Annotated in this window: 50 protein-coding genes and 3 pseudogenes (1 of these 53 running past the window's edge); 31 read left to right on the top strand and 22 right to left on the bottom strand. The window is 70.6% G+C overall.

All coding sequences use genetic code 11. The features are described 5' to 3' along the window. Together ABD357_RS12645 and ABD357_RS12640 are read left to right on the top strand one after the other, a co-directional pair. Positions 1–5: the end of an ATP-binding protein gene (locus ABD357_RS12645; RefSeq protein ID WP_344389828.1), read on the top strand. 427 nt of this gene lie to the left of the window's left edge; only the last 5 of its 432 coding nucleotides appear in the window; its start codon lies off the left edge, out of view; it ends in the stop codon at positions 3–5. A gap of 36 nt (positions 6–41) precedes the next feature. Then, positions 42–458: an STAS domain-containing protein gene (locus tag ABD357_RS12640; protein WP_344389827.1), complete on the top strand. Its 417-nt coding sequence runs from the start codon at positions 42–44 to the stop codon at positions 456–458. Here ABD357_RS12640 and ABD357_RS12635 read toward each other — a convergent pair. Further along, positions 361–663, bottom strand: a complete 303-nt coding sequence (locus ABD357_RS12635; RefSeq protein ID WP_344389939.1) for a hypothetical protein — start codon at positions 661–663, stop codon at positions 361–363. The two genes, ABD357_RS12640 and ABD357_RS12635, sit on opposite strands and share 98 nt — an antisense overlap. Here ABD357_RS12635 and ABD357_RS12630 point away from each other — a divergent pair. After that, a complete protein-coding gene (locus tag ABD357_RS12630) occupies positions 604–789 on the top strand; it encodes a hypothetical protein (protein ID WP_344389825.1) in 186 nt (61 codons plus the stop codon). The two genes, ABD357_RS12635 and ABD357_RS12630, sit on opposite strands and share 60 nt — an antisense overlap. A 331-nt stretch (positions 790–1,120) precedes the next feature. On the opposite strand, the gene ABD357_RS12625 is transcribed toward ABD357_RS12630, so the two are convergent. Continuing rightward, complete coding sequence (locus tag ABD357_RS12625) at positions 1,121–1,306, bottom strand: hypothetical protein (protein ID WP_344389823.1); 186 nt, start codon at positions 1,304–1,306, stop codon at positions 1,121–1,123. A gap of 254 nt (positions 1,307–1,560) precedes the next feature. Here ABD357_RS12625 and ABD357_RS12620 point away from each other — a divergent pair, with 254 nt between their 5' ends. The 7 genes from ABD357_RS12620 to ABD357_RS12590 all read left to right on the top strand — a co-directional run bounded on the left by ABD357_RS12620 (position 1,561) and on the right by ABD357_RS12590 (position 9,456). Continuing rightward, a complete protein-coding gene (locus ABD357_RS12620; RefSeq protein ID WP_344389821.1) occupies positions 1,561–1,911 on the top strand; it encodes an ArsR/SmtB family transcription factor in 351 nt (116 codons plus the stop codon). A 151-nt stretch (positions 1,912–2,062) separates the two neighbouring features. Further along, positions 2,063–2,545, top strand: coding sequence for an NADH-quinone oxidoreductase subunit B family protein (locus ABD357_RS12615; RefSeq protein WP_344389820.1), 483 nt, complete (start codon positions 2,063–2,065; stop codon positions 2,543–2,545). Next, the gene (locus ABD357_RS12610; RefSeq protein ID WP_344389818.1) at positions 2,542–4,587 is read left to right on the top strand and encodes a proton-conducting transporter transmembrane domain-containing protein; all 2,046 of its coding nucleotides are present in this window, start codon (positions 2,542–2,544) and stop codon (positions 4,585–4,587) included. The genes ABD357_RS12615 and ABD357_RS12610 overlap by 4 nt, the downstream gene beginning before the upstream one ends. Then, positions 4,584–5,537 carry a respiratory chain complex I subunit 1 family protein gene (locus tag ABD357_RS12605; protein WP_344389817.1) on the top strand — a complete coding sequence of 318 codons (954 nt, stop codon included), beginning with the start codon at positions 4,584–4,586 and terminating at the stop codon, positions 5,535–5,537. Before ABD357_RS12610 ends, ABD357_RS12605 begins: the two co-directional genes overlap by 4 nt. 8 nt (positions 5,538–5,545) lie before the next feature. Next, positions 5,546–6,250 (top strand): hypothetical protein, encoded by a 705-nt coding sequence (locus ABD357_RS12600; RefSeq protein ID WP_344389815.1) that lies wholly within the window; start codon positions 5,546–5,548, stop codon positions 6,248–6,250. Between the two features lie 209 nt (positions 6,251–6,459). Further along, positions 6,460–7,974 (top strand): proton-conducting transporter transmembrane domain-containing protein, encoded by a 1,515-nt coding sequence (locus ABD357_RS12595; RefSeq protein ID WP_344389814.1) that lies wholly within the window; start codon positions 6,460–6,462, stop codon positions 7,972–7,974. Between the two features lie 3 nt (positions 7,975–7,977). Beyond that, the gene (locus ABD357_RS12590; RefSeq protein ID WP_344389812.1) at positions 7,978–9,456 is read left to right on the top strand and encodes a hydrogenase large subunit; all 1,479 of its coding nucleotides are present in this window, start codon (positions 7,978–7,980) and stop codon (positions 9,454–9,456) included. Positions 9,457–9,791: 335 nt separating this feature from the next. Here ABD357_RS12590 and ABD357_RS12585 read toward each other — a convergent pair whose 3' ends face one another. The 10 genes and pseudogenes from ABD357_RS12585 to ABD357_RS12540 form a co-directional block, all read right to left on the bottom strand. Beyond that, positions 9,792–11,210: an NAD(P)(+) transhydrogenase (Re/Si-specific) subunit beta gene (locus tag ABD357_RS12585; protein ID WP_344389938.1), complete on the bottom strand. Its 1,419-nt coding sequence runs from the start codon at positions 11,208–11,210 to the stop codon at positions 9,792–9,794. Positions 11,211–11,215: 5 nt separating this feature from the next. Continuing rightward, positions 11,216–11,548: an NAD(P) transhydrogenase subunit alpha part 2 gene (locus tag ABD357_RS12580; protein WP_344389811.1), complete on the bottom strand. Its 333-nt coding sequence runs from the start codon at positions 11,546–11,548 to the stop codon at positions 11,216–11,218. Beyond that, complete coding sequence (locus tag ABD357_RS12575) at positions 11,545–12,660, bottom strand: NAD(P) transhydrogenase subunit alpha (protein WP_344389810.1); 1,116 nt, start codon at positions 12,658–12,660, stop codon at positions 11,545–11,547. The genes ABD357_RS12580 and ABD357_RS12575 overlap by 4 nt, the downstream gene beginning before the upstream one ends. Before the next feature lie 48 nt (positions 12,661–12,708). Further along, positions 12,709–13,749, bottom strand: coding sequence for a zinc-dependent alcohol dehydrogenase (locus tag ABD357_RS12570; protein ID WP_344389936.1), 1,041 nt, complete (start codon positions 13,747–13,749; stop codon positions 12,709–12,711). A 66-nt stretch (positions 13,750–13,815) separates the two neighbouring features. Then, positions 13,816–14,145, bottom strand: a pseudogene (locus ABD357_RS12565) (DUF779 domain-containing protein); the annotation flags it as partial. A 50-nt stretch (positions 14,146–14,195) separates the two neighbouring features. After that, a complete protein-coding gene (locus ABD357_RS12560) occupies positions 14,196–15,716 on the bottom strand; it encodes an aldehyde dehydrogenase family protein (protein ID WP_344389809.1) in 1,521 nt (506 codons plus the stop codon). A gap of 41 nt (positions 15,717–15,757) precedes the next feature. Further along, complete coding sequence (locus ABD357_RS12555; protein ID WP_344389807.1) at positions 15,758–17,110, bottom strand: sigma-54-dependent transcriptional regulator family protein; 1,353 nt, start codon at positions 17,108–17,110, stop codon at positions 15,758–15,760. Between the two features lie 431 nt (positions 17,111–17,541). After that, on the bottom strand, positions 17,542–18,570 hold the full coding sequence (gap, locus tag ABD357_RS12550; protein WP_344389805.1) for a type I glyceraldehyde-3-phosphate dehydrogenase: 1,029 nt from the start codon (positions 18,568–18,570) through the stop codon (positions 17,542–17,544). A 135-nt stretch (positions 18,571–18,705) separates the two neighbouring features. Beyond that, a pseudogene (locus ABD357_RS12545) lies at positions 18,706–18,911 on the bottom strand (response regulator transcription factor); the annotation flags it as partial. 1 nt (position 18,912) lies between these two features. Continuing rightward, complete coding sequence (locus ABD357_RS12540; protein ID WP_344389804.1) at positions 18,913–20,511, bottom strand: multicopper oxidase family protein; 1,599 nt, start codon at positions 20,509–20,511, stop codon at positions 18,913–18,915. A gap of 371 nt (positions 20,512–20,882) precedes the next feature. On the opposite strand from ABD357_RS12540, the gene ABD357_RS12535 reads away from it, so the two are divergent. The 7 genes from ABD357_RS12535 (at position 20,883) to ABD357_RS12505 (ending at position 26,919) form a co-directional block, all read left to right on the top strand. Beyond that, complete coding sequence (locus ABD357_RS12535; protein WP_344389803.1) at positions 20,883–21,143, top strand: SHOCT domain-containing protein; 261 nt, start codon at positions 20,883–20,885, stop codon at positions 21,141–21,143. A gap of 53 nt (positions 21,144–21,196) precedes the next feature. Next, on the top strand, positions 21,197–21,448 hold the full coding sequence (locus tag ABD357_RS12530) for a DUF2933 domain-containing protein (protein ID WP_344389802.1): 252 nt from the start codon (positions 21,197–21,199) through the stop codon (positions 21,446–21,448). Positions 21,449–21,592: 144 nt separating this feature from the next. Beyond that, positions 21,593–22,009, top strand: a complete 417-nt coding sequence (locus ABD357_RS12525) for a hypothetical protein (protein ID WP_344389801.1) — start codon at positions 21,593–21,595, stop codon at positions 22,007–22,009. 582 nt (positions 22,010–22,591) lie between these two features. After that, positions 22,592–22,969, top strand: a complete 378-nt coding sequence (locus ABD357_RS12520; RefSeq protein WP_344389951.1) for a hypothetical protein — start codon at positions 22,592–22,594, stop codon at positions 22,967–22,969. Beyond that, the gene (gene adhE, locus ABD357_RS12515) at positions 22,966–25,641 is read left to right on the top strand and encodes a bifunctional acetaldehyde-CoA/alcohol dehydrogenase (RefSeq protein ID WP_344389800.1); all 2,676 of its coding nucleotides are present in this window, start codon (positions 22,966–22,968) and stop codon (positions 25,639–25,641) included. The genes ABD357_RS12520 and adhE overlap by 4 nt, the downstream gene beginning before the upstream one ends. A gap of 190 nt (positions 25,642–25,831) precedes the next feature. After that, positions 25,832–26,086, top strand: a complete 255-nt coding sequence (locus ABD357_RS12510; RefSeq protein ID WP_344389799.1) for a cation transporting ATPase C-terminal domain-containing protein — start codon at positions 25,832–25,834, stop codon at positions 26,084–26,086. A gap of 212 nt (positions 26,087–26,298) precedes the next feature. Next, positions 26,299–26,919, top strand: coding sequence for a CBS domain-containing protein (locus ABD357_RS12505; RefSeq protein ID WP_344389797.1), 621 nt, complete (start codon positions 26,299–26,301; stop codon positions 26,917–26,919). Here the strand turns inward: ABD357_RS12505 and ABD357_RS12500 are convergent. Next, the gene (locus ABD357_RS12500) at positions 26,810–27,640 is read right to left on the bottom strand and encodes a universal stress protein (RefSeq protein WP_344389796.1); all 831 of its coding nucleotides are present in this window, start codon (positions 27,638–27,640) and stop codon (positions 26,810–26,812) included. The genes ABD357_RS12505 and ABD357_RS12500 overlap by 110 nt on opposite strands. A 618-nt stretch (positions 27,641–28,258) precedes the next feature. Between ABD357_RS12500 and ABD357_RS12495 the strand changes: the two genes are divergently transcribed. The 3 genes from ABD357_RS12495 (at position 28,259) to cydD (ending at position 34,414) form a co-directional block, all read left to right on the top strand. Then, complete coding sequence (locus ABD357_RS12495; protein ID WP_344389795.1) at positions 28,259–29,800, top strand: cytochrome ubiquinol oxidase subunit I; 1,542 nt, start codon at positions 28,259–28,261, stop codon at positions 29,798–29,800. A gap of 82 nt (positions 29,801–29,882) precedes the next feature. Beyond that, positions 29,883–30,881 (top strand): cytochrome d ubiquinol oxidase subunit II, encoded by a 999-nt coding sequence (gene cydB / locus ABD357_RS12490; RefSeq protein ID WP_344389794.1) that lies wholly within the window; start codon positions 29,883–29,885, stop codon positions 30,879–30,881. A 38-nt stretch (positions 30,882–30,919) separates the two neighbouring features. After that, on the top strand, positions 30,920–34,414 hold the full coding sequence (gene cydD, locus ABD357_RS12485) for a thiol reductant ABC exporter subunit CydD (RefSeq protein WP_344389793.1): 3,495 nt from the start codon (positions 30,920–30,922) through the stop codon (positions 34,412–34,414). Between the two features lie 224 nt (positions 34,415–34,638). Here the strand turns inward: cydD and ABD357_RS12480 are convergent, their stop codons facing one another. Then, complete coding sequence (locus tag ABD357_RS12480; RefSeq protein ID WP_344389792.1) at positions 34,639–34,839, bottom strand: hypothetical protein; 201 nt, start codon at positions 34,837–34,839, stop codon at positions 34,639–34,641. A gap of 185 nt (positions 34,840–35,024) precedes the next feature. On the opposite strand from ABD357_RS12480, the pseudogene ABD357_RS12475 reads away from it, so the two are divergent. Next, positions 35,025–35,229 (top strand): annotated as a pseudogene (locus tag ABD357_RS12475) (cyclic nucleotide-binding domain-containing protein); the annotation flags it as partial. 227 nt (positions 35,230–35,456) lie between these two features. Further along, a complete protein-coding gene (locus ABD357_RS12470) occupies positions 35,457–36,452 on the top strand; it encodes an Acg family FMN-binding oxidoreductase (RefSeq protein WP_344389791.1) in 996 nt (331 codons plus the stop codon). Positions 36,453–36,788: 336 nt separating this feature from the next. On the opposite strand, the gene ABD357_RS12465 is transcribed toward ABD357_RS12470, so the two are convergent. Further along, positions 36,789–38,057 carry an LCP family protein gene (locus ABD357_RS12465; protein WP_344389790.1) on the bottom strand — a complete coding sequence of 423 codons (1,269 nt, stop codon included), beginning with the start codon at positions 38,055–38,057 and terminating at the stop codon, positions 36,789–36,791. A gap of 29 nt (positions 38,058–38,086) precedes the next feature. Then, complete coding sequence (locus tag ABD357_RS12460; RefSeq protein WP_425584835.1) at positions 38,087–40,165, bottom strand: bifunctional polysaccharide deacetylase/glycosyltransferase family 2 protein; 2,079 nt, start codon at positions 40,163–40,165, stop codon at positions 38,087–38,089. A gap of 286 nt (positions 40,166–40,451) precedes the next feature. On the opposite strand from ABD357_RS12460, the gene ABD357_RS12455 reads away from it, so the two are divergent. Both ABD357_RS12455 and ABD357_RS12450 read left to right on the top strand, forming a co-directional pair. Continuing rightward, on the top strand, positions 40,452–41,462 hold the full coding sequence (locus tag ABD357_RS12455; RefSeq protein ID WP_344389788.1) for a permease: 1,011 nt from the start codon (positions 40,452–40,454) through the stop codon (positions 41,460–41,462). Next, positions 41,459–42,229, top strand: coding sequence for a TIGR03943 family putative permease subunit (locus ABD357_RS12450; RefSeq protein WP_344389786.1), 771 nt, complete (start codon positions 41,459–41,461; stop codon positions 42,227–42,229). Before ABD357_RS12455 ends, ABD357_RS12450 begins: the two co-directional genes overlap by 4 nt. Positions 42,230–42,237: 8 nt before the next feature. On the opposite strand, the gene ABD357_RS12445 is transcribed toward ABD357_RS12450, so the two are convergent. Continuing rightward, positions 42,238–42,921, bottom strand: coding sequence for an MBL fold metallo-hydrolase (locus ABD357_RS12445; RefSeq protein WP_344389784.1), 684 nt, complete (start codon positions 42,919–42,921; stop codon positions 42,238–42,240). Next, positions 42,918–44,063: a CapA family protein gene (locus ABD357_RS12440; protein WP_344389782.1), complete on the bottom strand. Its 1,146-nt coding sequence runs from the start codon at positions 44,061–44,063 to the stop codon at positions 42,918–42,920. The genes ABD357_RS12445 and ABD357_RS12440 overlap by 4 nt, the downstream gene beginning before the upstream one ends. An 88-nt stretch (positions 44,064–44,151) precedes the next feature. Between ABD357_RS12440 and ABD357_RS12435 the strand changes: the two genes are divergently transcribed. Continuing rightward, positions 44,152–45,039 carry an aminoglycoside phosphotransferase family protein gene (locus ABD357_RS12435; protein WP_344389780.1) on the top strand — a complete coding sequence of 296 codons (888 nt, stop codon included), beginning with the start codon at positions 44,152–44,154 and terminating at the stop codon, positions 45,037–45,039. On the opposite strand, the gene ABD357_RS44650 is transcribed toward ABD357_RS12435, so the two are convergent. After that, the gene (locus ABD357_RS44650; protein WP_425584834.1) at positions 45,026–46,294 is read right to left on the bottom strand and encodes a pectate lyase; all 1,269 of its coding nucleotides are present in this window, start codon (positions 46,292–46,294) and stop codon (positions 45,026–45,028) included. The genes ABD357_RS12435 and ABD357_RS44650 overlap by 14 nt on opposite strands. Positions 46,295–46,521: 227 nt before the next feature. Beyond that, positions 46,522–47,175, bottom strand: a complete 654-nt coding sequence (locus tag ABD357_RS12420) for a TetR/AcrR family transcriptional regulator (protein WP_344389779.1) — start codon at positions 47,173–47,175, stop codon at positions 46,522–46,524. A gap of 147 nt (positions 47,176–47,322) precedes the next feature. On the opposite strand from ABD357_RS12420, the gene ABD357_RS12415 reads away from it, so the two are divergent. Continuing rightward, complete coding sequence (locus ABD357_RS12415) at positions 47,323–47,880, top strand: NAD(P)H-dependent oxidoreductase (protein WP_344389778.1); 558 nt, start codon at positions 47,323–47,325, stop codon at positions 47,878–47,880. A gap of 94 nt (positions 47,881–47,974) precedes the next feature. Here the strand turns inward: ABD357_RS12415 and ABD357_RS12410 are convergent, their stop codons facing one another. Continuing rightward, entirely contained in the window at positions 47,975–49,705 is a 1,731-nt protein-coding gene (locus ABD357_RS12410) for a phospholipid carrier-dependent glycosyltransferase (protein WP_425584832.1), read from the bottom strand. A 231-nt stretch (positions 49,706–49,936) separates the two neighbouring features. Here ABD357_RS12410 and ABD357_RS12405 point away from each other — a divergent pair, with 231 nt between their 5' ends. The 3 genes from ABD357_RS12405 to ABD357_RS12395 all read left to right on the top strand — a co-directional run bounded on the left by ABD357_RS12405 (position 49,937) and on the right by ABD357_RS12395 (position 54,111). Next, positions 49,937–51,835 carry an AMP-dependent synthetase/ligase gene (locus tag ABD357_RS12405; RefSeq protein ID WP_344389777.1) on the top strand — a complete coding sequence of 633 codons (1,899 nt, stop codon included), beginning with the start codon at positions 49,937–49,939 and terminating at the stop codon, positions 51,833–51,835. Between the two features lie 145 nt (positions 51,836–51,980). Beyond that, complete coding sequence (locus ABD357_RS12400) at positions 51,981–53,168, top strand: hypothetical protein (RefSeq protein WP_344389775.1); 1,188 nt, start codon at positions 51,981–51,983, stop codon at positions 53,166–53,168. A 502-nt stretch (positions 53,169–53,670) separates the two neighbouring features. Further along, positions 53,671–54,111 (top strand): TIGR03618 family F420-dependent PPOX class oxidoreductase, encoded by a 441-nt coding sequence (locus tag ABD357_RS12395; protein ID WP_344389774.1) that lies wholly within the window; start codon positions 53,671–53,673, stop codon positions 54,109–54,111. Between the two features lie 34 nt (positions 54,112–54,145). On the opposite strand, the gene ABD357_RS12390 is transcribed toward ABD357_RS12395, so the two are convergent. After that, complete coding sequence (locus tag ABD357_RS12390) at positions 54,146–54,715, bottom strand: pep a2 (RefSeq protein ID WP_344389773.1); 570 nt, start codon at positions 54,713–54,715, stop codon at positions 54,146–54,148. A 327-nt stretch (positions 54,716–55,042) separates the two neighbouring features. Between ABD357_RS12390 and ABD357_RS12385 the strand changes: the two genes are divergently transcribed. Together ABD357_RS12385 and ABD357_RS12380 are read left to right on the top strand one after the other, a co-directional pair. Beyond that, a complete protein-coding gene (locus ABD357_RS12385) occupies positions 55,043–55,348 on the top strand; it encodes a DUF5133 domain-containing protein (protein ID WP_344389771.1) in 306 nt (101 codons plus the stop codon). Positions 55,349–55,495: 147 nt separating this feature from the next. After that, positions 55,496–56,402, top strand: a 907-nt coding sequence (locus ABD357_RS12380) for a maltotransferase domain-containing protein (protein ID WP_344389770.1), incomplete at its 3' end; no start/stop codon positions are given.

Genomic DNA, 56,402 nt, shown 5'->3' with positions numbered 1-56,402 from the left:
TCTGACCAAACAGGGCCGACTGCGCAAGGAAGTTGACGACCATGACCATCGAGTGGCGCTACACCGTCGAACAGGATCTCGGCATCCTGTCCGTCTCCGGATACCTGGGACCGGACGCCGTTCGCCGCTTCGCCGGCGCCGTCGGCTGGGTCGTGGGACGCGGGACCGGCCCGGTCATCGTCGACCTGACCGAACTGCGCGGCTGGTCGGCCGAGGGACAGCTGGCGATCACCGAGGCCGCCCGCCGCCTTGCCGAAGCGGGCCGCAGCCTGGAACTGGCCGCGATCCCCGCTGACGGGTCCTTCGTCCCCGTCGGAGACTGCCCGCCCACCCCCGTGCACCCCGACCTGGTCGGCGCGCTCACCTCACACAGCACCCGGTATGGCGAGGCGCCGGAGGGCCGTCACGAGTGGCGGACGACGGGGTGGCCGAGGACTGGAGACGACGCGGGCGAGTGAGCGCGGCGGGTTCCGCCGGGGCGAAGGCGCCATCGGGATCCCGGACGGGTACGACGGTGGAGTTGTCCTCCTTCGTGGCGATGGCCACGTCCTCGGTGAACTCCGTCGCGGCCAGCTCCCGGCCGGAGACGCCGGCGGCGACCGCGTGGGTGAGGTCGGCGGTGCCCTCGTAGGCCGTCTCGGCCGCGGCCGCCTCGGCGGACAGCGGTCCCGCGCCCTGGGCGTGCAGGTCGGAGATGAGGGCGTCGGCGCCGAGCAGGTCCTCCGGGCGCGCAACGAACGGGGCGCGGCGCAGGTGGGCCGGGGAGAGACCAGGGACTGTCAGGCGTGACGGCGCGGCGGTCGACGGCCGGCCGCGCGCCGGACTGGTGTGCGTAGACGGCGGCGGCCTTCTCTGCTGCGGTCTGCTCGGCCGTGGTGGCGGGGCCGTCCGGCGGCCAGAACGGGAGGATCCTGATGCCCGTCTCGACGGCGACGCTCACGGCCGTGGTGAAGGACAGCACGTCGACGGCGACCAGGCAGGCGGCCTGCGCGGCGAGGTGGCCCTCCCCCACTCTCGGCTTCGCTCGAGCGGGGGACCCCCATCGGCAGGGCCCCACTCGAAGCGGATCCCGCTGCCGCACTGGACGGCCCAGTCACCCCATGACCCACTCCCCTGCGGGTCAGCTTCGGTCGCCGTCCGCGGCGGACGTGGTGACCCGGCCGCCGAAGGACAGCTTCAGCATGCGGGCCTCGCTGCACCGCGGGCACCGGCCCTCCGCACCGACGGCGGGGGGCCGACACTTGAGGCGGCAGGCCGGGCACTTGAACCAGACGACACCCGCGCCACGCAGCGGAATGATTCTCACGCAAGCCTCCCTCACATCACGTATGGAGTTGCTAATCTTAGCAATTGCCGAGGTCATCACCGATGGTTTCATGCGGTTCGGGTCTCGTGCGCGGATTCGGCGTGACCGCTGCCGCAGGCGAGGATGTGCCGCATGTGTGTGACGAGCGAAGCGAGATGGGGGTCCCCCCGCCCGAAGAGTGGGGGAGGCTGGATGCGATGCGCCGAGAACCGGCCCATACGGCCGTACTGCTCCGCCGGGGAGAGGACGGCACCATGAGCACGCCGCTGTACCAACTGAAGGCCGAGTTCTTCAAGACGATCGGACACCCGGCGCGCATACGGGTCCTTGAGCTCCTCAGCGAGCGTGAGCACGCCGTGGCGGAGATGCTGCCCGAGGTGGGCATCGAGCCGGCCCATCTGTCGCAGCAGCTCGCGGTGCTGCGCCGGGCGAACCTGGTGGTGACCCGCAAGGAGGGCTCGACCGTGTACTACTCGCTGACCAGCCCCCACATCGCCGAGCTGCTCCGCGTCGCCCGCACCATCCTGTCCGGCGTGCTCGCCGGCCAGGCCGAACTCCTCGCCGATCTGCAGGCCGCCCAGACGCAGCCGAAACCGCCGTCATAGCGACGGCCCTCAATCGGCGTCCGCCTCCCGGGAGTTGACAGCGCTCTGTGGCGAGGGAGGCGGCCGCCTTCACCTCTGAGTGACGTAACTCCGGTCGCAGGTGGCCTGTTGGACACCGGCGGACAAGACCTCACCGTGTCAGGGAGGGTTTATGGGCCTGTTGCGCAAGATCCGGGACACCGGGCGGGTGGCCGAGCCCGCTCCCCCACGCCCGGAGGGTGACGTCCCGCCGCAGGCGCGGGAGTTCGGCGGCTCGGTGCAGGTGCGCTGCGTGGATGCCGGTTCCTGCAACGGCTGCGAGATCGAGATCGCGGCGGCCTTTAACCCGGTGTACGACGCCGAGCGGTACGGGGCCCGGCTGGTGGCCTCGCCCCGGCACGCGGACGTGGCCCTGGTGACCGGGCCGGTGACGCGGAACATGGCCGAGCCACTGCGCCGCACGGTTGCCGCGATGCCCGAGCCGCGGCTGGTGGTCGCGGTCGGGGACTGCGCGATCAACTGCGGGGAGTTCGCGGGCGGGTACGGCGTCGAGGGCGCCGTCTCCGATGTCGTACCGGTGGATCTGGCGGTACCCGGCTGCCCGCCGCGGCCGGACGAGATCGTCGCGGCGCTGCGGAGGGTGACCGGACGGTGAGCCTGATTCCGGCCGCCCTCGCGACGGCCACCGCGTTGGGTGTGGCGGGCGCGCCGGCCGGGCTGGTCCTGCCGCCGCGGGTGCGCGGCTGGGTGGTGGGGGTGTTGACGGCGGGTGTGGGGGTGGCCGGTGGTACGGCCGGTGTGGCTGCACTGGGCGGAGGCCGCTGGTCGGCCGAGGTACCCGGGCTGCTGCCGCTGGCCGGGGCGCATCTGGCGGTGGACGCGCTGTCCGGACTGTTCATGGCGGTGGCCGGGGCCGTGGTGGCGGCGGTGGCGGTCTACGGCGTCGGCTATGTGGCCGGGCATGGATCGCACGGGTCGCACGGCCTCGGCTCGCGGGGTGCTCAGGCGGTGCTGCCGCTGTTCGCGCTGAGCCTTGTGCTGGTGCCGGCGGCGGCCTCGGTGTCGACGTTCCTGCTGCTGTGGGAGCTGATGGCGCTCACCTCGCTGCTCCTCGTCCTGGCCGAGCACCGCGCCCGGCCCGCCGTACGGGAGGCGGCCGTCTGGTACGCGGTGATGACCCACCTGGGGCTCGTCCTGCTACTCGCGGGCCTGTCCGTGTACGCCGCGCAGACCGGCGGAGAGACTTTCGCCGCCCTGCGCGCGGGTACGGCGGGGATCTCGCCGACCGTGCGCGGGCTGGTGTTCGTGCTGACGGCGGTGGCGTTCACCTCGAAGGCGGGCCTGGTCCCGCTGCACGCCTGGCTGCCACGCGCACATCCCGAAGCTCCCAGCGCCGTCTCGGCGTTGATGAGCGCGGCCATGGTCAACCTCGGTGTCTACGGCCTCGTACGGGTCGGGTTCGATCTGCTGGGCGGGGGACCGGCCTGGTGGTGGCTGCTGGTGATGGCCATGGGCGGGCTCTCGGCGGTGTACGGGATCCTCCAGGCCGCGATGGCTTCCGACCTCAAGCGGCTGCTGGCCTACTCGACCAGCGAGAACATGGGGCTCGCTGTCCTCGGCGTGGGTGCGTCCGGGCTGTTTGCCCACGCCGGGAACGAGGCTCTGGCCGGGCTCGCGCTCGCGGCAGCGCTGCTGCACGTCGTCAACCACTCTGCCTTCAAGGCCCTGCTGTTCGGCGCGGCTGGCTCGGTACTGCGGGCCACCGGGGAGCGGAACCTGGATCTGCTGGGCGGGCTGCGGGCCCGGATGCCGGTCACGGCCGGGCTGTTCGCGGTCGGCGCGCTGGGCGCGGTGGCGCTGCCGCCCGGCAACGGCTTCATCAGCGAGTGGCTGCTGCTGCAATCGATGATCCACGGGCTGGACGTGCCCGGGGTGACCACGGCGATCGTGCTGCCCCTCGCGGTGGCGGTGATCGCCCTGTCCGCGGGGCTTGCAGCGGCGGTGTTCGTCAAGGCGCTCGGCGTGGGCTTCTTCGCCCGGCCGCGCGGTGACGGGGCCGCGTTGGCCAAGGAGTCGCCGCCGCTCATGCTGGCCGGGATGGGGCTGCTCGCGGCGCTGTGCACGGCGCTGGCCCTGGTGCCGGGGCTGCTCGGCGACGGGCTGGATCGCGCGGTGGAGTCGGTCGGGTACGACGGGACGCGGGCCGTGTCCGGTGGCGGACTGGAGGTAAAGCTCGACGAGGTGTCCGCCGTGCTGTCCCCGCTGTGGGTGGTGGCAGCGCTGACAGTGGCCCTGGGCCTGGTGACCGGGGTGCTGCGGTGGGCTGCACGCCGTCGGGAGCGGCGTACGCAGGCGAGGTTGTGGGACTGCGGGGGCGGGGCGCCGACGCCGCGGATGGCCTATACGGCCACGTCGTTCGCCGAGCCGCTCCAGCGGGTCTTCGACGACGTGCTCGCCCCTGAGCAGGACGTGGACGTCACGCCGGTGCGCGAGTCGTCGTACCTCGTGGAGCGGGTGAAATTCCGCAACCGGGTGCCCGATCGGATCGAACACCGCCTGTACCGGCCGGTCCTCGAATTCCTGGCCGCGACCGGGCAGTCGGCACGGCGGCTGGCGGGCGGCAGCGTGCACACCTATCTCGGCTACGGCTTCTTCGGACTGGTCACTCTGCTCGTGGTGTTGGTGGTGGGCTGGTGAACACGGTCGGATACGCGGCGATCGCCCTCCAAGTGGTCGCGGTCGCGGCCGGGGCGCCCCTGCTGACCGGGCTGATGCGGCAGACCCGGGCCCGCCTGGAGGGCCGGGCCGGCGCCGGGGTGCTCCAACCCTGGCGGGATGTACGCAAGCTGCTGCGCAAGGAAGCGATCACCCCGGTCGGCACGGGACCCGCCTTCCGGTGGGCGCCACCTCTACTCGTCGCCACCTCGCTGGTGCTGGCCGTCCTGGTACCGCTGATCTCCACCAACACACCGGTGCGGGGGCGGGCGGATCTGATCCTGTTCGTGGCGCTGCTGGCGCTCGGCACCCTGGCGTTGGCGCTCGCGGGCCTGGACACCGGCACCGCGTTCGGCGGCATGGGCGCCTCGCGGGAGATGACCATCGCCGCACTCGTGGAGCCGACCATCCTGATGGCGGTGTTCGCGCTGTCGATTCCGGCCGGCTCCACCAACCTGCCCGTCATCGTCGCCGGAGCCGCAGACCAGCCCGCCCGACTGACCTCCCCGGCCGGGCTGCTGGCCATCGCCGCACTCGCGGTGGCCGTGCTGGCCGAGAGCGGCCGACTACCCGTGGACAACCCCTCCACCCATCTGGAGCTGACCATGGTCCACGAGGCCATGGTCCTGGAATACGCCGGACCGGACCTTGCCCTGGTCGAGTTCGGCGCCCAGCTTCGGCTGACCGTCCTGTTGGGGCTGCTCGCTTCGCTGTTCGCGCCGTGGGGCATCGCCACCAGCGCCTCGCTCGCGGCCGTGCTGCTCGCCCTGCTGCTGGTGGTACTCAAGGTGGCGGTGCTGGGAATGGCGCTGGCGGCGGCGGAAGTGTTCTGGGCCAAGCTGCGGCTGTTCCGGGTGCCTGAACTCCTCGCGGGCTCCTTCTTGTTGGCGCTGCTCGCGGTGGCCGCCTCGTACTTCCTGGTCGGAGAGTGAGGGCTTCCATGAGCGACAGTCTGTTCACACAACTGCTCGATCTGGCCTGTGGGGCGTTCCTGCTGGCCGCCGTGGTGGTGCTGTGGCGCCGCGAACTCGCCGCGATCGTACGGCTCTTCGCCCTGCAGGGAATCGCGCTCGCCGCCATCGCCCTGCTGCTCGGGCTGCACGAGGACCGCTGGGACCTGATCGTGGTGGCCGCCGGTATCGGCGCACTGCGGGCCGGCCTGTTGCCGTACCTGATCCGTCGGGCCCTGGCCGCGCTCGTCGCCGACCGGGGCGAGGGTCAGGAGCAGGCGTACACGCACAGTGAGGAGGTGCGCGAGACACAGCCGCTGGTGAATGTGGCCGCGTCACTGCTGACCGCCGCCGCCCTCACCCTGCTCGCCTACGCGGTCGCCCGTCCCCTGGTCGAGCTGGATCCGACGCCGGCCACCCGGGCCCTGCCGGTCGGCCTGGCCGTGGTCCTGATCGGCTTCTTCGTACTGGTCACCCGGCGCCGCGCGCTGGCCCAGGTGGTCGGGTTCCTGCTGCTGGACAACGGCATCACCGCTACCGCCTTCCTGGCCGCCTCGGGCGTGCCGCTGATCGTCGAACTCGGCGTCTCCTTCGACGTGCTGCTGGCCGTCCTGGTCCTACAGCTACTCACCGTGCGGGTGCGGGAGGCGTTCGGCACCACCGACATCGACGACCTGCGGGAGCTGCACGACTGATGCTGCGTCTTTTTCAAGAGCCCGCACTGACCGCGCTCCTGCTCACCGCGCCCTCCGCCGGACCGCTTGCCGTGGCGGCTGGGTACACCCTCACCGGGCTCGTCACGCGCGGAACTCCTCCTGAGGTACCGGGGGCCCGGCAGGAGGGGACCCGTCGTCCACAGCTTGCGGGGAAGAGCGTCACTGTTCCCTCGCGCGGGACCGCGAGCGTGACAGACAACAGGGGGGAAGCAGATGCCTCTGCGCCTGGTGAGCCGGTCGTCGCTCCCGGGGCTCGCGGGCGCCATCCGGCCGACTGGGCCGGACTGGCCTCTCCGGCGGTGATCCTCACCTGCGGTGCGCTGCTGGCCGCCGATGTCGGCGGTGGGGGTGCCCCCATGCTCGAGCGAAGCCGAGAGCTCGGGGGAGGATCCGTGGCCGTGTACTCCGGCCTGCTGCGGGCCGACGCGCTGACCGTATGGATGCTCCTGGTGGTCGGTGCCGTCGCGTTCCTCGCCTGCGCCGCGTCACCCTCGTACCTGGTGGGAGAGCGGGCCGTCGGGCGGGCGACGGACCGGACCGTGCGGCGCTACCAGGCCCTCGTACACGCATTCCTTGCGGCGATGTGCCTGGCCGTGGTGACCGCGAACCTCGGTGTGTTGTGGGTGGCGATCGAGGCCACGACCATCGTCACCGCGTTCCTCGTCGGCCACCGCCGCACCCGTACGTCGGTGGAGGCGGCCTGGAAGTACGTGGTGATCTGCTCGGCCGGGATCGCCCTGGCTTTCCTCGGCACGGTGCTGATCTACTACGCGGCCCGGCAGGCCGGTATCGCGGAGGCGTGGGCGCTGGACTGGCCGACCTTGCTCGCCCGTGCGGACCGTCTCGACCCTGCGGTCACCCGGCTCGGCATCACCCTCGTCGTCCTCGGCTACGGTGCCAAGGCGGGCCTGATCCCGCTGCACGCCTGGCTGCCGGACGCGCACAGCCAGGCTCCCGCCCCGGTCTCGGCGCTGATGTCCGGGGTGCTGCTGTCCGTCGCCTTCGTGGCGATCCTGCGCTACCGGGTCATCGCGGATGCCGCACTCGGCGCGGACTTCACCCGCGTGCTGCTGGCCGGCATCGCGCTGCTGACCCTGGCCCTCGCGGCCGGGCTGCTGCTGGCCCAGCGCGACTACAAGCGGATGCTGGCCTATTCGAGCATGGAGCACATGAGTCTGATCGCCCTGGCCGCAGCCGTCGGCAGCCCGCTCGCCTTGTCGGCCGGGCTACTGCACATCGCCGGGCACGGGCTCGCCAAGGCCACCGCGTTCTGCGCCTCCGGGCAGATCCTGCTCCTGCGGGGCACCTCGGCGATCGGGCGGGTGCGCGGGCTGCTCGCCCAATCGCCCTGGCTGGGTGCGGTGTTCGGGCTGGCAATCGTCGCGCTGCTGGGCTTCCCGCCGTTCAGCCTCTTCGCCTCCGAACTGGGCATCGCCCGCGCCGGATTCGCCGCCGGAGCGGGACTCGGCTGGGTCACAGCCGCCGCCCTGGTGCTGGTGCTGGTCGCCTTCGCCGCGCTCGCCACCCGGGCCACGCGGATGCTGCTGGGGCCCGCTCCCGACAGGGGCACGGCCGTCGCGGACAGCCCGTCCGCGTTGTGGCCCCTCGTGCTGGGCCTGGCGGCCTGCGCTGCCCTGGGCATCGCCGCCGGCCCGTTGGGAGACCTGCTGTCCCAGGCCGCCGCCACCCTGGAAAGGCCCTGACAGATGCGTACCGTGCACGACGTCCACGCCGCCGAACTGCCCAAGCGGGCCGAGGCGCTGCTGCGCGACGGACACCGTCTCGCCCTGATCGCCGCCCACCACGACGCAGGCGCCGTACGTCTCGTCTACCTCTTCGTCTCCGGGCCGCCCGACACCCGCATCGAGCTCCATGTGCGCCTGAACGTGGCCCGACCCGAGGTGCCCAGCCTGGCCCATCTGTCCTTCCCCGCAGGCCGGTTCGAGCGCGAGATGCGCGACCTGCACGGCATCGTGCCCCTCGACCACCCGCAACCGCGCCGCCTGGTACGCCACTTCCACTGGCCGCGCGGCTGGTACCCGATGCACCCCGCCGCCGGGGACCCGCCCGCCTTCGGCGAACAGGAGGGCCCGTACCCCTTCCTGGAAGTCACCGGCGACGGCGTGTACGAGATCCCTGTCGGCCCGGTGCACGCCGGACTCATCGAACCCGGCCACTTCCGCTTCTCCGTCGTCGGCGAGACCATCCTCAAGCTCAAGGCCCGCCTCTGGTTCGTGCACAAGGGCATCGAGAAGCTCTTCCAGGGCCGCTCGGTGGCGGCCGGACTGCCCTTGGCCGAACGCATCAGTGGCGACACCGCCGTCGGCCACGCCCTCGCCTACTGCCTGGCCGTCGAGGAGGCCACCGGCACGGCCGTCCCCGAACAGGCCCAGTGCACCCGCGCCCTGCTCCTCGAACTCGAACGCCTCCACAACCACGTCGCCGACCTCGGCATGCTCTGCAACGACGTCGGATACGGCATCCTCAACGCCCACGCCCAACGCGTCCGCGAACAACTCCTACGCCTCAACGACACGGTGACCGGCCACCGCCTGCTGCGCGGCGGTGTGGTTCCCGGCGGCAGCACGCTGCGGACCCTGCCCAGCCCCGCCCGGATGGAGGCCATCGGCGACGACATCCGCGAGATCGTACGGCTGGCGCTGGGCCACTCCACCGTCCACGACCGCTTCACCGGCACCGCGATCCTGCCCACCGGGGCCGCCCGCGACATCGGCTGCCTCGGCTACGTCGCCCGCGCCAGCGGCCTGTCCCTGGACGCCCGGATCGCCCACCCCTTCACCTCGCACGGACAACCCGGCCAGGTCCCCGTCCACACCAGCGGCGACGTCCTGGCCCGCTTCCTGGTCCGCGCCGAGGAGATCGACGCTTCTCTCGCCCTGATCCGGGAGCTCACCGACTACGTCTCCACCGGCGCGGTTCTGGGGCCTTCCGCGGTGCCCGGGGAAGGCCCCAGCAGCGGCGTCGGCCTGGTCGAAGGCTGGCGGGGCACGATCACAACGCGCGTCGAACTCGCCGCCGACGGCACCCTGACCCGGGTCAAGCCGGTCGACCCGTCCTTCTTCAACTGGCCCGCGCTGCCGGTCGCCCTGAACGACACGATCGTCCCGGACTTCCCGCTGACCAACAAGAGCTTCAATCTCTCCTATGCCGGCAACGATCTCTGACCGGTCAAGGACCCGACTCTCCGCCCGCCGGCCGGTAACCGGTCACGATGTCGGCCCCGATCCGAACCATGTGCTGCATCTCAGTGTCGGCCCAGGGCGTGAACACCGTTAGAGATCGCGGGCGAGTTCGGCGACTGTTCGAGGCCCAGCGCGGTATGCCGTGCGGGAACTCCTTCGAGTGCAACGACTGCTATGGCGGCTGCCCCGACAACACGGTCTCCGAGTCGATCGTCCTGCAGCCCTCTGCTCGAACCGGACCCGACTGAACCGGACATCACTTGAGCCCTCGCGCCTTCCGCGAGGGCTCAAGTAGCCGTGTGGCCAGTGGTTGTGCGTCAGCCGACGAACTCCCCCACCGCCGCCTTCAGTTCACTCAGTCCTTTCTTCGCGTCGGTGAAGAACATCCCGGTCTTCGGGTCCGTGTAGAGCTCGTTGTCGATGCCCGCGTAACCGTGGCCCATCGAGCGCTTGATGACGACGACGCTCTTGGCCTTGTCGACGTCGAGGATCGGCATGCCGGAGATCGCGTTGCCGGGGCGGCGGGCGATCGGGTTGGTCACGTCGTTGGCGCCGATCACGAGGGCGACGTCGGCCTGCGGGAACTCGGGGTTGACGTCGTCCATCTCCTTCAGCTGTGTGTAGGGGACGTTGGCCTCGGCCAGGAGCACGTTCATGTGTCCTGGCATGCGGCCGGCAACCGGGTGGACGGCGTAGCTGACGTCGACGCCGTGGTCGGTGAGCAGCTGGGCCAGGGCGCCGAGTTCGTGCTGGGCCTGGGCGGCGGCCAGGCCGTACCCCGGCACGAAGATGACCTTGCGCGCGTACGCCAGCTGGATCGCCACGTCGTCCGCGGACACCGGGCGGACCTGGGCGGATGCCCCGCCCGCGCCGGCCGTCGCCGGAGCGCTGTCGCCGGTGCCGAAGCCACCGATGACGATGTTGGCGATGGACCGGTTCATGGCGTCGGCCATCAGCTTGGTGAGGATGCCGCCCGAGGCGCTGACGAGCATGCCCGCGATGATGAGCGCGGTCTCGTCGAGGACGAAGCCGGCCATCGCGACCGCCGAGCCCGTGAAGGCGTTCAGCAGGGCGATGACCACGGGCATGTCGGCGCCGCCGATCGGCAGCACCATCGTCACGCCGAAGAGCAGCGCCACGACGACGAGTCCGTACAACGCGACCTGGCTGTCGGGTGCCAGCACCAGCCAGACCGTGCCGGCGACGAAGGAGGCCGGCAGCAGCACGTTGAGTAGCCGTGCGCCCGGGAAGACCACCGGCGCCCCGGACACGATGCCCTGCAGCTTGCCCGCCGCGATCAGCGATCCGGAGAAGGTGACCGCGCCGATGACGATGTCGAGGGCGCCGGGCAGGGAGACCCGTGCGCCCAGGGCGGCCGGGTGGTCGGTCTGGAGCAGGTCGCCCACCGCGATGAGCGCTGCTGCTCCGCCGCCGACGGCGTTGAAGAGGCTGACCAGTTGCGGCATGGAGGTCATCTGGACCTCGCGCGCGGCCCACAGGCCGAGCGCTGCGCCGAGGACGCCTCCGGAGATCAGTACGAGCCAGCCGGTGCTGCTGATCACGTTCTCGTCCGTGACCAGCCAGACGGTGGCGGCGATCGCGAGGGCCATGGCCCCGGCCGAGAGGGTGTTGCCGCGGCGGGCCGTGCGCGGGTGGTTCATCAGGTGCAGGCCCATCACGAAGCAGGCGGCCGCGGCCAGGAAGATGTAGTGGACGGCGTTGGAGACGGTGTCCATGGCGGTCACACCTCCGCCTTCTCGTGTGTGTCAGCGGTGGGCTTCTCGGTGGCCGGCCTGGCCTTGAACATCTCCAGCATCCGGTCCGTGACCACGTATCCGCCGACGACGTTCATGGCGCCGAACACCATGGCCACGAAGGCGAGTATGTAACCGATCCAGGTGTGCGACTCGGCCGCGATCAGCATGGCGCCGATGACGACGATGCCGTGCACCGAGTTGGAGCCGGACATCAGCGGAGTGTGCAGGGTCGCCGGGACCTTGCTGATGACCTCGATGCCGACCAGGACGCTCAGCACGAAGACGGTGATCGCGGTGAGGAGATCGAGGTTGTTCATGAGGATCCTCCTCCTGTCAGTGCGGCCGTGATCTCGTCGGCCGGGTCGAGGGTCAGTTCGCCGTCGCGCACCAGGTGGCACAGCAGGGCGACGAGGTTGCGGGCGTACGCCGTGGACGCGGCGGTCGCCATCGCGGAGGGCAGGCGTCCGGCGCCGATGAGGGTGACCCCGTTGTCGAGGACGGTGGTCTTGTCGGGCTCGGTGCCTTCCGCGTTGCCGCCGAGTTCGCTCGCCGCCAGGTCGACGACGACCGAACCGGGCTTCATCTGCTCCACAGCGGTGGCGGTCACCAGCAACGGCGGCTTGCGGCCCGGTACTTGGGCCGTGGTGATGACGATGTCGGAGCGGGCGATGTGCGCGTCGAGCGCCTCCCGCTGGGCCCGCTGTTCCTGTTCGGTCAACTCCCGTGCGTAGCCGCCCTGTCCGGCCTCCGGTTCCCCGTTCGGCGGGCTCTGAATGTCGAGGAACCGGGCGCCGAGCGACTCCACCTCCCCTCGTGACGCGGGGCGTACGTCGTACGCCGAGACGACGGCACCGAGGCGGCGGGCGGTGGCGATCGCCTGCAGCCCGGCCACTCCGGCACCGAGGACGAGGACCTGTGCCGGGCGCATGGTGCCCGCCGCAGTGGTCAGCATCGGGAAGAACCGGTCGTACGAGTCGGCCGCCACCAGTGCCGCCTTGTAGCCGGCGACACTGGCCTGGGACGTCAGCGCGTCCATGGACTGGGCGCGGCTGAGGGTGCGCGGCAGCAGGTCGAGACTCACCGTGCGCACCCCGCGTCCGGTCAGTTCCTCGGTCAGGGCGGGGTTGCGCAGTGGTTCGAGCAGGCCGATCAGTGTCTGCCCGGCGCGCAGGGCCTGAGCCGTCTCCACGTCCGGCGGGCCGACACACAGCACGACGTCGGCACGAGCGTACAACTCGTCCGGCGGTACGACGGTCGCGCCGACGTCGGTGTACTCGGCGTCGGTGAACCAGGCACCGGAGCCGGCACCGGCCTCGACCAGGACGTCAAGTCCGGCCCGGCGCAGGAGGGTTACGGCCTCGGGGACGAGGGCGACACGGCGTTCGCCGGGCGCTCGCTCCCGTACGGCACCGATGGTGAGGGTTGACATGATCTGCTGCCTCTCTCTGTGACCCGGTGGTGCCGGGCCACAGAACTCTCAGAACTCGAAGACGAGCCGCGCTTCGGCCCGTCCGCCGAGGACCTCGTCGAAGGATTCGTTGACCTGCTCCAGGCGTCGCGGTTCGGCGATGACCTGGGTGCGTCCCGCGGCGTGCAGCGCGAACACCTCCGACAGGTCCTGACGGGTGCCGACGATGGAGCCGATGACGGAGATCCCGCTGAGCACGGTCTCGAAGATCGGCACGTTGATCGACGCGTTGTCGGCGGGCAGGCCGACCATCACCAAGCGCCCGCCCCGGTTGAGGGACCGGTAGGCCTGCTCGAACGCCTTGGCGCTCGCGGCCAGTACGACGGCCACGTCCGCGCCGCCGGCCTTCTTGATCTCCTCGACCGGGTCGTGCGTACGGGCGTTGACGATCTGGTCGGCACCGAGCTTGTGGGCCAGGCCCAGCTTGTCGGGTTCGAGGTCGACGGCGGTGACGAAGCCGCCGACGAGCCGCGCGTACTGGACGGCCAGGTGGCCGAGGCCGCCGACGCCGAAGATGGCGACCCGCTCGGCCGGGACGACGCGCGCGACCTTGATCGCCTTGTACGTGGTGACGCCGGCGCAGGTCAGCGGCGCCGCGTCGAACGACGACACGCCCTCGGGCACCGGGACGACGGCGCCCGCGTCGGCCACGGCGTACTCGGCGTAGCAACCGTCCACGGAGTAGCCGGAGTTGACCTGGCTCTCGCAGAGGGTCTCCCAGCCGGAGACGCAGTAGCGGCAGGTGCCGCAGGACGAGCCGAGCCACGGGATGGCGACCCTCCCCCAGACTCCGTCCGGGCGGTGCCCCCAGCCGACCAGATCGGTGCTGACGCCCTCGCCGACGGCTTGCACGGGGCCTACGCCCTCGTGGCCCGGGATGAACGGCGGCTGCGGCTTGACCGGCCAGTCGCCGTGGGCCGCGTGGATGTCGGTGTGGCAGAGGCCGGAGGCCTCCATACGGACGAGCACCTGGCCGGGGCCGGGCTCGGGGACGGGGAGTTCCTGGATCTCCAGGGGCTTCCCGAGGTGAGTGACGACTGCTGCCTTCATGATCTGCTCCTCAACTGGGCTGTATGCCGGAAGCCGGCTCTCTGCCGGTTCCTCGATCCGTGTGACGAAACGCAGCCCGTCCCCTGCTGCGAGGGAGAAGCCGCCCGGTGTGCCCTCTTCGACGTCCAGGACGAAGCGCGGGCGGCCGAGCGCCTCGTACAGGTCGGCGTCGATGTGGAAGGTGCCGCCGTCCAGGACGCCGAGCATCATGTCGCCCTCGCCGAGGGCGAATTCGCCGCCGGGGAAGCACATCGGGTCGCTGCCGTCGCAGCAGCCGCCGGACTGGACGAACATCACCGGCCGGCCGTGGGCGGCGCGCAGGGCCTTGATGGCCCGGTGCGCCGCCCGGGTGGCGGTGACGCGCCCGGAGTTGCCGTTCACTAGCCTCGCGGGCATGTCGGTGCACCCCTTCGGATCCGCTGGAATCGCTGGAATCGCTGGATCGGCTAGAACAGCCCGAGCGGCTTGGTGCCGTAGCTGACCAGGAGGTTCTTGGTCTGGCTGTAGTGATCGAGCATCATCTTGTGCGTCTCGCGGCCGATGCCGGAGACCTTGTAGCCACCGAACGCCGCACCCGCCGGGTACTGGTGGTAGCAGTTCGTCCAGACTCGGCCGGCCTTGATGGCGCGGCCCATCCGGTAGTTGCGGTTGGTGTCGCGGCCCCACACGCCGGCCCCGAGGCCGTACAGCGTGTCGTTGGCGATCTCCAGGGCCTCGGCCTCGTCCTTGAAGGTGGTGACCGCGAGGACGGGGCCGAAGATCTCCTCCTGGAAGACCCGCATCTTGTTGTGGCCCTTGAGGACGGTCGGCTCGAAGAAGTAGCCGTCCGCGAACTCACCGCCGATCGCCGGACGGTGACCGCCCGCGAGCAGCTCCGCGCCCTCCTTCAGGCCGATCTCGACGTACGAGGCGATCTTCTCGACCTGCTGCCGGGACACCTGGGGGCCGATCATGGTGGCGGGGTCGAGCGGGTCGCCCTGCTTGATGGCGCGGATGCGCTCCAGGCAGCGGGCCATGAACTCCTCGTAGATGTCCTCCTGGATGAGGGCACGCGAGGGGGCGGTGCAGACCTCGCCCTTGTTGAACGCGTACAGGACGAGTCCCTCGACGGCCTTGTCGAGAAAGTCGTCGTCCTCGGCGGCCACGTCGTTGAAGAAGATGTTCGGCGACTTGCCGCCCAGCTCCAGCGTGACCGGGATGATGTTCTGCGCCGCGTACTGCATGATCAGGCGGCCGGTGGTGGTCTCACCGGTGAAGGCGACCTTGGCGATGCGCTTGTTGGTGGCCAGCGCCTTGCCGATCTGGGCGCCGGGGCCGTTGACGACGTTGAGGACGCCCGGCGGCAGGTGGTCGCCGATGACCTCCATCAGCTTCAGAATCGACCACGGGGTCGGCGACGCGGGCTTGATCACGGTGGCGTTGCCGGCGGCGAGCGCCGGGGCCAGCTTCCACGCGGCCATCAGCAGCGGGAAGTTGAACGGGATGATCTGGCCGACCACGCCCAGCGGCTCGTGGAAGTGGTAGGCGATCGTCTCCTTGTCGACCTCGGTGATCGAGCTCTCCTCGGCGCGTATCGCGGCCGCGAAGTAGCGGAAGTGGTCGGCGGCGAGCGGAATGTCGGCGGCGAGGGTCTCGCGGACCGGCTTGCCGTTGTCCCAGCTCTCGGCGACGGCGAGTTCCTCGCGGTGCGCGTCGATGGCGTCGGCGACCGCGTTCAGCACCGCGGCTCGCTGCGTGGTGGAGGCCTCGCCCCACTTGTCCTTCGCGGAGTGGGCGGCGTCCAGGGCGAGTTCGATGTCCTCGGGTCCTGACTTCGGGACCTCGCAGATCGGCTTGGCGGTGGCGGGGCACAGGTTGGTGGAGTACTCACCCGTGGTGGGCGCCTCCCACTTGCCGCCGATGAAGTTCTCGTACCGGGGCGCGACGTCGACGGGACTGCCCGTCCTGCCCGGAGGCTCGTACCTCATGATCGTCACCTTTCGTGAGGGTTGTGGTGATGTTCAGCACGCTAGGTACCGGAACGCTGCAGCAACGCTGCATGCCGTCGGACCTGCGGCAGTCGGGGAAGGAGAGAGGACTCGGTGTCCAGTGCGCGGGCCCGGGCCGCCGCTGCGGCGCGCTGCGGCGAACCGCCCGGGAGCGCGCCGGCGAGCGCCTGCCACGCAGGAGCGTCGTCGGCTCCCCAGGCCGCGTCCACCCAGCGGCGGAGCAGCCGGGCGTCGCCGCTACCGAGCACGGCGCCGCGCAACTGCTGCTCCAGGCCACGCCGTTGCTCCACGACAACCGGCGCCTCGGAGCGCGGCAGCAGCGGACCGGGGTAGCCGGCCAGCGCTTCGCCCACCCGTCCCTCGGCAAGCAGCGCGGTCACGTCGGCGAAGTCGGTCCGCACCGGGCTCAGCAGTGCGTACGGCCGTGACCCGAGCAGGGCGGGACCGAGCACCGTGCGCAGCCGGGTCAGCTCGGCCCGCAGCGTCGAAGGGGACAACTCGCGCTCCGACAGGTCCACCGCGAGCCGGTCACCGGCCACGCCGCGGCCCTCCAGGACGAGCGCGACCACGATCTCGCTGTGCCGCGGGCTCAGCCGGTGGACGCGCCCCGCGCACTCCAGCAGGGCGCTGTCCCGGCCCAGCGCCCTCAGCCGTACGACGCCGTCCCGTCCTGGGCAGGCCGCGTCCTTGGGACGCACCACGCGCCCGTCGGGACCGAGCAGTACCGCCGGCGCGGTCAGCTTGCGGGCGAGTTCCGCCTCGGCCGCAAGCGCGGCACCCCGGACCGCGGCAAGAGCGGGGGGCGTGGCGATGGTGCCGCCGCCGGAGAGGTCGACGACACCGAGCACCCGGCCGGTGCCCGGGTCACGTATCGGGGCGGCGGCACACGACCAGTCGTGCGCTGCAGCGCTGTAGTGCTCGCCGGCCACGATCTGGACGGGCTGCCCCAACTCCAGTACCAGTCCTGGGGCGTTGGTCCCCGCCTGCGCCTCCGACCACACGGCGCCCTCGGCGAAGTGCATCCGCTCGGCACGCTCCACAGCCGCGGTGTCGCCCTCGACCCACAACAAGGTGCCGTCGGTGTCACCGACCGCGAAGACATGTCCGTCGTCCGCGGCACCGGCCCCGAGCAGCTCCCGGAACAAGGGGAGCACCGTGACCAGCGGGTGGGTGCGCCGGTAAGTCGAAAGCTGTTCGGCCGTCCCGCGCAGCGGCGGCAGACGGCTGCCGTCGGGTCGTACGCCGCCCGCCGCGCAGCGCTGCCACGAGTCGGCCACCAGGCGCCGCACACCCTCCGGCGTTCCGAGCGAGGTCATGAACCGCTCGTGCGCGGAACGCAGCGCGGATGCCGAGGTGGCGGTGAAAGCATCCATGCGGCCAGCACCTCCCACGTGCCTTCCTCCAGTCCGGTCGCACCAGCCTCACCCGTATTCCGGGGAAGGGTGCAGGGGCCGAACGACCCCTGTGCCAGGGACGCTTGGGCCTCCGGCCATGACGCACGGCCACCCCACCGAGTGCGAGGTCGGGTATGGACGCAGGAGCGGGCGGGCATGTCGCGCAGGGCGAGGGCGTGGGCGCCGACGTCAGTGTTCATGGCCGACGTGCACTGGCCGAGCACGCCGGCGCCGAGGACGACCCCGCCCATCCTGGGCTGACGCCCGACGGCCTTGGCGTCGGTCCACGAGTAAGTGCCGCCAAGGTCGGCGACAGCACCCCGAGAGCGAATTGCGCGGCGGCATGGGGCCGCCGACCGGCTTCGGTGTCCGGCCCGGCGGCCCCATGCCACCTGTCGGTTGTGGGTCTGTCAGCTCTGTGGGAGCCGGGCGGCGACGTACTCGGTGAGGTCGAGCAGCCGGTTGGTGTAGCCCCACTCGTTGTCGTACCAGCCGAAGACCTTGACCAGCTTGCCGTGCGCCTGGGTGAGCGGAGCGTCGAATACGCAGGAGGCGGGGTCGCCGACGACGTCGCGGGAGACGATCGGGGCGTCGGACACCCGCAGAATGCCCTTCAGTGGCCCGTCGGCGGCCTCGCGGAACGCGGCGTTGACCTCGTCCGCGCTCACGGGCCGGTTGAGCACCAGGGTCAGGTCGGTCAGGGAGCCGTCCTCGACCGGCACGCGTACGGCGATGCCGTCCAGGGTGCCGGACAGCTCCGGCAGGACCAGGCCGACCGCGCGGGCGGCGCCGGTGCTGGTCGGAATGATGTTCACTGCGGCGGTACGGCCGCGGCGCAGATCCTTGTGCGGCCCGTCGAGAACCACCTGGTCGTTGGTGTATCCGTGGATGGTGGTCATCAGCCCCTTGTCGATGCCGAATTGCTCGTCGAGCACCTTCACCATCGGCGCCACGCAGTTGGTGGTGCAGGAGGCGTTGGACACCACGTGGTCCCGGTCGGGGTCGTAGGTGCCTTCGTTGACGCCCATGACGACGGTGGCGTCGACTCCCTTGCCCGGCACGGACAGCAGCACCTTGCGCGCGCCGGCCTTCAGGTGCTGTCCGGCGTCCTCGCGGCTGCGGAAGCGACCGGTGGACTCGATGACGACGTCCACACCGAGTTCGCCCCAGGTCAGCGCGGCCGGGTCGCGTTCGGCGGTCACCGCGATGCGATGCCCGTCCACGGTGATCGAGTCGTCGTCGTGCTCGACGGTGCGGCCGAGGCGGCCATAGGTCGAGTCGTACGCCAGGAGGTGGGCCAGGGCCGCCGGCGAGGTGATGTCGTTGATGGCCACCACCTCGACGGGCGTGCCCGCCCCGGTCTCCGCGCGCTCCAGTACGCAGCGCAGGTAGTTGCGTCCGATGCGGCCGAAGCCGTTGATGCCCACGCGCACGCTCATGTCCGTTGTCCTCCCGATCGATCCGCTTCTGGTGTGCGTTGCCAGCCTGCCGGCAGGGGATCGGATCGGGCTTGGGCCGCCCGGGGGCCAGGTGAGGGACGTTCGGCCCGGGGGAACTCGATGCCGTACGGACTGTCAGGCCCCGTCGCGCTTGGGCCGCTCCTGGACCTGGGAGGCGATGACCGCGGCCTGGATGCGGCGCTCCACGCCGAGTTCGGCCAGTAGCCGGGAGATGTGGTTCTCTTGACGGTCTTCTCGGCGAGGTAGAGCCGCTGGCCGATCTGGCGGTTGGTCAGCCCCTCGCCGATCAGGGCGAGGATCTCCTGCTCCCGGCTGGTGACGTCATGCCTGGTAGCCGACGTTCGTCATCATCCCGGCCTCGCCGTGGTAGGCGTTGTGGCAGTGCAGCATCCACTGACCGGGGTTGTCGGCGTCGAAGAAGACGGACAGCTTCTTCTTGGGAAGCACGATGGCGGTGTCCTTGCGTGGGCCGGAGTCGCCGAGTTGGTAGGTGTGGCCGTGCAGGTGCATCGGGTGCCACATGGTGGTGTCGTTGACGAAGTCGAGCCGGACCCGCTGGCCCTCCTCGATCAGGATCGGGCTGGCGTCCGAGTCGGCCATGCCGAATGGTTTGCCGTTGATGGCCCAGTTGTAGTGCATCATGCCGCCGGTGAGCTTGACCTGGTGCGTGACATCGATCCTGGCGGACTTCAGTCGCACGTCGTCGGCCGCTCGGAGCCGAGACGCGGTCATGACCGTGCCGCTGAGCTCCTTCGGCCGTACGGTGGCCGAGGGCGCGCTGCCCGAACCCGTGCGCACGAGGGCCAGGCCGTTTGCGTTCTTTCCTTCGGCCAGGGCGACCAGGGGGAAGACGCCGTCCCCGAGGGTGACCAGTACGTCGTAGCGCTCGCCCATGCCGACCAGAAGTGCGTCCGTCTGTCGGTGTTGGATGGGGAAGCCGTCTGTGTGGGTGATCGTCATCCTGTGGCCCCCGAGGGCGACGCGGTAAGCGGTGTCGCTGCCCGCATTGATGATCCTCAGGCGCACCTTGCGGCCGGGCTTGCCCGTGTAGACGTCCGGGTCGGCCGCCACACGGCCGTTGACCAGGTGGTAGGGATACTTCACGTCGCCGGCGTCACCGCCGAGCAGGTCGCTCTCAGCGCCCATGAGCATGAACCTCGACGACATCCCACCCGATGAGGCGGAGGCGGACGGGGATGCGTCGTCGCTCATGTTCCCCATGTTGTGCATGTCGTGGCTCTCCGTGCCGGAGCCGGAGTCGCCGCCCATGTCCATGCCGCCCATGCCCTGCTTGAGTTCGGCGAAGACCTCGTCGGGGGTACCGGTGACGCCGTCGACCCAGTCGTCGAGGACGATGACCCATTCGTCGTCGTACGCCAGTGGCTCGCGCGGGTCCTCGACGATCAGCGGGGCGTACAGGCCGCGGTCGAGCTGGACGCCGACGTGGGGGTGGAAGAAGTAGGTGCCGGGGGCGTCGGCGATGAAGCGGTAGGTGAAGGTGCTCCCGGCGCACACGGCGGTCTGGGTGGCCGGGGGTACGCCGTCCATGTCGTTGCGCAGGGCGATGCCGTGCCAGTGGATCGAGGTGGTGGTCTTGCCCGGCAGCTGGTTCGCGAGTTCGGCGGCCAGGGTGTCTCCGGCGGTGAGCCGGACCTCCTTGCCGGGCGCGCGGCCGTCGAAGGTCCAGGTCTTGGCCCTGACACCGCCGCCCAGGTCGATCGTGGCGGGCGCGGCGGTCAGTGTGATCTTGTGCTGCCTTCCGGTGCCGGCCCGCTTCTTCTCGGCCGCGGCGACGGCGGAATCTGAGGGGCTGACCAGGGCGGGGGTAGTGCTGGCGGAGTCGGTGCAGGCGGAGAGCACGCCCGCGCCGGCGGCGCCGAGTCCGGCGAGCAGGACAGAGCGGCGGTTGATGCTGTTCACGATGTGAGTCCTCTTGTTCGAACTGGCATGGGGGTCGCGGCAGAGACGGCACACGGGTGCCGTGAGCGCGGCCTAGATGCGCGGTTGGGAGAGGACCGACAGGTCGGGTGGCGCGCGGCTGATCGTCCCGGCGGGCAACCGTCCGGGCTTGGCCTCGTACGGCTTCGCCTCGTTCCAGCTCGCCCCTCCAGCCTCAACGCCGGGTACCCGCACCCGGTAGGGGCTGAACAGTCCCCCGGTCGGGACCATCCGGCCCCAGACCGCCGCACCCTCACTGAGCCACTATGCGATTGAGGACAACAGATCCCTAAGGGCGCCGGACCGCTACGTCCGCACCCGATCGCCGACACAGACGAAGCAGGTGAATGGCGATGTTCTGGTATGACCACGACCTCAGCGGATGGGGCTGGTTCGCAATGTCGGCCGGCATGATCTTCTTCTGGGCGCTGATCATCACCGCGGCCGTCCTGTTCTTCCGCGCGGTGAACCGGCCCGACGAGCACACCCACACTTCGGCCGCGCCCACACCCGAGCAGATCCTCGGCGACCGGTTCGCCCGCGGGGAGATCGACGAAGACGAGTACCGGCGTCGCCTGAACGCCCTGCATGCCGGACCCCTCACCAAACCCTGAACCACCGGCCGCACCCGATGGCGGCCCATGCCCTCTGATGAAGGAGGCCCGTGATGAACAAGCGCAACTACGGCCTGTACGCCATCGCCCTCGCGATCGTCGTGGTCGGAGCCATGGCTCTCGGCGCGCCGCTCGCCACCCTCGTCTGGCTCGCCCTCGTCGTTGCCTGCCCGCTGATGATGTTCTTCATGATGCGCGGCATGCACGGCCAGGACATGCACGGCGGCCACGGCCACGGCCACGCCGACCGCGACGAGGACCCGCTGCACAAGCACGACCACCACACCGGGCCTCGGCGGGCCTGACCGCCCAGGCCCAGGCCGGGAGCCGGCCGTGATCACGACGGGACCCACGGTCCGTCCGCCGGGGCCGATCGGCCCTGGGGCCACGGCCAGTCTCGGCGAAAGGCTGGAGCCGGCAGAGAACGAGAACAAGAAGGAGTGGTCGGCATGACTGGCAGGGACGCTGGAGCCCGGGATACCGCAGCTGTTGTCCAGGTACGGGCCGAAGGTGAGGTCGGTGAGGAGGCCCTCGCGTACGCCCGTTCCAAGATCGATGCTGTCGTGAACCGGCCGGGGCTGCCGGTTGTCACCGGCGAGGTGAGGATCGCCAAGGCGGCGGCCCATCACGCCGAGCACCCGTGGTCGGCCGTGGCCGACCTCCGGGTGGGCCGCAGCGTCGTGGTCGTTCACGCGCAGGAGGCCACCAGCCAGGAAGTCACCGACCGGCTGCAGGACCGGCTGCGCCGTCAGGTGGAGCGAGCGGCCCACGGGGGCAACGCCGCCCACCGGCCGGTCACCCCGCCCTGGCGCGGCGGGCAACCGGCCGAAGCCCCGGCGGGACGGCCGGACACCCGCTCGGCGTGACACGCTGGGGCATCGATCCATGTAGGGCCTGGACCGCGGCGCCGTTCCAGGAGTACCCACTGCGCGCTGGGCCGTGCAGACTAAAGCGCACAGAACGGCGCTCTCGGCCTCACCACGCCGACGCCGCTTGGCGCCAGGGCTTACAGAACTGGCCAGGTCAGGCCGGGCCGCACCGTCACGCACCTCAGCCTCGGTGACATTCGGCATCGCCGCCGCGCTCTGAGCGGCTGCCGCCGTCGTGACAGTGGGCGCGGTAACTGTCGTACCCCGCTTGATGGTTGCAGTCCTCGTCGCCCCGCGGCGCGGCGGGCCGGCCTTCCTGGCCTTCTGTGTGGCGTTTCCGTACCCGGACCGAGTGCGGCCGAGGAGAGGGCGGTTCGGCCCGGGGGCTCGGGACCAGTTGGCCCCTGCACCACCTTGGCGGTGTGCGAGAGGCTGAAGGGGCATCGGGGGGCCGGCTACCCGGGACAGCCCAACGGGACAGCAGCGGCCGGACCGGCCGCCATCACCCGCGAGTTCCGGCCCCCGATGCCCACCGCAGGAGCACGTCCCCATGCAAGGATCCGTCGGCCCGCAGGGGCCGTGCGCAAGGGACACCGGTCGCGCTCCGCACGCACCAGTGCCGGGGCGCGGCTGCGCGTGGCGCGCGTCACCGCGGTGGACCCGGAGCGCAGGACCGTCGCCGTGACCGGCGAGGACGGTGACGGCGAGCTCGGGTACGACACGCTGCTGCCCGCCCCAGTTCTCGATCCGGCACACCTCGCCATCAGGTGCCGACCGGCCTCGGCGATCCGGGGCCGGTCGGGCCCCGGCCGGGACCTTCGGCGCCTGGGTGGCGGCTCCCGCCTGCGGGACGGTGGTACTGGGAGCGGTACGGATCCCTCGCGATGCCGCTCCTCACACGGCAAGTTGCCGGTCTTCCGGCCCATGACCTCGACGACGGAGGCGCAATCCCCATGACCCGACAGGACGCCCGAACCCGAGCCGCCGCCCCGGGCGGCGCGCCGTCCGAGACCGCCATCGCGGTGGACCGACTGGTCACGAACGGGCTGAAGGCGCTCTCCGACTACGAGGCGCTGACGCAGGAGCAGGTAGACCACATCGTGAAGAAGGCGTCGGTCGCCGCCCTCGACCAGCACACCGCGCTGGCCCGGCTCGCGGTGGAGGAGACCGGCCGCGGCCTCTTCGAGGACAAGGCCGCCAAGAACATGTTCGCGTGCGAGCACGTCACGCACAGCATGGGCCCCATGAAGACCGTTGGCGTCATAGCCCGCGACGACATTGACGACATGATCGAGATCGCCGAACCGGTCGGCGTCGTGTGCGCGGTCACACCCGTGACCAACCCGACCTCCACCACGATCTTCAAGGCGCTCATGGCGCTGAAGACCCGTAACCCGGTCGTGTTCGCCTTCCACCCTTCCGCGCAGCGCTGCAGCGCCGAGGCGGCCCGCGTCGTGCGGGACGCGGCCGTCGCCGCGGGCGCGCCGGAGAACTGCGTGCAGTGGATCGAGACGCCGTCCATCGAGGCGACCGGCGCGCTGATGCACCACGCGGGGGTGTCGCTGATTCTGGCGACCGGCGGCAACGCGATGGTGAAGGCCGCGTACTCGGCGGGGAAGCCCGCGCTCGGTGTGGGCGCCGGCAACGTTCCGGCGTATGTGCACAAGAGCGCCAAGCTGCGCCGGGCCGTCAACGACCTGGTGCTGTCCAAGTCGTTCGACAACGGCATGATCTGCGCGTCCGAGCAGGCCGTCATCCTGGACACCGAGATCTACGAGGAGGCGCTGGCCGAGTTCCGTGCCCTGCACGCCTATGTGGCCACGGCCGAGGAGAAGGCGAAGCTGGAGGCGTTCCTCTTCCCGACCGACAAGGCCGCGGGCGGTGGTTGTGAACCCAAGGTCAACGCGGCGGCTGTCGGGCAGAGCCCGGCATGGATCGCGGAGCAGGCCGGCTTCAGCGTGTCCGAGGGCACCTCGATCATCCTGGTCGAGGCAGAACGGGTCGGCCCGGACGAGCCGTTGACCCGCGAGAAGCTCTGCCCGGTCCTCGCCGTGCTGCGCGCCGGCTCCGAACAACAGGGCTTCGACCTGGCCGCCGACATGGTCGCCTTCCACGGGCAGGGCCACAGTGCCGTCGTACACACCGAGGACCGCGCGGTGGCGGAGGCGTACGGAATGCGGATGAAGACCGTACGGGTCATCGTCAACTCCCCTTCCTCGCAAGGCGCGATCGGCGGCATCTACAACAGCCTGCTGCCGTCGCTGACCCTGGGCTGCGGTTCCTGGGGAAGCACGTCGGTGTCCAACAACGTGTCCGCCGCCCAGCTGCTGAACGTCAAGCGGGTCTCCACCCGGCGCAACAACCTGCAGTGGTTCAAGGTCCCGCCGAAGATCTATTTCGAGCCGGGGGCCATCCGCTATCTGGCCTCCATGCCGGACGTCCACCGCGTCACGATCGTCACCGACGCGACCATGACCAGGCTCGGCTTCACCGACCGGGTGAGCCGCGTTCTGCAACGCCGCCACGAGCCGGTCACCCTCCAGGTCATCGACAACGTCGAACCGGAGCCGAGCATCGACTCCGTCCAGCGCGGCGCCCGTCTGATGGGCGACTTCCGGCCGGACACGATCATCGCGCTGGGCGGCGGCTCGCCCATGGACGCGGCGAAGGTGATGTGGCTGCTGTACGAGCAGCAGGCCGCCGGCAAGGACCTGGACTTCGCGGACATGCGGCAGAAGTTCTCCGACATCCGCAAGCGGGCCTTCCGCTTCCCGGTCCTCGGAAGCCTCGCCCGCCTGGTGTGCATCCCCACCACCTCCGGCACGGGTGCGGAGGTCACTCCGTTCGCCGTCATCTCCGACCCCGCCACCGGCAAGAAGTACCCCCTCGCGGACTACGCGCTCACCCCCAGCGTGGCCATCGTCGACCCGCTGCTGACCGACGATCTGCCCCCGGCGCTGGCCGCCGACAGCGGCTTCGACGCCCTCACCCACGCCATCGAGGCGTACGTGTCGGTGTACGCCAACGACTTCACCGACGGCCCGGCCCTGCACGCCATCCGGCTCATCTTCGACCACCTCGACGCCGCGGTGAACGACCGTGCGGGCAGTGCCGAGGCGCGGGAGAAGATGCACAACGCCGGCACCATCGCCGGCATGGCCTTCGGCAACGCCTTCCTCGGCATCGTCCACGCCATGTCCCACACCCTCGGCGCCACCTTCCACATCGCCCACGGCCGCACCAACGCGGTGCTGCTGCCGCACGTCATCCGCTACAACGGGACCGTGCCGAGCAAGCTCACCGGCTGGCCGAAGTACGAGAACTACCGTTCCCCCGAACGCTTCCAGGACATCGCCCGCACCCTGGGCCTGTCCGCCACCACCCCCGCCGAAGGCGTCGAATCCCTCGCCACCGCGGTGGAACGCCTGCGGGACACCGTCGGCATCGAACCGTCCTTCCAGGCCCTCGGCATCGACGAGCGCGCCTTCCTCGACGCCCTGCCCCGAGAGGCCATGAACGCCTACGAGGACCAGTGCGCGCCGGCCAACCCGCGCATGCCGATGCTCGACGACATGCAGCAGCTCATGCAGGCGGCCTACTACGGAGCGGCCGGCACACCCGGCGAGTAGGACCGGTCGGACGGCGGAGCCGTGGGCCAGGCGTCCCCAGCGAGGCGAGATCGAACCGATGCTTGATCGACCCTCTGGGGCCCTTGCCCACGGCCCCGCCGCCCCTCCCTGTCGGTATGCCGTGGCAGGTCCCGGCCCCACACTCACCCGCGCGAGTTCCACCCGCACGCCGGCGATTGACCCGCACACGATGCGCAACTCGCCCCGGCCTCACGAGGAGAGCGTGCTGGGGGCCGGCCTGTGGCCGCGGATCCTGTTCATGGGGTCCTTCGTCGCCACTGTGGCCCTCGTGGTCGGCGTCTGGGCTCGGGAGACCGGGCGCCCCTGGCAGTCCATGATCTTCCTGGTGCTCGGGGCGACCCAGCTCGGCGTGGCACTCGGGTTCCCGGGCTCGCCCGGGCAGCCTGGCCAACCCATTCCTGCTGGTCGCCGTAGGGGGCACTGAGCCTTCAGGCCGCCGGTGTCTATCTGCCGCCCCTGCGGGACCTGTTGGGTACGGAGCCGCTTCGGCCCACCGATCTGGCGATCGCCGCTGTGCTGTCCGGCCTCGGGCATGTCGTCATGCGTCTCCAGGCGCGGCTGAGACCGGAACGCCCGCCGAAGGCGGGGCTACCGGCAGCCCAGGAACGTTGAGTGACGTGCGCGCCTATTCCCGGCATGCCCACGGGAGGTGAGGAATCCACACTGGTCCGGAGGAGCGCCGGCCTGGGTGGGCCAGGCTCCGTCGGCCCGCGTGGACAGCGACGCTCGAAGGAGACGACTATGACCACCGCCCGGGAGATCCTGCACGCCGGCGCCGCCTGCATCCAGGAGAACGAGACGCTTCAGGACGCGGCGCGCAGGATGAGGGAACTGGACGTCGGAGCCCTCCCGATCTGCGGCGAGGACGACCGGCTCCACAGGATCATCACGGACCGTGACATCGTGGTGAAGTGTCTCGCCAGAGGTAAGGACCCCAGGACCGTGACCGCGGGCCGGCTGAAGCAGGGCAAGCCGATCACGATCGAGGCCCAAGCCGATGCCAACCAGGCCCTTCAGGCTAGGGGGATTCCCTTCCGGGTCGGGTCGTGGGTCGGCGTACATGCCGGTCCGCACATCCCCACTCTCCGCCCGTCCACCGGGTACCCGAAGGGCCGACCGGGCCATCCCTCGGAGCGCGTGGTGCCGTTCACCCGGTCGGCACGACGACCACCGGGCAGTGGGAGCGGTGTATCAGGGTGTGCGCGACCGGTCCCAGCTGCGGGCCGAGGTGGCTGGTGCGGCGGTGGGCGCCGATGACGACGACGGCGGCCTCGCGGGTGGCCTCCAGCAGTGTCTGCGCCGGGTCGGTGCGGACCGTGCGGGTCTCGATTCCGACCTCTGGGTGCTGCTCCTGCAGCCGGGCCATGGCGAAACGCGGCACGGCCTCCTCGGTCCGGTCCTGCTGGGCGAGTCGCTGCTGTCCCGGGCTCGTCGCGGGCACGAGCGAGGGCAGCTCGGGGGTGATGTGCCGGTGGGTCCAGGAGTGCAGGACGCGCAGTCGGGCACCACGCCGCTCCGCCTCCTTGAAGGCGTAGGCAGCCACGTCCGTGTCGGTGTCGTCGGCCAGGCCGAGCAGCACCTCGCCGCCGTCCCCGCACGGGTGATCGCCACGTACGACCAGCAGCGGACTGTGCACGTGCGCGGCAAGACGCCGGCTCACCGAACCGAGCAGCAGACCGGTGAGCCCGCCCAGTCCGCGGGTGCCGACGACGGTGAGCGCGGCGCCCTCGCTCTCGCGCGCCAGCGCCCCCACGGCACCGCCCTCCGCGGCCGACGCCACCACCGGCAGGCCGGGGTGACGCTCTCGGACCCGGGATGCGGCCGACGCCAGGATCGGTCCGGCCTCGTCGTGGTCGGGCACTGCGTACACGACGTGGAGCGCGGCACCACGCCGCGCCGCCTCGTCCGCGGCCCGGTCCAGCGCCCGTACGGCGACCAGTGAGCCGTCCACTCCGACGGCCACGTAGTGGAGCGTCATGGTGCTGTTCCCTTCTGTTTCGTGCTCGGGTGCTCGGGGTGTTCGGCGGGAAAGGGCTGAGGACGGTGGCGAGTTGGCCGCCGGTCGGCTCGACTGGTTCCCACGGTGGGTCCGTTGAAGATGCTCGTCGTCGGCGGACTCGTGGGGCAGGGGCCGTGAGCACCCGACAAGGCGCCGTACGGCCCCTTGTCGCAGGGCCGTACGGTCCCCAGAGCCAGGAACAAGCGGCGAAGGCGATGCGGCTCCCTTCGGCGTCCGCTCAGAGGGGGGATGGTGCGGCCGGCGATGAGCGGTGGGCGCAGCGTCTACGGGCTTACGCTGCCCGGCTGACGCACCCCGGCGTCGGGCCCATGCGACCGGCCCCGATCGAGCCGGGGCACGACGTCCCGTAGCGGTGGGGCGTCAGCCCGGAAGCCCCGCGTGCCATTAGGCCCAGAGAAAAGCCGGGACTGTGGTCCGTTCGGCCCCAGTGTCAGGACCGTACGGCGCTGTCCTGGCGGTACGCCCGCCCGCGAGGGTGTCGCCCACGGGCCGCCGCCTTCCGTGGCCGGTCCGGCCATTTCCCTGCCGACCCCCGAACCCGGGGTGCGTGCGACCCCGTACACGAGGAGGCCCGCCGTGGAGCTGGCGCTGGCTCAGGAGACCGTCGCCCGATGGCAGTTCGGCATCACGACCGTCTACCACTTCCTGTTCGTCCCGCTCACCATCAGCCTGGCCTTCCTCGTCGCGGGCCTGCAAACCGCCTGGGTGCGCACGGGCAAGGACAAGTACTTCAAGGCCACCCGCTTCTGGGGCAAGCTCTTCCTGATCAACGTCGCGATGGGCGTGGCCACCGGCATCGTGCAGGAGTTCCAGTTCGGCATGAACTGGTCCGCCTACTCGAAGTTCGTCGGTGACGTTTTCGGCGCCCCGCTCGCCATGGAGGCGCTGCTCGCGTTCTTCTTCGAGTCCACCTTCATCGGGCTGTGGATCTTCGGCTGGGACAGGCTGCCCCGGAAGATCCACCTGGCCTGCATCTGGCTGGTGGCGATCGGCACCTTCCTGTCGGCGTACTTCATCCTGGCCGCCAATTCCTGGATGCAGCACCCGGTCGGATACGAGGTCAACGAGGTCACCGGCCGCGCCGAACTCAACGACATCGCGGCCGTGCTGTTCCAGAAGACAACCCTGGTCGTCGTCTTCCACACCCTCACCGCGACCTTCCTCACGGGCGGCGCCTTCATGATCGGCATCGCCGCGTACCAGCTGCGCCGCGCCGGGCAGGCCGCGAAGCCGGACACTCCCGGCCGGATCGCCGCCATGCGCACCTCGCTGCGCCTCGGCCTGGTCACCGTCGTCGTCGCCGGTCTCGGCACGGCGGTCAGCGGCGATGCGCTCGCCAAGGTGATGTACGAGCAGCAGCCCATGAAGATGGCTGCCGCCGAAGCCCTCTGGGAGACGGAGGAGTCGGCGCCCTTCTCCCTCTTCGCGTACGGCGATGTCGACGAGGGCCGCAACACCGTCGAGGTCGAGATACCCGGGGTGCTGTCCTATCTCGCCAAGGGCGACTTCACCTCGGCGGTGCCCGGCATCAGCACCGTCGAGGAGCTGGAGAAGGCGAAGTACGGCGATCTCGCCGCCGACTACAAGCCCAGCATCCCCACCGCCTACTGGTCGTTCCGCTGGATGATCGGCTTCGGTATGGCCTCCTTCGCGATCGGACTCACCGGGCTGTGGCTGACCCGGAAGAAGCGGTGGCTGGCCGCCGACAAGCGGCGCGGCGAGGACCGGGTCCCGCTGCTGATGCTCACCCCGAACCGCGAACTCGGCCCAACCCTCAACGCCTGGGCCTGGGGGCTCGCCGTCCTCACCATGGGCTTCCCGCTGGTCGCCAACTCCTTCGGCTGGATCTTCACGGAGATGGGCCGCCAGCCCTGGACCGTCTACGGGCTGATGACCACCGCCGACGCGGTCTCGCCGGGCGTCACCGTCGCCGAGCAGATCACCTCGCTGAGCGTCTTCACCGCCCTGTATGCCGTACTGGCCGTCGTCGAGGTGCGGCTGCTCGTCAAGTACGCCAAGGCCGGCCCCGTCGACGAACTGCCGCCGCCGGAGGTCCCCTCGCTGCGCGGCCCTGCCGCCGACGAGGACACCGACCGCCCGATGACCTTCGCCTACTGAGACCCACTGAGATCTTCCGAGATCTTCCGAGACCTTCTGACGACCGTCTGAGACTTCCGGAGAGACGGAGAGAGACACGGCCATGGAGCTGCACGACGTCTGGTTCGCCCTGATCGCCGTCCTGTGGATCGGCTACTTCTTCCTGGAGGGCTTCGACTTCGGGATCGGCATCCTCACCAAGCTGCTCGCCCGCGGCGAGGCCGAGCGCCGGGTGCTCATCAACACCGTCGGCCCGGTCTGGGACGGCAACGAGGTGTGGCTGCTCACCGCCGGCGGCGCCACCTTCGCCGCCTTCCCGGTCTGGTACGCCACTCTGTTCAGCGGCTTCTACCTGCCGCTGCTGGCCATCCTGGTCTGCCTGATAGTGAGGGTCGTCGCCTTCGAGTACCGCGGCAAACGCGACGACGACCAGTGGAAGCGCAACTGGGAGCACGCCCTGTTCTGGACCTCCCTGCTGCCCGCGTTCCTGTGGGGCGTGGCCTTCGCGAACATCGTCCACGGCGTGAAGATCGACGCCGAGGGCGAGTACGCCGGTACGGTCCTGGACCTGCTCAACCCGTACGCCCTCCTGGGCGGCCTCGTCACCCTCACCCTTTTCACCTTCCACGGCGCGGTGTTCGCGGCGCTCAAGACGCGCGGCGACATCCGCGACCGGGCCCGCACACTGGCCGGCCGGGCGGGCCTCGCCACCGCCGGGCTCGCGCTGGTCTTCCTGCTGTGGACCCAGACCAGCGGCGGCAACGTCCGCAGCCTCGTCGCGCTCGTCGTCACGGTCGTCGCACTGCTCGGAGCGCTCGCCGCGAACCAACGGGCCCGTGAAGGCTGGGCGTTCGCCCTCTCCGGCGTCACCGTCGCCGGGGCCGTCGCGATGCTCTTCCTCGCGCTCTACCCGGACGTGATGCCGTCCAGCCTGAACACGGCATGGAGTCTGACGGTGAGCAACGCCTCCTCATCCACGTACACCCTGACGGTCATGACCTGGGTGGCGGCGATCATGACGCCGGTCGTGCTGCTCTACCAGGGCTGGACGTACTGGGTGTTCCGCAAGCGCATCGGTGTCGAGCACATCCCGGCCGCCTGACAACCTCCGAGCCCCAGCGCCCGAAAGGCACACGTGCGATGAAACCCGTCGACCCGCGGCTGCTGCGCCACGCGCGTTCCACCCGGCTCTTTCTCGCCGCCTCCGTGGCCCTGGGCACGATCGGCGCGGGGCTGCTCGTGGTCCAGGCCGCGGCCATCGCCGAGGTGGTGGTGGGGGCCTTCGAAGACGGCCGGGACCTGGGTTCTCTGCAAAGCCCTCTGCTCCTGCTGGCCGCCGTCTCGTTCGGGCGGGCCGCGGTCGCCTGGCTCACCGAGTCCGCCGCGCACCGCGCCTCGGCGGCCGTGAAGTCGCAGCTGCGCGGGCGGCTGCTGGAACACGCGACCGCGCTCGGACCGGACTTCGTGGCCGGGCAGCGCAGCGGTCAGCTCACCACACTCGCCACCCGTGGGGTGGACGCGCTCGACGACTACTTCGGGCGGTACGTACCGCAGTTGGCGTTGTCGGTCGTGGTCCCGGTCGTCGTGCTGGCGAGGATCGTGACCGCGGACTGGCTCTCGGCGGCGATCATCGCGGCGACGCTGCCGCTGATCCCGCTGTTCATGGTGCTGATCGGACTGGCCACGCAAGCGCACACGGACCGTCAGTGGCGGACCCTGTCCCGGCTCTCGCACCACTTCCTGGACGTGGTGGCGGGCCTGCCGACACTGAAGGTCTTCGGGCGGGCCAGGGCGCAGGCGGCAGCGATACGGCGGATCACCGACGAGTACCGCCGGGCGACCCTGCGCACCCTACGAATCGCGTTCGTCTCCTCCTTCGCCCTGGAACTGCTGTCCACGCTGTCCGTCGCACTCGTCGCGGTGAGCATCGGACTGCGGATGGTCGAGGGCGGACTCGACCTGTACACCGGTCTGCTGGTGCTGGTCCTGGCACCGGAGGCGTACGCCCCGATCCGGGCGGTGGGTGTCCATTACCACGCCAGTGTCGAAGGGCTCACCGCTGCCGGGAAGATCTTCGACGTCCTGGAGACTCCGCTCCCTGGGCGCGGCAACGCCGACGCACCCGACCTCTCCACCTCCCCCATCACCGTCAACAACCTGACCGTGACCCGCCCTGGCCGCCCCGCGCCTGCCGTCGAGAACCTGTCCTTCACGGTCCGCCCCGGCGAGACGGTCGCCCTGACCGGCCCCTCCGGCGCCGGCAAGACCAGCGTCCTGTCCGTCCTGCTCGGCTTCACCGCACCAACGGCCGGAACCCTGACCGTCGGCGACCGGGACCTGGCCGACATCGCCCCCGAGCTGTGGCACCGCAGGATCGCCTGGGTCCCGCAGCACCCGCATCTCATCGCCGGCACCGTCGCCGACAACGTCCGGCTCGCCCGGCCCGAGGCCACCGACGCGGACGTACGCCGGGCCCTGCGCTACGCGAACGCCCTCGACCTCCCCGACGACCTCGCCCTCGGCGAGAACGGCACAGGCCTCTCCGCCGGCCAGCGCCAACGCGTCGCCCTCGCACGCGCCTTCCTCGCCGACCGCCCGCTCGTCCTCCTCGACGAACCGACCGCCCACCTCGACGCCGAGAACGAGTCCGCGATCGCCGACTCCGTCCGCCGCCTGGGCGCCACGCGCACGGTGATACTGACTTCCCACCGCCCGGCGCTGACGGCCCTCGCCGACCGGTGCGTGGAACTCCGGGCCCCTGCCGCCGGCAGGGAGAGCACGGGTGGGTCAGCCGGGCCGGTGTCTGTGGGGCTCCCTGCCGAGACGTCGGAACAGCGGACGCACCCCGATGTCCCGGGCCCCCTGTCCAGCACCTCAACGGGCTCACCGCTGCGCCGACTTGTACGGATGACCGTCACCGGGCGCATACGCACTCGTCTCGCCCTGGCTGTCGTGCTCGGCGCACTCGCCCTTGGATGTGCTGTCGCGCTCATGGGCACTTCGGGCTGGCTGATCTCGCGCGCATCCCAGCAGCCGCCGGTGCTGCACCTGATGGTCGCGGTGACCTGCGTACGGGCCTTCGGCATCGGACGCAGCGTCCTGCGTTACGCCGAGCGGCTGGTGGCCCACGACGCCGTACTGCGCGGTCTCGGCACCCTGCGCACCGCCGTGTACGGACGACTGGAGCGGCTGGCTCCGTCCGGACTGCGCCTGTACCGGAAGGGGGATCTGCTCTCCCGGTTCGTCACCGACGTCGACTCCGTGCAGGACCACCTCTTGCGCTTCCGCCTCCCTGCCGTGGCGGCGGCTCTGGTGGGAACGGGCGCGGCGGCGCTGCTGGGCGCGGTGCTGCCCGCCGCCGGAATCGTGCTCGCCACCGGACTACTGCTCGCGGGCGTGGGCGTGCCCCTGCTGACCGCGACCACCTCTCGCCGTACCGAACGCCGCCAGGCACCGGCCCGCGGCGAACTGGCAACCACCGTCCTGGACGCGTTGTCCGGTACCGCCGAGCTCACGGTGACCGGGGCATTGTCCCGCCAACTGGCCGCCGTACGCTCCGCGGACCGCCGCCTGACCCGGATCGCCGCCCGCTCGGCCGCCACCGCGGGGCTCGGCTCCGGGCTCGTCGCGCTGCTCGCCGGGCTCACGGCCACCGCCTGCGCGGCCGTGGGCGTCCAAGCGGTGGCCGCCGGCCGACTGGACGGCGTTCTGCTCGCGGTACTGATCCTCACCCCGCTCGCCGCGTTCGAGGCGGTCGCGGGACTCCCGGCCGCCGCCCAGGTACGGCAGCGCAGCCGCCGAGCCGCGGAACGGGTCGTCGACGTCATCGACGCTCCCGTCCCGGTCCGCGAACCCGAGCACCCGGCCCCGCTCCCCCAGCCGTCTCTGCCCCTTCGACTGCACGGGCTGACTGCCGTCTGGCCCAGCCGCCGCGAACCGACGCTCAGCGACATCGACCTGGACCTCTCCCCCGGACGCCGGATCGCGGTCGTCGGGCCGAGCGGCTCCGGCAAGACCACCCTCGCCCACGTCCTGCTCCGCTTCCTCGACCCCGCCGCGGGCACCTACACCCTCGCCGGGACCGACGCGACCCGCCTGGCCGGAGACGACGTACGACGTGTCGTGGGCCTGTGCGCCCAGGACGCGCACCTCTTCGACAGCACCCTCCGCGAGAACCTCCGTCTGGCCCGCCCCGACTGCACCGACGCTGATCTGTGGACTGCTCTCGCCGTGGCCCGGCTCGACGCCTGGGTACGGGGCCTGCCCACAGGCCTCGACACACCGGTCGGCGAGCACGGCGCCCGCCTCTCCGGAGGCCAGCGCCAACGCCTCGCCCTGGCCCGCGCGTTGCTCGCCGACTTCCCGGTCCTCGTATTCGACGAACCCGCCGAACACCTTGACCTGCCCACCGCGGACGCACTGACGACCGACCTCCTCGCGGCCACCCGAGACCGCGCCACCGTGCTGATCACCCACCGGCTGGCGGGACTTGAGGACGTCGACGAGATCGTCGTCCTCGACCACGGCCGTGTGGTCCAGCGTGGCACCTGGGCCCAACTCATAGCCATACCGGGCCCGTTGCGGCGAACGGCCGAGCGGGAGCAGGCAGCCGAACCGGCGCGAGCTGCCGCCTGAGTGCTCCATCGAACACGACAACGGCCCGGCCGACTGATTTCCGTCGGCCGGGCCGCGCACATCGAGGCCGGCGCCCGCCCTTCCTGGACCCATTCGGTCCCAACTCCAGCCCCGCTAAGGGCTCGCACGCGTGCCGGCACTCACTTCGCCAAGGGGGCTCGGATGTCCGGAACAACGCCACCACGGGTTGCCAGCGCGACAACAACGCTCCGCACTTCCGTGGCTCAGTGCCGGACCAGGGTCCGAACGGGTCGACGGGACGCCTCGGTCATCCGCGTGGCCGTCGGCCGACGACGAGTGTGGCGCCGCTGTGCGCGTAGCACCAGCGCGTCGAGCGCGGCGCTGAGCACGAAGGTCACCGCCATAGAGATCACAAGGAGGACGGCGAACAGCCTCCAGAACTCCGGGGTCAGTGATGTACCCACGATGAACACCCCCTTCCAGCGGGTTGTCTTCATCGAACCGCAGGACCCGTTCCGGCACAGGAGGCCCAAGGGCTCTCACGGGGTGCCGGGCGGCCCGGCCATAGGGCCGAGTGGCCCCTCGCCCGCCGCGGGGCACGGGAGCACGCTGGACGTGACAGGTTCGTCGCCCTGATCGGAGGCACGTCATGAACGCTCCCGCCACGGCCGGCATGCTGCAGGCGCTGCCCGCCGAGCACCGGCAGCGGGATGCGCTTCGCCCGGGAGGTGTCGTTCCCCCAGGGCGCGCGCCTCTTCAATGAGGGAGGCCGCGCCGACCGATTCTGGATCATCCGTACCGGCACCGTCGACCTCGACATGCACATTCCCGGCCGCCGCGCCGCCGTCGAGGAACGCCCCTTCACGGGGCAGAGTCCGAATCGGTAGTGGGTGCGGGCCGCCGTCCTCACCGCCCACCGCGAACGGCCCGGGTCAGGTGATCCCGCGAAATGAAGTCGGGCCGTTCGGAGCCGGACAGAGCCGTACGGCCCCTCCTGCGGCCACTGCCGTGGACGCCACGCTGGCATCTGCTCACGACAAGCCCCGCCGCCCCGTCGGCGTAGGGCGGGGAGGAGTTTCCGATGCGATCTGCGGTTCTCGCTGTACCGACCCTGGAGGACCTGGTCTCGGCGGCCGTGGCTGCCCCCTCGATCCACAACACACAGCCCTGGCGGTTCCGGCTGGACCCGGACACCGTCACGTTGGAGATCCGTGCCGCGGCGGATCGCGGGCTGCGCCACATCGATCCGACCGGGCGCGCCCTGCACCTCTCCGTGGGCTGCGCCGTGCTCAATCTCAGGGTGGCGGTGGCTCACTTCGGCAGGGAGCCGGTGACCCGGCTGCTGCCCCGGCCCGCCGAGCCGGACCTGCTCGCGACCGTGCGGCTCGGCGGCACCACCGCCTCCTCCTCCACACCACACCTGTACGACGCGCTGCGGCATCGGCACAGCAGCCGCTTCCCGTACTCAGAGCTACCGCTGCCCCCTGCCGTCCTGGCCGAGCTCGCCGAGGCTGCACACGCCGAAGGCGCCCTGTTGAGTCGTCCCGGTCCGGCCGAGACCGACCGCCTGCTGCAACTCACCCGCGAGGCTGAGCATCGCAACACGGCCGACCCCGACCGGGCCGCGGAGAGCCGCCGCTGGGTGCACGACCCGAACGACGCGGCCCTCGGTATGCCGCCTGGGACACTGGGACCGCAGGACTTCCGGGACCGGATCCCCATGCGGGACTTCGGCGCCCACCGGCACCCGGCCGTGCTGGCCGCCCGCCCCTTCGAGACGCGGCCGACCCTCATGGTGCTGTCCACGGGGCACGACCGGCGGGCCGACTGGCTGCGCGCCGGCCAGGCGCTCGAACGCGTCCTGCTGGTGGCCACCGCACATGGCGTACGGGCATCCCTGCTGCACCAGGCACTGGAGTGGCCCGACCTGCGCGATCAACTCGGACAAGCCCCTGGCGACCGGCGCGCTCACGCCCAGATGGTGCTCCGCCTCGGGTACGGGCCGGAGGGACCGCCTTCCCCGCGCAGGACAGCGGAACAGACACTGGCCGAGGTACCACTGTCAGCCGCCCGCTGAGCGCGTCGGCACACACCGCACCCCAGCCGACGGAACCGGCAGTCCCGCCCGCGCCCACCGCGACCACAGTCGAATGGTCTCGGTGACTCGGCGCGCTCTGCGTGCCGGCTGCGGCCCGCCTGAGCAAGGCAGTGCGCCGCGGAAGCGGTGCTCGACTGGCCCCTGTCGCGGTGGCCCGCAGTGAGCACGCCGAGTCGGGAGGGCGAGGATGCGCCACCATGGTGCGGGGTTCGTGGAGGTCAGTACGGTGCTGGCATCCGACCCTGGGCGTAGTGGCTCCGTCGAGTCATCGGGCGATGGAGACGGCATGACCGGCAAGAAGGCGGCGAAGGTGGCTCACTGCCCCTGCTGCTGGACGGTCACCGGCTGATCCTCCCTCAGCTGTGCGAAGAGCGGCCGTGCCTGGCGCATGTCCCACTTCACGGCGGCGCCCTGGGGCGTCCTGAATGCCGGGTCGGAGACGGGGACGTTGATCTGGCGCCCATTGCCTGCCGTGACCTTGCGCATCGCCTGGAACAGGCTCACGAGATCCGGCAGGTTCGTGTCCTTGTCCACGATGAGCGTGTCGAGGCCCGCGTCGGCGGTCGGTAAGACCCTGCTCGGGTTGAGGAGCGTCTGACGGTTGACCGCCTTCTTGGCGAGCGCGGTCAGGAACTTCTGCTGGTTCTGGGTACGGCCCAGGTCGCCCTCGGCCTCCTGCTTGCGCTGCCGTACGAACGCCAGTGCCTCGGCGCCGTTCAGGGTCTGGCAGCCCTTCTGTAGGTTCGCGCCCGAGTCCTTGTCCTTGATGGCGCGGTCCAGGCACATGTCGACGCCGCCGACCGCGTCCACGATCCCGACGAAGCCCGCGAAGCCGATCTCCGCGTAGTGGTCGATGTGCAGGCCCGTGTTGCGCTCGATGGTCTGCACGAGCAGTTCGGGGCCGCCCAGGGAGAACGACGCGTTCAGCTTGTTCGGCCCGCGGTAGTTCTGGCCGTTCTCGGGGCGGACGAACGACGGGAGGGTCACCCACGAGTCGCGCGGCAGGCTCATCATCGTGGTGCCGTTCGCGCCGGTGTGCAGCAGGATCATCGAGTCGGTGCGGCGGCCCTCGGTCGAGCCGGCCCGCAGATCCTGCCTGGCCTGCTCGGACAGACCCTCGCGGCTGTCCGAGCCCACGATCAGATAGTTGGTCCCCTTGCCCGGAGCGGGGCGGTCCGGGAGCGCGCCCAGGTCGACCTCTTTGGTGAGCTCCGTGTCGGCCCACACGTACGCGCCGAACGGTGAGACGAGCAGTACGGCGAGCGCGAGGATCGCCAGCCGCACGGTCCGCTTACGCCGGGTGGGGCGGCGCCTGGGAGGTCTGCCGCCGCTGTCGGGAACCATGCCTTTGCGGGATCTGGCGCGGTGCCTGTGGGGTTGGTGCGCGGCGGCTGTGCGGCCCGCGGCGGTGGACGACGGCATACCGGGCAGGGGCGCGGTGCGCCACGGGGGTGGGGCCGGGTTCCCGTCCGTCACCGGCCCCGTGTCGCCCCGCGCCGGATCCGGCCGGCCGCCCCCGTCCCAGCGACCCTCGCTCCAGCCACCCCTGTCGTTGTCCGGCAGACGGTCAGTCCACTCGCTCATCGGCCTGTCCAGTCCTCACGCCATCTCGCTCACCTCGTGGTCAGGCTCTTATACGAGTCGGCGCCACCGATCTGTTCAGCGGCCGAACCGGAACGCCGCATGCGATGCCATTTGAGCCGGCTGCCGAACAGCAGGGCGACCATGGACTGGATGACGACCAGGTACGTCAGCTGCCGGTACACGAAGAGCTGGAACGGCATCGACCACAGGGCCCCCACCTTCTCGCCGTCGAGCTTCAACGCGTAGTGGGCGCAGATCAGCTGGGCCCCCAGGAAGCTGAACCACACGGCGCCGGCCAGCCAGGAGTCGAGGAACAGCACCGCGTACAGGGCGAACACGTCGATGACCGGGGCGAGCAGCGGAAGGGCGACCTGGAACAGCGCGATGTAGGTGAGTCCGCGCCGGCCGAAGCGCCCGGACACTCCTCGGTCCAGGACGGCACCGCGGTGCTTCCACATGGCCTGGATCGTGCCGTAGCACCAGCGGTAGCGCTGCCGCCACAACTGGCCGAGTGAGGTGGGCACTTCGGTCCAGGCGACGGCGGATTCCTCGTAGAGCACCCGCCAGCCCGCCCGCCACAGCGCCATGGTGAGGTCGGTGTCCTCGGCGAGGGTGTCCTCGCTGACCCCGCCGACGCTCACCAGCGCGTCCCGGCGGTAGGCGCCGATGGCACCGGGGACCGTGGTCATGCACTCCAGGACCTCGAACATCCGGCGGTCGAGGTTGAAGCCGAAGCAGTACTCCAGGTGCTGCCACTTGGCCAGCAGGCGGCGCCGGTTGCCGACCTTGGCGTTGCCGCTGACGGCGCCGACGGCGGGGTGCGCCAGCGGCTGGACGAGCCGCCGGATGGCGTCCGGCTCGAAGACGGTATCGGCGTCGACCATGACCACGATGTCGTGAGTTGCGTGCGCGAGCCCGGTGTTGAGGGCGACTGCCTTGCCCTCGTTCAGCTTGCGGATCACCTGCACGCGCGGGTCGCCGATCCCCTCGGCGATGTCCGCCGTGCGGTCCGTCGAGCCGTCGTCGATCACGATGATCTGCAGCTGCCGGTGCGTGGAGGCCAGCAGGGACAGGACGGTGGACTCGATGCCGGCCTCTTCGTTGTACGCGGGCACGAGCACCGTCACCGGTTCGGTCACCTCCGGCAGCCATGGCGCGCCGGGGCGGGAGCTCTCGAGCCGGCGGACATGGGTCCGGGCGAAGTAGGCGAGCAGTGCGAGGCGCAGCAGTCCGAGGGTGCCCGCGATCCCGAGTACCCAGGTCATGGCGCTCGAGAAGGCGTCCCCGAGCTTGGTCACCCAGACCAGGGCGGTGCCCTGCCAGCGCTCGGCGGTGGACGCGGGCTGGTACGGGTCCAGCCTCATTCCGTCCGACACGGTGGTGAAGCGGTCCACGTTCCGGTTCTTCAGGAGCTTCTTGGTCTCCCCGTAGGCGAGCGACGTCTGGCTGAACTGCCGGACCAGGCCCTGCCTCGCCTTGCGGGACTCCGCGTCGCCGGCGACCAGTACGTAGCCCCGTGTGGCGGCCTGCTGTGCCGCCCGCCACTCGCGGCCGCACAGTGTGTCCGGTGTGGTGGTCCGCGGCATCCGCAGCAGTTTGGGGTGCCGGCCTGCGGTGCTCGCCAACGCGCTCTCGGTCAGGTCGAGTTCCGCCGAGAAGCGGGTGGGCGACGACTCGCCCAGGACAGCGCCGGTGTATGTGTTCGAACCGATCTCATGGCCCTCGGCGCGGATCCGCCGCACCAGCTCGGGATGACGGGCGGCCTCGGAGCCGAAGAGGAAGAAGGTGGCGCGTACCCGGTGCTGCCGCAGCAGGTCGAGGAAGCGCGGGGTCCAGACGGGGTTGGGGCCGCCGTCGAAGGTGAGGGCGACGGTGCGGGCGGGCATCGAGGCGGTCTGCACGCCGTTGCCGTTGATACCCACCACGGGTCCGCCCCGGGCGACGGCGTCCGGTGCGGGCGAGGTGCACGGGGAGCGGGTCTTCGCGGCGTCGACCTCGTGGCTGGTCCAGCCCTCGAAGAACAGGACCGCGGCCATCACGGGGAGGACGAGGAGGAGTAACAGCCAGTGGCCGCGAGGGTCGCGGGATTGCTTGTGGCGGGCCTTCAACAGACGTCAGCTCCCTTCGCGACGTCCCGGACCTCTCTTTCTCTCTCCGCGCGTGGTGGGCGGTCGGACGGTTTCTTCCGCTGACTGGTGGGGATGGCCTCGCACATGGTGGGCGAGTGTAGCCACAGGTGTTCGGTTGGATGGCAATAACACCGGCCGCCTCTTGTGGAGACGTAACGCACACGTAGGTTGGGCGCACAAGTTGAGCAACCGTGCCTGAATCGGCGTATGGAAGGTGGAGGGGAATCCGCCCGCGAAGCCCCTCCACACTGGAGGTATCCCACCCGTGACCATCACCAAGGCGGCCCCGCCCCGGGGCGATCGGCGCGATGTGGACGGGCCGCGGGGGTCGCGGGTCGACTCGTCGCTCGTCCTGATCATGCTGCTGCTCGTGGTGGTGGCGTTGCAGGGGCCGATCCGCGAGGCCGTGTCCACGCCGGTGATGCAGAGCTGGATGACGGTGTTCGTCGCGGTGGTGGTGCAGGCCCTGCCGTTCCTCGTCCTCGGCGTCCTGCTGTCGGCGGTCATCGCGGTGTTCGTCCCGGCGTCGTTCTTCGCCCGCGCGCTGCCGAAACGGCCGGCCCTGGCGGTACCGGTCGCCGGGATGGGCGGGGCGGTGCTGCCCGGCTGTGAGTGCGCTTCCGTGCCGGTGGCCGGGGCGTTGGTGCGCCGGGGCGTCGCGCCCGCGGCGGCGTTCGCGTTTTTGCTGTCCGCTCCCGCGATCAACCCGATCGTGCTGACCGCCACCGCGGTCGCGTTTCCCGGCAAGCCGGAGATGGTCCTCGCGCGGTTCGTGGCGAGTCTGCTGGTGGCGTGCGCGATGGGCTGGCTGTGGCAGCGGCTTGGCCGCAGCGACTGGCTGCGTCCGCCGGCCCGCCCCGAGTCGGAGGGCCTGGGCAAGGGGGCGGCGTTCTGGGGGTCCGTACGGCATGACGTGATGCACGCGGGCGGTTTCCTCGTCGTCGGCGCGATGGCCGCGGCCACCCTGAAGGCCGTGGTGCCGGCGAGCTGGCTGCAGGCCACGGCCGACAACCCCGTTCTCGCGGTGCTCGCTCTGGCGGTCCTCGCGGTGCTGTTGTCGATCTGCTCGGAGGCCGACGCGTTCGTGGCCGCGTCCCTGTCGCAGTTCTCGCTCACGGCGCGGCTGGCGTTTCTCGTGGTCGGGCCGATGATCGACCTGAAGCTGTTCGCCATGCAGGCGGGCACGTTCGGCCGTGGCTTCGCGCTGCGGTTCGCCCCGGCGACCTTCGCTCTGGGCGTGCTGATGTCGGTCCTGGTCGGGGCGGTGCTGCTGTGAGCCGGCAGGCACAGGCAGCGGTGCTGTTCCTCATCGGCGGGGCGCTGTTGCACGCGAGCTTCACCGATCTCTATCTGCGGTACGTCAAGGCCGGTCTGCGTCCGCTGCTGCTGGTGGCCGGCGTCGTCCTGATCGTCGCCGCCGTCGCCACCGTCTGGTACGAACTGCGACGGCCGCGCGCGGCCAAGGGGCAGGCCGCAGAGAATCCGTCGCAGAACCAGTCCGGGACCGAGCAACACGACGGGCACGGTCACGCCCACCGCGAGCCGCGCATTGCCTGGCTCCTCGCCCTGCCCATCCTCGCGCTCATCCTGGTCGCCCCGCCCGCGCTCGGCTCCTACAGCGCCATGCGCACCGGCACGACCCTGCAGAAACCCTGGGGCTTCGCCGACCTTCCCGCGGGCGACCCGGTACGGATGAGCCTCGTCGACTACGCGGGCCGCGCGGCCTACGACCGGGGGCGCTCCCTCCACGACCGGCAGGTCAAGATCACCGGCTTTGTCGCCCTGGACCGGGGCGGTACGCCGTACCTCGTCCGTATGGCGCTCAACTGCTGCGCCGCCGACGGCCAGCCCGTCAAGGTCGGACTGGCCGGAAAGACTCCTCCCGTCCTGCAGCCCGACACCTGGCTCGAAGTCACCGGCACCTACACCGGCAAACGGACCAAGGATCCGGTCAACGACGGTGTCATCCCCTTCATCAACGTCACCGAGGCCACACCGGTCCCGGCCCCGCGCGATCCGTACGACGAGGGCGGGGGCGGCTGAGCGTCGCGTCATCGGCCACGGCGCTCACCCGCCGTGCTGCGGGCGTCGGCGCCGCGCTCGTCCCACGGCACGGAGTCGTCCCACCGCAAGGTGTAGGTGCGCCCTTCGACGCCCCATTCACCGGCCGGCGGCTTCAGCCCGGCGTCGATGGCCCGCAGCGTGGGCCGGCCGATATGGGCGTACACCAGTCGCCGCACGCCGTACCGCACGGCGTGCTCGCTCACGGTCCGTACGCACATATGGCCGCCCACGCCGCCCCGGAACCGTATCGGCCGGTCCCAGGCGGCGGCCTCCGCGAACATCAGGTCCGCCTGGGCCGCCCACCGCGGGAACTCCCAGAACTCCGGCGCCCAGACCACGACCAGGGCGCCCGCCTCGATGCGATAGCCGTACGCGGGATGCGAGGTGTGCGCCACCGGGCAGCAGCGCACCCGTACCGCACCGAACTCCAGGTCACCGGCCCGCACCGATGCGCCTCGCGCGGCCGCCTGCCGTCGCAGTTCCGACCGCAGTTCCGCCTGCTCGTCGGTGACCAGCCAGGCGTCGAGCCGTCCGGGCGGCGGCTCGGCCCCGGGCCCGCCGTCGAAAGCCACGCGGTGCCCGGGGCAGCCCAGCAGCAGACCGGCCGGGGCGAACCGCGGCGAGTTCATCGCGCCCACGCCGAGGAGGGTCAGCCGCAGCAGGTGATTCATCGGCCGGCCTCCGTCCCCGTCGTTCCTTGCACAGCGGCCGGGTGCAGGAGTGCGAGTGCGCCGTCGGGATCCAGGGTGATGTGGACCGAGTCGCTGATCCGGTCGAGAGTCGTGCACAGCCAGTCCCGGTCCTCGTCCGTCGCGGGCTCCAGCCGCATCCGCCGGACCCGCAGCGGCACCATGCGCAGACCGGCCAGCCGCCCGGTGTCCGCCTCCACCGAGACGAAGTAGGCGAGCCGGAGGTCGTCGCGGTACTGCTCGTAGCCGGAGATGCCCTCGTAGTCGTCGATGAAGTCGCCGCAGCCGTAGAGGATCAGCCGGTCGCGGTACACCTCGATGGTGCGAGGATGGTGCGAGGAGTGCCCGTGGACGACGTCGACGCCGCCGTCCACGAGAGCGCGTGCGAAGCGGATGTGCTCCCGGGGGATGCGATAACCCCAGTTGGAGCCCCAGTGCACGGAGACGACCGTGATGTCACCGGGCAGCTTCTCCTGCCGCACTCGCCGGACCGTCTCGGCGGCAGCGGCGGCCGACGGCTCCGCGACATGGGCGACACCGGGCACGTACTCGGTGGCCGCCCAGCCGGGGGGGATGCCGCTGGACGCCGTCCCGAGGGCGAACACCAGCACGCGTGCGGTGCGGCTGACGGTCACCGTCGCGGGCGCATGCGCCTCGTCGGCGTTGCGCCCCGCTCCGACCGCCCGCAGCCCCGCCCGGTACAGCGAGTGAAGCGTCTCCTCGAGGCCGAGGTGGCCGAAGTCCAGCACATGGTTGTTGGCCAGGACGCAGACGTCGGGCCGGGCCACGGCCAGGGCGGGCATGTTGGCCGGGTGCATCCGGTAGTGGATCCCCTTGCCCGGCTCGAAGGTGTCGCTGCGGGTGACAGCCGTCTCCAGGTTCACGATCCTGACATCCGGGGCGGCTTCCTCCAGTACCTGGAGCGCGTCGCCCCAGGGCCAGGAAGGCTCGACCGGCGCGGGGATCGGGCCGTTCACGGCTTCGGCAGACTCGACGTAGGAGCGGGCGTCGCGAACGTAGCCTTCGCGCAGTGTCGGGTCACCCGGATGCGGAAGGATCTGGTCGACGCCGCGCCCGAGCATCACATCGCCGCAGAGGAACAGCGTCACGACGCCGCCGCCCATGTCTCAAGCGTACGGAAATCGGTTGACGGGTGAAGTGCTGGACCGTTCGTATGGCGGTCGGCCGGGACCTCACTGCAGGAAGGTGCTCATGGGCGGCGGAGAATTGCATGCGGACGAGATCGACATCGATGTGCCTGGGGTACGTCGACTGATCGCGGCGCAGTTTCCGCAGTGGGCGGATCTTCCGCTCGAGCGGATCGAGTCCGCCGGTACGGCCAACGCAATGTTCCGGCTCGGCGGGGCCATGGCCGTGCGGCTGCCCCGTGTCGCGGGGGCGGCGGGCGATGTGGAGAAGGAGCACCGGTGGCTCCCCCGGCTCGCTCCCTCACTTCCGGTCGCCGTTCCCGTACCGCTGGTCATGGGAATGCCCGACGAGGACTATCCATGGCCGTGGGCCGTCTATCGCTGGCTCGACGGCGAGACTCCGGTCGTCGGGCATATCGCCGATCCCGGCCTGCTGGCCAAGGATCTGGCCGAGTTCGTGGCCGCGTTACGCCGGATCGATCCCGAGGAGGGGCCTGCCTCGTACCGGAGCGAGCCCCTGGCCGCGCGCGACGCGACGACGCGTGCCGCGATCGGGGAACTGCGTGCGGTCGTCGACGCCGACGCGGCGACCGCCGCGTGGGAGGCGGCACTGAACGCCCCCGCGTGGCCCGGTCCTGCGGTCTGGATTCACGCGGACCTGCAGCCGGGGAACGTACTGATCGCCGACGGTCGGCTCAGCGCCGTGATCGACTTCGGCTGCGTGGGCCTGGGCGATCCGGCCGTCGATCTGATCGCGGCCTGGTATCTGCTGCCGCACGAAGCACACGGCGTCTTCCGCTCCGCTCTGGAGCGCGATGACGCCGCCTGGGAGCGGGGCCGCGGCTGGGCGCTGTCGATCGCGCTCGACGAACTGCGCTACTACCGGGACACGAATCCGGTCATGGCGAGCATCGCGCGACGCGTCATCCACGCGGTTCTCACCTGTACGTGATGCTGGAAGAGCTGTAGCGGCAGTGGGTGCCGTCCGCGCCGCTGCCGAGTTTTGTCGGTTCGTCGCCGGAGTCGTTGCCCTGGAAGCGTTCGCAGACGTTCATCTCGCCGCCGACGATGGTGATGGCGGAGAGGTCGGCGGTGTCGCCGTAGTTGGCGTTGACGCCGACCAGCGACTGGCCGGGGCCGGTCGCCTTCACGTTGCTGACCACGACATGGCGCTCGTACTGGGTGTCGCAGTTGCCGCAGGACCGGTAGAGCTTGCCGAAGTTCTCGACCTGGAAGTTCTTGATCGTCACGGTGCCTGCGCCATTGTGCTGGAAGACCTTGTCGTCGGCGTTCCTCGCGCCGCCGCCGTCGATGGTGTACCTGGCCGAGGCAGACGTGCCCTTGAAGGTGGCGGCGTCCTCTCCGACGTCCTCCCACCACACGTTCTGCAGGGTGCAATTGCCCAGGCAGTGAATGCCGTCGGCGGCCGGGGCACCCAGGATGACGTTCTTGAGCACGGCGCCGTCGGCCAGCTCGAACAGGGCGTCCTGGTCCTCGCCCTGGCCGCCGCCGCCCAGTTCGCCGGAACCGGAGTAGCGCTTCATACCTCCGTCGTAACTGCCGGAGACCTCGATGGTGGCGGACACCGGCTCGCCCGCCGGGGCGTTCGGCCATGCGCCGAGGGCGGTGCCTCGGGAAGGCGTACGAGGGCGGGTCGCCGAAGCGGTGGGGGCGGCGCGTCTGCTCGGTGACGCCGAGGGCGAGGCGGACGTGGACGGGGATGCCGAGGGCGATTTCGATGACGAGGGGGACGACGACGGGGACGGGGATGTCGTGGGCGTCGGAGCCACGTCGGACACCGCTCTCAGGCGCCAGTTCTTGCTGCTCTCCCCGTCACAGGAGTCCTGTTGCGCCAGGGCTCCCCTGAGGTCCAGGCACTTGCCGCTCTTGGCATTGACAAGGTGGTACGCCTCGCGGACCTCGGTCGTCTTCCAGACCTGTGAGCTGCCGTCGTCGCAGGCCTGCTGCTGCACGGCCGTGCCGTCCGACGTCGACGCACCCTTCACGTCGACGCACAGACCGCCGGACGCGGACTTCACCCCGAATCCCTCGCCGGATTCCGTGAGTTGCCACGTCTGGCCCGCGGTGCCGTCGCATGCCGCTCCGCCCAGCCGCGCGCCGCTCGACGGCTCGGTCAGGCACGTACCGTCACCCGCGTTCACCAGCTGGTACATCCCGGCGTCGGGTCCCGACGCGGAGGCCGACATGAGCACCCCGCCGACGATCGCGCCGCAGGTCAGAACCGCGGCCAGCGCGCTGATCAGTACGTTTCTTCGGCGGTTCGACTGATTTCGCCGCGGCCCGCGATGGGCTGCTCTCCTACCCACGTCGTTGCTGTCCTTCAGGGGTGTGCAGTTCGGGTCGGTCCCGCACCCCTCTGTCGCCACCGGTCGCACAAGGGTTGCCGCCCGTGGCCGAATTCGTACGTTGTCCGCTACGCGGCTGCGCCCAGGCGCTCGACGAGGTCGTACCAGCCGGCCTCCAGTCGCTCCATGGACACCCCCCGCTCGTTGAGCAGGTGGTCGGCGAGGAGGGTGCTGAGATAGCCGAGCAGCGTGTGCGCCACGAGTTCGATGTCACCGGGCGCCTTCAACTGCCGCAGCAGCAGGGCGACATGGCCGAGCCTGAGGTGATTCGCCGGGCTGAGGTAGTGGCGAGCCAGGTCGGCGTGGGCGGCCAGGTAGAGGTCGCGGTGGGCGCGTTCGTGGCGGATCACGGCCGGGCCGAAGGCGCGCAGGCGCTCGGCGGCGGGCGCGTCCGGCCCCAGCGGGGGCGGCCCCATGAGGAAGGCGGACTGGAGCTGCTGCTCGTGGTGGTCCAGGAGGGCGAGCATGAGCCCGGCGCGGTCGCCGAACCGCCGGAAGACCGTCCCCTTGCCGACTTTGGCGGCGGTGGCGACGGCCTCCATGGTCACGTTCCCGATCCCGCGCTCGGCGGCGAGTTCGGCGGCCACTTCCAGCAGGCGCGTGCGGTTGCGTGCGGCGTCGGCGCGCAGCCGGGGCCGCTCCTCGGTCGGGGCGAGGGTGAGATCCACCTGTCCGGAAGGTGGTGCCTGCGCGGTCGGAAAGAGTGGGAGCGGCTCGGTCATGGCTTCAGCGTAGCGCCGCGGGGAATGAAGTGGACCGCGGTCCGGTTACTTGCGGACACAACTGGACCGCGGTCCGGTTAGGTGATACAACATTCAACGGACCCCGGTCCGCTTGTTCCGGCCCCACTCTTTTCTGGAGTACCACCCATGTCTGTTCGCATCCTCGCGCTCGTCGGCAGCCTCCGCGCCGGTTCGCACAACCGCCAGCTCGCCGAGACTGCCGTCAAGCACGCTCCCGCCGGTGTCGAGATCACGCTCTTCGAGGGCCTGGCCGAGGTGCCGTTCTACAACGAGGACATCGACGTCGAGGGCAGCGTTCCCGAGGCTGCGGCCCGGCTGCGCGCCGTGGCCGGTCACGTCGACGCCTTCCTGCTGTTCTCGCCGGAGTACAACGGCACCATGCCGGCCGTCCTGAAGAACGCGATCGACTGGCTGTCCCGCCCGTACGGCGCCGGCGCGATCTCCGGCAAGCCGGTCGCCGCGGTCGGCACCGCCTTCGGCCAGTACGGCGGCGTGTGGGCGCAGGATGACGTCCGCAAGTCCGCGGGCGTCGCCGGTGCCACGGTCCTGCAGGACGTCAAGCTCTCCATCCCCGGCTCGGTCACCCGCTTCGCGGAGACCCACCCCTCCGACGACGACGAGGTGGTCGCCGGCCTGACCGAGGTCATCCAGCAGCTCTCCCAGGCCACGCCCGCCGCGGCCTGACACCGGCAGCCGGCCCGGCGGAGGCGCGAAGCGGGAGCGCGCCACCGCCGGGCAGCCGCGATCGCCCCACTCGTTCCCCTCCCCCGCAACGCCGTCAGTCCCGGCGGAAGATCGTGATCGAGTGGCCGACCTCGTCGATCGGCCTGCTGGACTCGATCAACGCCTCGAGCGGCCCTCCGGGCTCGGCCTTGGCGACCGCCGAATTCGAGACGACGAGCAGCCCGCGCACCTCCTCCGGCTTCACCTTGAACGGATCGCGGGCGTCGATGCCGTAGTACGACGGGACTCCGCTGCCCTTGTAACCGAGCCAGACCCGCTCATCGGGGTAGCGCTGCCGGAGATGCTCGGCCAGCCGTCCCAGATCCTGGCCCCAGTCGACGTTCGAGTCGTGCAGGTGCAGGTGGGTCTTCGCAGTCCCGCCGAACGCCTCGTTGGAGTACGGCAGGTAGTACGGGAAGGTCCGCAGCGAACTGACCGCGACGAACACGACCAGCGCCGCCGTCATCCCGTACGCCCACCGTGTGCGGTGAATGAGTACGCAGGCCGCGGCGACGGCCAGGAACATCGGCAGGAAGACGGCGTACCGGACTCCGAAGCCGCGAGACCCGTCCAGGAGCACGGCCATCAGCACCGCCGGGAGCAGCAGCAGGTACGGTGCCGCGGGCCGGAGGCGGCGAGCCGTCAGCAAGGTCACGGCACCCCCGGCCCACAGCGCGAGCATGCCCAGCGGTGTCTTCACCAGCACCGCGGCCGGCAGGTAGTACCACAGCGAGCCGAAGTAGCGTCGGCCGAACAGGAAGCCACCGCCCTTCGTCGAGTACTCGATGCCGAACTGGATGCGCATACCGTCCCGGTACGGCTCCGGCACGGGCAGCCAGGCGGTGAGGAGGCCGCGCTTCCCGTCGATGTCCGGCACATTCCTGGGTGTCGTCCAGGGCGGGCGCGGGTCGACGGCCAGGTAGGCGGACCAGACCACGGCGATGGCGACGAGCGCCACACCGGCCGCGGCCAGGACGGCGTACGCGACGAGTCTCGGCGTCCCGCGTCGGTCGGGGCCGGGTGTGCGACGCGCCGACCAGAACGACCAGGCGGCCAGAAGCAGCAGCACCGGCGCCGCCGCCAAGGTGTTCATGCGTGTCGCCAGAGCCGCGCCGAGTGCCAGACCGGCCGGCGGGAGGTAGCGGAACGGACGGCCGCGGGCCCGCCAGAGCAGCCACGCCGAGGTCAGCAGGAAACCGGCGGCGGGTACGTCGAGTGTGGCCAGCGATCCGTGCGCGATGACATCGGGAGAGAACGCGTAGAGCGCGAGCGCCGCCACCCCGCCCGCCGCACCGACGAGATCGCGTGCGAACGCGAAGACGACCAGGCCGAACAGCAGGGTCAGCGCGATCATCGGCAGTCGGGCGAACAGCATCACTCGCCACGGATCGTTGCCCGACTCGTACAGCACATGCCGTCCGAGGGCGGTCTGGTCGCCGGTGAAGCCGGGGGCGAGATGCACATCGGTGAACGCCAGGCCGGACGCGATGATCAGCTTGCCAAGCGGCGGATGCTCGGGGTTGTGGCGGAGGTCGCGCTGCTCCAGGTAGACCTGAGCCGTCCCCACGTACACGGGCTCGTCTATGGTCGGCGTCTGCTCCACGGCCGTGGTGATCATCGCGGCGGCCATCTGCGCCAGCAATACGGCCACGAGGAGCGGGAGCAGCCATCGCCGGTGCCGCCGCAGCAGGTCGAAGCGGCTTCGTAGGCTTCCGACGGGCGCCGGGGCGGGGCGGTCGTCGGGAGTGGGCGCGGTGGCGGTCGGTCCGGCGTGCCTGATCGCCATGAACATCGGCATACGCATGACTACGTCCGTCCCGTACGAGACTGCTCATCCCGGGGCGTATCGTCCGCCCGGCGCCCCGTACAGAACACCCCTTCATGCCTGATAAGCCATCAGATCAAGTCACTTGCCGGTTCCGGACACGGCTTCCGTCGGCGTGGACTAGATTTCAAAGGCCCTCGGACCCAGGCCTGAATCCCCGAGGGCGCTGTGAGAAGAATGCTGGAGCGGCGCATGCATGTGTCCGAAGTTCCGTCCTCGGCTCTGCCCTTGATGCAGGGAGGGCTTGCCGACAGTCTCTTCGACACGGCCGAGCGCATACCGTTGCTTCCGCAGATCGCGCGCCGTTCCGAATCCTCTCCCCCGACCTGGTCGCCGGTGACCGCGGTCGAGTTGCGGGACGAAGTGACCGACCTGGCCAGGGGGTTCATCGCGTCCGGGCTGTATCCGGGACACCGCGTGGCCATCATGGCCCGTACGCGCTACGAGTGGACCGTGCTCAGCTACGCACTGTGGGCGGTGGGAGCCGAGATCGTCCCGATCTATCCGACCTCGTCGCACGATCAGGTCGCGTGGATCCTGCGCGACGCGAACTGTGCGGGTGTGATCGTCGAGGACGAGCAGGGCCTGATGACGGTCGGCTCGGCGTGCGCCGCACTGCCGCAGCTGCGCCACGTCTGGCAGTTGGACGCCGGATCCCTCGCCCAGCTCGTGGAACTGGGCCGGTCGGTACCGCTCTCGGCCGTCGACTCGATGCGCCGGATCGTGCTCCCCGACTCGACCGCGGTCATCGCGTACACGTCCGGCACGACAGGACATCCCCGAGGGTGCGCCCTGAGCCATCGCAATCTGGCGAGCCCCTGCGACTCCCTGCTGGCCGGCTGGGCCCACACGACGGCGCCGCCCGGCCGGCAGCCGGCCATCCTCGCCTTCCTGCCCTTCTCCCATGTGTACGGCCTCATGATCCAAGGGATCTGTGTCCGCGGCGGTCTGCTGCTGGGGCACGAGTCCGAGATGAGCGAGGAGGCACTGTCCGAAGCCTTCCTGTCTTTTCGCCCCACTTTCGTCTTCGGCGTCCCGTTCGTCTTCGAGAAGATCTACAAGAGCTTCCTGCGCAAGGCCCAACAGACGGGTCACGGCGCCCTGTTCGACCGTGCGGCGCGCATCGCACGGCGATTCGCCGGCGCGGTGGAACGGCAGCAGCTGGGAACGGGTTCCGGGCCCAGCTTCGAACTGCGCGCCCAGCACGCCTTCTACGAGCGGACGGTCTATCGGAAACTGCGCGCCGCACTGGGCGGAAGAGTATGCGGCGCCTGTTCGGGCGGCTCGCCCCTGAACCGGCAACTCGCCCTCTTCTACTCGGGAATCGGGATCTTCATCCACGACGGATACGGACTCACGGAGACGAGTGGCGGGATGACCGCGCAGCCCGTCGGGCGGCACAAGTTCGGCACCGTCGGACGCCCTCTGCCGGGCATGGAGGTCCGCGTGGCCGAGGACGGGGAGATCCTGGTGCACGGCCCCTCGGTCTTCCAGGGTTACGTCAATGACCTGCCCGGCACCCGGGAAGCGCTCCGTGACGGCTGGCTCGCCACCGGGGACATCGGCCGGCTCGACAACGACGGGTATCTGGCCATCACAGGGCGCAAGAAGGACATCATCATCACGAGCAGCGGCAAGAGCGTGGCTCCGGCGGCCCTTGAAGAACGTCTCCGGGTCCACCCGCTCATCCATCAAGCGGTCGTCGTGGGTGACAACCGCCCTTGTGTGGGGGCCCTGATCACCCTGGATCCGGACTTTCTCGCTCACTGGCGCTCGAGCCTGCCCCTGGGCGGCGAGGCGTCGAACCGGAACGTACGAGAGCAGAACGCCCTGCGGGAAGAGGTCAAGCGCGCGATCGCGGCGGCCAACAGCACGGTGTCCCGCTCCGAATCCATCCGCGTCTTCCGCATCCTCCCGGAGCCCATCGACCCGGCCACCGGGCTGATGACACCGTCGATGAAACTGCGCAGGGACGCCATCGCACACCACTTCGCGGCCGAGATCGACGCGATGTACGCGACCTCGAGAGCCGCACGACGCAGCCCGGCCGTCGAGTCGTGCACCTGGGAGGACGACAACGTGTTCCGGTGAGGCTTCCCGGGGCACCAGGGCGTCACACGGGTGGCTCGGTCCCGCATGCGGGGGCCAGGAGCGGCGCCTAGAAAGGCGGATATCGGAGTCTCGTGCCGCACGTCAGGGGCGTGACAACGTCCGCTGACCTTCGTAGGAGCCGAGTATGACAACCCGTTCGCCGTTCCCGCCCGACCACTCCGGCATACCTGTCGAGGATGAGGCCGACGCACCCCCGCCGCCGACGGCACCACCCGTCTACCACCTGGGATCCGCTGCCCCGGCGACGGAGGACGATCCGGCCGTCGCGCCCCCGCCACGCCCGCTCGGCCCTGTGGTCATGCCGTTCCTGGACATGCCGGCCGCGGCCGGAGAAGGCGACCTCGGCTTCGAGGAGTTGGACACGGATCCGGTCGGGGGACTGGTGCATACCGCCGCCGTCGACCGGCCGCTGGACGAGGTCATCGAACTCATCAAGCTGCTCGAGGAGTCACCGGAGTACGCGAGCGCCACGGTCGACGCGCTGCGGGCGGTCGGCAGAGACCGATCCGTGGAGGACGTGAGCCGGATGGTGACCGAGCTGACCCGGCCGCCGAGGAAGGCCGACAGTGCCGACGAGGCGATCCGCGCCGCAGCCCGGAGCCGCCCCGTGGAGGACGTCACGCGGCTGATGGCATTCCTGCACTTGTCCCCGCTGGACCCCCACTGCGCGGAAGAGGCGGCGCGGGCCGCCGCCACGAGCCGGCCGGTGGAGGAACTCGTGCAGCTGATCGGCTGCCTGGCCCATGAGCGGGAAGTACGTCCCGAGCGGCAGCCGGTGCGGGAGGCGTCGGGGCGGTCCGCCGCCGGATCTCCCACGGCTGGGCCCGAGGAGCGACCGGCCGCTGTGCTGGGTGCCGTCGGCCACGCGGTCCCCACAAGGCGCGAACGGACCGCGAAAGACGGCGTTCCCCCTGCCTGGCCGCTGTGGGTCGCAGCCGCCGCGCTGGTCGTGTGCGGCCTCGCCCACTTCCCGCCGGATCGCGGCAGCGCGTCGGCGGGCGCCTACGGCTTCGCCGTGGGCGCATCGGTCCTGTGCGTCCTGCTGGCTTTGGCTTTGACCTTGGCCCCGGCTCTGTTCCGCAAGGGCCAACTACCGGTGCTCGCCGCAGGTGTCCTCCTGCCGACCGCACTGGCCGTCGCCCAACTGCTGGAGGGCCAGATCAACTCGCCGGGCCTGACCAGTGCCCTGGACATCACCATCGCGCCACCGTGGGCGGCCAATCTCGCGGCCGTACTCGCCGCGCTGGCCTGCCTGACAGCCCTTCTCACGCTGCTGTCGTCACCGGGTGAAGAGGAGGCTGGATCCCGTTAGGCCCCGACCTCCTCGCTCAGCGTCCCGCCGCCGTTCACGAAACATTCGTGAACGGCGGCGATTACTTTGTGGAATCGAACCGCAGACGACTTAAAGACAAAGCGGAGTCCCCCCTCCTGCGACCCGTTGACTCCGTGAAATGGCAGCCGCACGTTCTGCGCAGTCATTCGGAGTGCCACCCGAAAATTTTCGAATTCGGGCACGCTCGGATCAACTTGAGTCTCACCGGTACGTCCCACGCAGCACACTCAGCACAAAGCACATGCAACCGGAAGGAAGACCTGGAAGACCCGAAGGAAGAAGGGAGAAATGCCATGAGCACGCCCATCAGTCACGAGTCGGTGCCTGTGCGCCGGCGTGCTCGGCGGCGGCTGAGGGGTGACGGCTTCAACGGCCACGAGCGCGTGGCGCGGCGACCCGGTTGCCGCGCCACGTCGCCACGTACGACACCACCTGCCTCAACAGCGGAATGCCTCAGCAACCCCTGGGCGTTGAACAGCCCATGTCCAACGACACAAACCAGGACGCCCTGCTCAAGCTGCTCGGCGAGTACGACGGTGGGGTGCTGGTCACCCTCAAACGCGACGGACGACCTCAGCTGTCGAACGTCAACCACGCGTACTACCCCGACGAACGGACCGTGCGCGTCTCGATCACGGACGACCGTGCCAAGACGCACAACATGCGCCGGGATCCGCGGGTGTCGTACCACGTGACCAGCGAGAACCGATGGGCCTACACCATCGTCGAGGGTGTCGCCGACCTCTCCCCCGTCGCGCGTGATCCGCACGACGAGACGGTCGAGGAACTCATCCGGCTCTACCGCGACGTGCAGGGCGAGCATCCCGACTGGGACGACTACCGCGCCGCCATGGTCCGCGACCGCCGCCTCGTCCTGCGCCTACGGATCGAGCGTGCGTACGGAGCGCCCCGCGCCCGCTGACCGAAGAACGGCCGCGCTTTCGCACCGGCGGGGCTCAGAGGTGGGTACGCGGCACGGATCCGGTCGGCGTGCCCTCCGAATCCCTGGCGCGGGCGTCCGCCGTCGCTGCCGTGAGCAGGCTCGTCGGCGCGGAACCGGCCAGGGCGGGCACCGGCGCCTCGCGGGGCATGGGGCGTGCCGTACGCAGGCTGGGGGCGGGGCGGATCGGGACCAGCGGAGCGCGCTCGATGGCGCGGGCCCGGCGCGAGAACCAGATGATCTTGCCGCCGGTTCCCGTCGCGCAGCAGCCCCAGCCGTCGCTGACGGCGGCGATGTGGGCCAGACAGCCCGGTTGGGCGTGCTTCGGATGCAGGTCCGCGTCGTTGTCCGCGATGGCTGTGATGAGGTGCCGGCCGGTCCACCACATCTCGATGGTGGTGCTCTTGTCCTCGGCGTGCTCGTCGATCGTGTGCAGCAGCACCTCGGCGCAGTGACAGACGGGCTCGACGAGGTCGTCAAGGTTCCAGTACCGGAGGTGGGCGGCCAGAATGCGCCTGACCTGTGCGACCCGTTCCGGGCTGACCTCCACGTCGAGGTGGTAGTAGCAGGGCACTACGGTCTTCATCGTCGTTGGCTCCTCACCGGCGAAGCTCTCGCTCCCCCTCGCCCTTGCGGGCCGAGCCCCGAATACGAAGCGTGAGCGTTGGTCGCTCCTGAGTCACTCCTGAGTCACTCCAGGGTGAGAGTGCTACTCCGTTCGTGCAACACGAGAGGCAGGACGAGGCAGGAGCGCACACATGTCGTTGAAGAGACAACAGGACGTTCTGTGGCACCGCGTGCACCATGAGTGAAGGCTCGACTTCTGTAACCGGTCGGCGCCTCTCCGTGCACGGCCTTCGCGCATCGTCCAGGTGAACCGTGCGCACCCCGCGAGGAGGAAGGTGACCAGGAGATGCTGCTCCCCGCCAAAGCCGAGGTCGCCAGGCATCTGGAGCAGTACCGGGCCTGGGAACGCCTGATGCTCGCCGCCCCCACGGACCGCACGGCGCGGGACAACTTCGAGAGCACGGGCTACACCCTGTGCGTGCTCATGGGGAAGCGCTGCGCCCGGGAAGCCGCCGACGCCGCCGAGCGCTACCTGGGCGCTGATTTAGCGGTGTACTTCGCACACCGAGGCGGCAGGACCCACCGCCGAAACGGCGGCCGCAGGACGGCGGCCATCCGACCGACGGGACTCACGGCGGCGCCGACGCGATAGGCGGACTTCTCGAGGCCCGGGGCGGCACCGCGCCCCGCCAGGGCGCGGGGCTGAATCAATTTGCGGCTCCGCCGCAGGGCACGACCAGCCGGACCCGCAGCTTCGAACCGCATGTCCAGCGGAGCGCATGAGTGGGAGGTGAAACCCATGAACCGGAACCAGGCCGACGGCCACGCCACCATGGGTCGCGTCCCCATCCTCGATGTCCGCCCGGCGGTCGAGTGCGGCAGACGCCCGGCGAAGGCGGTCGTGGGAGAAACCTTCCAGGTCACTGCCACGGTTTTCGGCGAGGGCCACGACGCGGTCGCCGCCAATGTCGTGTTGTACGACCCGAGCGGACGCCCCGGTCCCTGGACCCCGATGCGCGAACTCGCCCCGGGCAGCGACCGCTGGGGCGCCGATGTCACCCCGGACGCGATGGGCCATTGGACGTACGTGGTGGAGGCCTGGGCCGACACGGTCACCACCTGGCGTCATCACGCGCAGATCAAGATCCCGGCGGGGATGGACACGGAGCTGGTCCTTCAGGAGGGCGCGCTGCTGTACGAGCGGGCCGCCGCCGGAGCTCCGGACAGCGCGGCGGTACGCGCCGCCGCGCAGGCACTGCGCGACAAGTCCCGGCCCCCGGCCGCCCGTCTCGCGGCTGCCCTGACCCCGGACGTGGACGCCGTTCTCGCCGAGCATCCCCTGCGTGACCGGGTCACCAGGTCGGGTCCGTTGCCGTTGTTGGTGGAGCGGGAGCGGGCGTTGTACGGCTCGTGGTACGAGTTCTTCCCGCGCTCGGAGGGCGCCGTCGTCGAGATGGGCAAGCCCACGGTCAGCGGCACCTTCAAGACCGCCGCGCGGCGGCTGCCGGCGATCGCCGGGATGGGTTTCGACGTGGTCTACCTGCCGCCTGTCCACCCCATCGGCACCACCTTCCGCAAGGGCCCCAACAACACCCTCAACGCCGGACCGCACGACGTGGGCGTGCCGTGGGCGATCGGCTCCCCGGCCGGCGGCCACGACGCGATCCACCCGGACCTGGGCACCCTGGAGGACTTCGACGCCTTCG

This window comes from Streptomyces vastus, assembly GCF_039532825.1.
Taxonomy (GTDB): domain Bacteria; phylum Actinomycetota; class Actinomycetes; order Streptomycetales; family Streptomycetaceae; genus Streptomyces; species Streptomyces vastus.
The sequence above is the reverse complement of the archived record's forward strand: the minus strand, read 5'-3'. Positions and strand labels throughout refer to the sequence as shown.

Excerpts from the sequence above, each read along its gene's own strand:
- ABD357_RS12640 (WP_344389827.1), top strand. The coding sequence starts at position 42 with ATGACCATCGAGTGGCGCTACACCGTCGAACAGGATCTCGGCATCCTG.
- ABD357_RS12620 (WP_344389821.1), top strand. The coding sequence starts at position 1,561 with ATGAGCACGCCGCTGTACCAACTGAAGGCCGAGTTCTTCAAGACGATC.
- ABD357_RS12615 (WP_344389820.1), top strand. The coding sequence starts at position 2,063 with ATGGGCCTGTTGCGCAAGATCCGGGACACCGGGCGGGTGGCCGAGCCC.
- ABD357_RS12600 (WP_344389815.1), top strand. The coding sequence starts at position 5,546 with ATGAGCGACAGTCTGTTCACACAACTGCTCGATCTGGCCTGTGGGGCG.
- ABD357_RS12590 (WP_344389812.1), top strand. The coding sequence starts at position 7,978 with ATGCGTACCGTGCACGACGTCCACGCCGCCGAACTGCCCAAGCGGGCC.
- ABD357_RS12585 (WP_344389938.1), bottom strand. The coding sequence starts at position 11,210 with ATGGACACCGTCTCCAACGCCGTCCACTACATCTTCCTGGCCGCGGCC.
- ABD357_RS12580 (WP_344389811.1), bottom strand. The coding sequence starts at position 11,548 with ATGAACAACCTCGATCTCCTCACCGCGATCACCGTCTTCGTGCTGAGC.
- ABD357_RS12575 (WP_344389810.1), bottom strand. The coding sequence starts at position 12,660 with ATGTCAACCCTCACCATCGGTGCCGTACGGGAGCGAGCGCCCGGCGAA.
- ABD357_RS12570 (WP_344389936.1), bottom strand. The coding sequence starts at position 13,749 with ATGAAGGCAGCAGTCGTCACTCACCTCGGGAAGCCCCTGGAGATCCAG.
- ABD357_RS12560 (WP_344389809.1), bottom strand. The coding sequence starts at position 15,716 with ATGAGGTACGAGCCTCCGGGCAGGACGGGCAGTCCCGTCGACGTCGCG.
- ABD357_RS12555 (WP_344389807.1), bottom strand. The coding sequence starts at position 17,110 with ATGGATGCTTTCACCGCCACCTCGGCATCCGCGCTGCGTTCCGCGCAC.
- gap (WP_344389805.1), bottom strand. The coding sequence starts at position 18,570 with ATGAGCGTGCGCGTGGGCATCAACGGCTTCGGCCGCATCGGACGCAAC.
- ABD357_RS12535 (WP_344389803.1), top strand. The coding sequence starts at position 20,883 with ATGTTCTGGTATGACCACGACCTCAGCGGATGGGGCTGGTTCGCAATG.
- ABD357_RS12530 (WP_344389802.1), top strand. The coding sequence starts at position 21,197 with ATGAACAAGCGCAACTACGGCCTGTACGCCATCGCCCTCGCGATCGTC.
- ABD357_RS12525 (WP_344389801.1), top strand. The coding sequence starts at position 21,593 with ATGACTGGCAGGGACGCTGGAGCCCGGGATACCGCAGCTGTTGTCCAG.
- adhE (WP_344389800.1), top strand. The coding sequence starts at position 22,966 with ATGACCCGACAGGACGCCCGAACCCGAGCCGCCGCCCCGGGCGGCGCG.
- ABD357_RS12510 (WP_344389799.1), top strand. The coding sequence starts at position 25,832 with ATGCGCAACTCGCCCCGGCCTCACGAGGAGAGCGTGCTGGGGGCCGGC.
- ABD357_RS12505 (WP_344389797.1), top strand. The coding sequence starts at position 26,299 with ATGCCCACGGGAGGTGAGGAATCCACACTGGTCCGGAGGAGCGCCGGC.
- ABD357_RS12500 (WP_344389796.1), bottom strand. The coding sequence starts at position 27,640 with ATGACGCTCCACTACGTGGCCGTCGGAGTGGACGGCTCACTGGTCGCC.
- cydB (WP_344389794.1), top strand. The coding sequence starts at position 29,883 with ATGGAGCTGCACGACGTCTGGTTCGCCCTGATCGCCGTCCTGTGGATC.
- cydD (WP_344389793.1), top strand. The coding sequence starts at position 30,920 with ATGAAACCCGTCGACCCGCGGCTGCTGCGCCACGCGCGTTCCACCCGG.
- ABD357_RS12470 (WP_344389791.1), top strand. The coding sequence starts at position 35,457 with ATGCGATCTGCGGTTCTCGCTGTACCGACCCTGGAGGACCTGGTCTCG.
- ABD357_RS12465 (WP_344389790.1), bottom strand. The coding sequence starts at position 38,057 with ATGAGCGAGTGGACTGACCGTCTGCCGGACAACGACAGGGGTGGCTGG.
- ABD357_RS12445 (WP_344389784.1), bottom strand. The coding sequence starts at position 42,921 with ATGAATCACCTGCTGCGGCTGACCCTCCTCGGCGTGGGCGCGATGAAC.
- ABD357_RS12440 (WP_344389782.1), bottom strand. The coding sequence starts at position 44,063 with ATGGGCGGCGGCGTCGTGACGCTGTTCCTCTGCGGCGATGTGATGCTC.
- ABD357_RS12435 (WP_344389780.1), top strand. The coding sequence starts at position 44,152 with ATGGGCGGCGGAGAATTGCATGCGGACGAGATCGACATCGATGTGCCT.
- ABD357_RS44650 (WP_425584834.1), bottom strand. The coding sequence starts at position 46,294 with ATGTCGGCCTCCGCGTCGGGACCCGACGCCGGGATGTACCAGCTGGTG.
- ABD357_RS12420 (WP_344389779.1), bottom strand. The coding sequence starts at position 47,175 with ATGACCGAGCCGCTCCCACTCTTTCCGACCGCGCAGGCACCACCTTCC.
- ABD357_RS12415 (WP_344389778.1), top strand. The coding sequence starts at position 47,323 with ATGTCTGTTCGCATCCTCGCGCTCGTCGGCAGCCTCCGCGCCGGTTCG.
- ABD357_RS12410 (WP_425584832.1), bottom strand. The coding sequence starts at position 49,705 with ATGGCGATCAGGCACGCCGGACCGACCGCCACCGCGCCCACTCCCGAC.
- ABD357_RS12405 (WP_344389777.1), top strand. The coding sequence starts at position 49,937 with ATGCATGTGTCCGAAGTTCCGTCCTCGGCTCTGCCCTTGATGCAGGGA.
- ABD357_RS12400 (WP_344389775.1), top strand. The coding sequence starts at position 51,981 with ATGACAACCCGTTCGCCGTTCCCGCCCGACCACTCCGGCATACCTGTC.
- ABD357_RS12395 (WP_344389774.1), top strand. The coding sequence starts at position 53,671 with ATGTCCAACGACACAAACCAGGACGCCCTGCTCAAGCTGCTCGGCGAG.
- ABD357_RS12390 (WP_344389773.1), bottom strand. The coding sequence starts at position 54,715 with ATGAAGACCGTAGTGCCCTGCTACTACCACCTCGACGTGGAGGTCAGC.
- ABD357_RS12385 (WP_344389771.1), top strand. The coding sequence starts at position 55,043 with ATGCTGCTCCCCGCCAAAGCCGAGGTCGCCAGGCATCTGGAGCAGTAC.